Source organism: Paraburkholderia terricola (genome assembly GCF_003330825.1).
Lineage (GTDB): Bacteria > Pseudomonadota > Gammaproteobacteria > Burkholderiales > Burkholderiaceae > Paraburkholderia > Paraburkholderia terricola.
In genome coordinates, this window is sequence record NZ_CP024942.1 from 56,905 (window position 1) to 113,572 (window position 56,668).

Sequence of the window (56,668 nt, forward strand, 5' to 3'; positions counted from 1 at the left end):
ACGACGCGCCAACCGGTGTCGAACAGATCGAGGGCACGCCGCTCGCAGACAGCGAGATCGAGGCCATGCTGGCGCGCACGGTCGGCAACCCGGCGCTCGGCACGCCCGACCAGGCCGACGACTTCCGCATCTCGCTCGCCGGCGCGCAGGAAAAAACCGCGCTGCTGCGGCACGACGGCAAGTGGCAGCGCCCGCATGGCGCGACGCCCACCACGCACATTTTCAAGCTGCCGCTTGGCCTCGTGGGCAACAAGCTCGCGGACCTCAGCACGTCGGTTGAAAACGAGTGGCTATGCCTGCGCATTCTGCGCGCCTATGGCTTGCCGGTCGCGAACACCGACATGCTGACCTTCGGCAAGCAGCGCGTGCTGAGCGTCGAGCGCTTCGACCGGCAACTGCATTCGAGCGGGCAATGGCTGCTGCGGTTGCCGCAGGAGGACTTCTGCCAGGTGTACGGCGTGCCGTCGCATCGCAAGTACGAAAACGAAGGCGGCCCCGGCTTGCTCGACCTCGCGCGAATTCTTCAGCAGTCGGTCACGGCCCAGCAGGACATCGAAACGCTGCTGGCTAGTCAGATCCTGTTCTGGATGCTGGCCGCGCCGGACGGCCACGCCAAGAACTTCAGCATTCGCCTGCTGGCGGGCGGCCAGTATCGGCTCACGCCGCTCTACGACGTAATGTCGATCTGGCCGGTGGAAGGCAACGGTCCGAACCAGTGGTCGTGGTTCAAGGCGAGACTCGCGATGGCGATGTGGTCGCGCAGCAAACACGATGCGTTTCGCGACGTGCAGCGGCGTCACTTCAACACGATGGCGCTGAAGTGCTCGCACAGCGCCAACGCCGAGCCGCTGATCCGGCGGCTGATCGAACAGACGCCGCAAGTGATCGAACAGGTCTCGGCCGAATTGCCGGAGCGGTTCCCCGCCAAGGTGGCCGAGCGGATCTTCAAAGGACTGAAAACCTCGGCGGCCAGGCTGGAGAAAATGCCGGCAACGTAGGCTTCGGATTGCAGACGGCGGCTTGAGCGCTTCTGGCTCGATGCGGTTCGAGGACACTTGCTTAAGCCTTCCTTAAGCTCGCGGGCAATACCCTTATCGGCTGCTCATGAAAAGGCGAGTCCGCCATCTTTTTTCGTTTGCCGGGCACCGCTCGGACGGTGCGCGCCGCAAGGGCTGCGAGCGGCTCCATGTATTTCCCTACAGATACGACGCGTCACATCGGTAAAATACCGTTAATGCCGAGTGCATAAACAGATCGCCGAATCTGTCCGTTCGCGCCGCGCGCGGACCGGTTCAGCGGCCGTCCTACAAAAACACAGGTCGCGATACTTTACGGTACATTTGCTGTCCCTCGCGTTGCCCGTGTCAATGCACATTGAATGCATGAGCGAGTGGCGTATCGCATTCCCCACAGCCCTTTACGACGGCGGATTTTCACGCAGTATGGCCAACGAAACACACTCACCCGACTCCATCGCAGTCGCCGAACGCGTGCGCGAGTTGATGAGCCGGCACGGAATCGGCAAACGCCAGCAAACCACGGAACTCTGCCGCATCCTCGATCTGAGTTTTTCGCAGGGGCACCGCAAGCTGCGCGGCAACAGTCCGTGGACCCTCTCGCAGATCAAGAAGGTCGCCGAGGTGTTCGGCGAACCCGCCGCCCAGCTATTCGGCGCGCAATCGCTCGATCCGGGCATGGTCGGCGCGATCGCGCAGGAAGCCGTGTTCAGCATCGGCGCGACCGAACTGGCCTGCACCGCCTGGGTCGGCGCCGCGCTCGAACCCGGCAGCCGCCCGGAATTCGTCGCCTATTCCAAGCTCGGCCAATGGCGCGTTGCGCGTCACGACGGCGCGCTCTATCAGAGCGCCTACGAAGTCCACAAGATCGAAATCTATCCGCGCCGCGCCGAGACCGACAAGCCGACCATCGCGGTAGTCGACGACGATCAGGCCAGCGCCGACAACCTGCGCGACTATCTGGAGCGCAGCGGCTTTACGGCGGTGGCGATCTACGGCCTGACGTCGTTCGCCGAGCAACTGCAAAGCCAGGTGTTCGACGGCGTGGTGATCGACTGGCTGTTCGGCTCGCAGACTTCGGCGGCGGCGATTCGGGCGGTGCGCGCGTCGGAGAATCCGGACGCGCCGATTTTCGTGCTGACCGGCGAATTGCTGACGGGCAAGGCCAGCGAATCGGAGATCAGCCAGGTGATACGCAACTACGACGTGGCGTGCTACGAAAAGCCCGCGCGCATGGCGATTCTGGTCGCCGATCTCTCCAAGCGGCTGAATCGGCCGTAAAGCGTCGGCCGTCAAGCGACGACCGTCAAGCGCGGGTCAGCGGCTGAAGGTGTGTGCTCAGGTTGATGCCCGCCTCCATCGCCTCCATTGCGCGCTTCCATGCGCCGTATCACACGCGCCTCGCTTCATAGTCCGCTTTGCAACCCGCTTTGCAACCCGCTTCACAACCCGCCTTGCAACCGCTCCCCCCGCTTCACACCGTATGCCGCGACGCCAGCGCTCGCTGCAACGCCTGACGCAAATCCTCGTAATGCACCGGCTTTAACAACGCTTCAAAAAACGGCTTCGAATCGGCCTCGCCTTCGGCCACGACGTTTTTCGTTCCAGCCACATCCGCCTCCGGCGCATACGCGCTGACCACGATCACCGGCACGCCTGCCGACGGTCCGCCGCGCACGGCGAAGTCCGCGAGAAACGCATAGCCGTCGCGCTCCGGCATATGCAGATCGAGCAGCACCACGTCGCAGCGGCGCGTGTCGAGCCACGCGAGCGCGTCGTCGGCGTTGGCGGCGACGTGCGCGTCGAAACCCATGTGCGCGACCATTTCGCTCAACGACTCGCGGATCAGCCGGTTGTCGTCGACGATCAGCACGCACGGCCGCTCGCCGCCCGCTTGCGCGTGAACGCTCACGCCTGCCGGCGCGACAGCCGCGACCGGCGTGACCGGAATCGTCACCGTGAAGGTCGTGCCCTGGCCCACCGTGCTCGCGACGTCGACGGTGCCGCCGAACAGCCTGACCAGCCCCTGCACGATCGTCAGCCCCATCCCCGCGCCTTCGAAGCGGCGCGTGCGCGACGCGTCCAGTTGCGTGAACTCCTGGAAGATCAGCGGAATCTGCGCATGCGGCACGCCCGGTCCCGTATCGCTGACGATGAACGTCAGCGTCTCCGGCTGCTGCTTCAACCGCACGCGCACCGTGCCGGTTTCGGTGTAGCGGATCGCGTTGGTGACCAGGTTGTTGACGATCTGGCGGATGCGGTGCGGATCGGAGTCGACCAGGCCGCTCACGCCGCCTGCCTCGATGACCTCGCTTTCGAGTTTCAGCCCGCGCGCGGCAGCCGACATCGCGTGCTCGTCGACGATCGACGCCAGCAATTCGCGCGGCTCGAAATGCTCGTGACGCAATTCGAGCTTGCCCGCGCCGAGGCGCGCGTAGTCGGTGAGGTCTTTCATCTGCGCCTCGAGATGCCGCGCCGCGGTTTCGAGCCGCTGGATCACCTTGCGGTCGGCTTCGGAATGGTAGTTGAAGCCCAGCAATTCGATCGACGAGACGATGGCGTGCAGCGGCGTGCGCAGTTCATGGCTGATCATGCCGAGGAACGCGTCCTTGGCGAGACTCGCCTCGCGCGCCGCGCGGCTCGCCTGGTGCTCGGCTTCGAGCGCCGCGTGCTGCTGAAGCATCAGACGCGTGCGGCGCCGGCCGTTGAGCACGAGCAGCAGCGTGGCGGCCGCCGACAGCAACAGCATCAACATGCCGCCCGCGAACAACAAGCGTCGCTTGTCGATGAAATCGCGGCTCATTGCCTCGCGATCGGCGACATCGGCGAAACGGCGGCTCAACGCCAGGTCGTTGACTTCGTTCCAATGCAGGCGCAACTGCGCAACGATCTGATTGGCGCCGCGGCGGTCCTTCGCCACGGCGGCGACCTCAGGCGCGAGGCCGGTGAGCAGACGATCGAGCGACTGCACTTCGTCGCGTTGCCGCTGCAGCAAAGGCACTTGCGCGGTCAGCCTGCTCGTGGAGCCGGCCAGCACGTGCAGCTTCGATTGCAGCAGTTGATAGCGCAGCAGCAGGCGCGGATAGTCGTCGTCGACGCCCGACTGATACAGCAGCAACTGATTCTCGAAACGCGCGTAGGCGATTTGCAGTTGCGCCGCGTCCCAGTAGAAGCCGTCGTAGGTGCCGGTCAACTGCTCGGTGGCGCGCGGGTTCAGCAGATTCGCGTACAACAGATAGCCGATCGCGCCGGCCGGCGCCGCGAGCGCGGTGAGCCAGATCAGCACGTAGAGAACGCGGCGCCACGGACGGCGCGCTATTTGACGATGAGAGCCTTGATCTGCCATACGAATTTCGAATCGCTCGCTGCGCCCACGAGTTCGTCGGGGAACGCATCGCGCGGATAGATAAGGAACAGCGGCCCGAAGTCGCTAAGCTTCAGACGCCGGCCATTCATGCTGTACGCGACGATCACGCCATAGCGATCGCAGTCCGACACCGGCACGGTGTAGGTGTAGTCGTCGAACGTATGGATCTCCACGTGATCGCCGTACGCGCCGACTGTCTTCAGAATATCCGCGAGCAGCGGTCCCGTGAAGGTAGAGCGCGGAGTCCACGTGGTGCTCGTCGTGATCGCATGCACCGGCAGCGCGAGCAGTTGCGCCTCGGTGAAGTGATACGACTGGCGCGAGGCGTCGGTGGTCCTCGCGATCTTGCCCTTCACGTCGAGCGAGAAGGGCACCGAGTCCTGCTGAGCGTGCGCGCTCCATGCCGCCAGCGCGAACATCAGGCCCATTGCCCAGCGCGCACCCCGGTACGCGCGTTTCCCACCCTGCATTTTTTTGGTCACCTTGGTCATGTTTTTTTCCGTTGTTTTTTGCGGCGCGCTACGTTTCTCCAACTTCCCGTGCTTCTCTGATTTCCTTACCGTCGCGCAGATGCAGATGCCGCGCGGCCCGCTGCGAAGCGACCACGATCAGCTTCATGGTCGCGCGGGTGGCGCCGACGAACAGCTTGCGCGCGATGCGCTCGTCGAACGCAGCGAAGTCGATCTCCGTGAAAATCACGCACGGCGCCGCTTGCCCCTTGAAGCGGTAGATCGACTCGAACAGCACGTCGCCCTCGCGGTATTCCGGGTTGCCGAACAGGTCGTATTTGCCCGTGAAACTGCGCAGCCGGTGCGGACCGAGATGATCCTGGGCGGTGATCGCCGAACCTTCGCGGCCGCGGAAGGACAGCACCACGATGTCCTGCTTGCGAAAGCCGAGCGAGAGTGCCTGCGTGATCGCGCGCTTGGTGGCCTCGATGCTGCCTTCGACGGCATGGGCTTCGTCGTAGACGGACAGCGCAATGTCCGAGCCGTCGAACGGACTGCCCGATGCGAGCGCCGCCGCGACCGGCACCGCGGCGCCGACCACGTCGCGCACATAGTCGAGGATGTCGCGCGGGCTGCGATAGTTGGTGGTTTCCTTCAGCGTGGTCCAGCCGGGCAGATCGACCGGCTCACGCATGTACAGGTTCTGCAGCGGGTCTTCGAGCCACCACCACGCCGCGCCAGGGCGCAGCAGTCGCTCGAGCGCCGCGACCCACGGCTGCTGGAAGTCCTGCCCTTCGTCGACGATCAATACGTCGAATTGCCAGCGCGCGCCGATCGGCGTCTGCGCGAAAACCGTTTCGAGCTGGTCGAAGACGTCGCCCGAACGGAAATCCGGCTCGCGGCCCGCATCGCGCGCAATCCAGTCGCACAGTTGGTGATAGTTCGCCACCTTCGCCTCGGGCGGCGCGACTCGCGCGATGTGATCGGCCAGCGGCCGGTTGAAGCACACATATAAAGGCCGCTGGCCGCGCGCCACCGCGTCCTTCATCACCTGCACCGCGAGTTGCGTCTTGCCGGAGCCGGCCGTGCCGATCACGCGCAGCCGGAACGGCGAAAATTCGAGCCGCCGCGCCCATGTCGCGAGACCGCCGGCGAGGCGCGTGACGAGCGTGCCCGCCTGTCCGACCAGCGCGCTGGCGTCGGGCGTGAGCGCGAGTTCGTCGGCGAGAAAGTGATGGATTTTCGGCGCGCAGGCAAGGCGCGGCTCGTCCGCCGGCAACGCCTCGCGGATGATCGCCGCGAGCCGGGTCTTGCGCGTGGCGTCGACGATGCGCGCCGGGTTCACGCCCGCGATCGCCGCGTCCTTGACGATGTGGTCCGGGCAATACAGCAGTTCCTCGATGAAATACGTGCCCGCGCCGAATGCCGCGGTAAAACGCCGGTGCAGCCCCTCGATGGTGTGCGCGAGCGCGATCGCCACGTTGCGCTCCGTTTGCAGATAGACCTTGACGAGACCCTTCGGCGTTTCGCGCAGGAAACCGGTTTTCTGCTCGACGATCATCACGCGCCCCGCCGGACTGACGATCACGAAATCGGCCTCGCCGAACACCGAAAAGTTCTGGTTCAGACGCGTCCAGTGCACGCCGTGATAGACGGTATAGCCGTCGGGCAGCGTGTCTTCCAGCAACGCGAGGGTTTCGCGTTCGCGTGCCGCCGCGCCGGTGGCGGCGAGGCTCTTCCAGTCGTCGGGGACAATGCGGGCCATGCGGTGCCTCGTCGTATTCGGGTGCGCTCATTGTACGCAACGCGCAGATGTTTCCGGCATGCGCCTCGACGTGGGCCGATCGCGACCCGCCGCGTGCAAAACCATGCGCATCGTGTATCGTTACTGGCTGAACGCCGCGCGCCGGGCGCGGCTTGCCAACTGTAAAGAAGAGGATTTGCCGGATGATCACGATCTGGGGACGCACTAATTCGGTCAACGTTCAGAAAGTCTTGTGGTGCTGCGATGAGCTGGTGCTGCCCTACGAGCGCATCGACGCCGGTCTGCAATTCGGCCGCAACAACGAACCCGACTATCTCGCGATGAACCCGACCGGCAAGATTCCGACGCTGGTCGACGACGGCTTCGTGCTGTGGGAATCGAACTCGATCCTGCGCTATCTGGTGCTGCAATACGGCGAGGCGAGCCTGCTGTATCCGTCCGAGCCCAGGCTGCGCGCGAGCATCGACCGCTGGCTCGACTGGTCGCTCTCCACGTTGCAACCCACCGAGCGTCCGGTGTTCTGGGCGCTTGTACGCACGCCGGCCGCCGAGCGCGACGCCGCCAAACTCGCGGCCGACTTCAGCGCGGTCACGCTGCTGTGGCGCATGCTCGACACGCACCTGCAAGGCCGCTTCTTCCTCGAGGGCGAACGGTTCACGCTCGCCGACATCGTGGTCGGCGCATACGCGAAACGCTGGTTCGGGGTGGACGGCGTCGAGCGTCCGCCGCTGCCGAACGTGGAGCGATGGTATTCGCGCCTCGCCACGCGGCCGGGCTTCAAGAAATACGTTGATTTTCCGCTGACGTGAAGCGTGGCTGGCAGCCGTGCCATGCACCGGCACGGCGCGGCGCGATGGCCCTTATAATCGACGCATGAAAACCGCCAAGCCCACCGCGACCGCCGCTGTGAAAGCCGCTGCGCAATCCACCGCGCAATCCACCGCGCAATCCACTACAGCCAGCTCCGCTCATTCTCATGCAGCGGGGCACATGCACGGCGATTCGCAGGAAGCCGCACTGACCCTCGCGGAAGAATACTGCCGCGAACGCGGCGAAAAACTCACGCCGATCCGCCGCAAGGTGCTCGAATTGCTGTTGAATTCGGGGCGCGCCACCAAGGCCTATTCGCTGCTCGACGAGATGCGCCAGATCCACCCTGGTTCGGCGCCGCCCACGGTTTATCGGGCACTGGACTTTCTGCTGTCGGCGGGGCTCGTGCATCGGATCGAATCGATCAATGCGTTCACCGTCTGCCACGATCTGACGCAATGCCAGCACGGCATTCTCGTGGTCTGCCAGCAATGCGGCACCGTCACCGAGTTGCATCAGCCGAAGCTGCGCCAGGCGCTCGTCGCGCAAATCGAAGACGCGGGCTACCGCCTCGCCAGCGATGAGATCGAGTTGAAGGGACTGTGTTCCGCCTGTCAGGCAGCGGAAGCGGCGGCGACCGCCGCCGCGGTTTCAGCGGCATCCGTCGCCGCCGCGAAATAACGGCGACGCGCGTTTTGCAGCGGTCCGATCAACCCGCCGAGCGGGCGTCGATCGCGTCGTGCAGCAAAGTCACCAGATCTTCCGGCAACGCCGGTTTGGTCATGAAATGCTGGAAGCCTTCGCCGATACTGCGCAAGCGATAAGCGTCGTCGGTATGACCCGTGAGCGCCACGGCCACCGAAGGCGCGTGATCGCCGCGAATCTCGTGATCGCGCAGCCGCTGGATCAGATAGAAGCCGTCCATGGCCGGCAGTTCCAGATCGCATACCACGGCGTCGGGCAATAAACGCAGCGCCGCTTCGACACCCTCTTCCGCATCCGCCACCGCGACGACATGCGCACCTTCCGCTTCGAGTAACAAGGTCAGCGATTCCCGGCTATCCGGGTCGTCTTCGACGAGCACGATCGTGGCCTGATCGAGTCTCAATGCTCCGTTCATGTTCTGTTGTTGCTCTAAAAAACCGGTTAGGCCGTCAGACTTGGCCAACTTATCGCCCTGCTGCTTGCCGCCGATTTGCGCGGCTGGGTTGTTGCTGTTCATGATTCCGACCCGGCTTCGCGCACCGAGTTGCAGACAGGCACACGATTTTAAAACATGGCCTTGGCGCAACGCGTGCGCACAGTAACGCGCCAAAATTGCACGCGGATGAAGAAACGGCCCTCGACGCCGTGACGATGGCGAGTCGATAGCCGACATCCGATTCGCCGCGGCGGTTCGTGCCCCCGTTGGCACGGCCATTCTCGCCTGGCGTCGTTTCTCGAATTCGTATTCCGCTTGCGGCGCGGGCGACATTGCTTATTCCGCCCGGCGCTCACTTCCACCCGACAGGTAGCATGCCGCGTGCCGCGGCGGCTTCCGGCTCGCGGCATCGGCGCACTTTGCGGCGAACCCGCGCTTTAACCGGCTTTCTTCGGACCTATGCCCTGCACCAGCAGCGCCACCGCATGCCGCGCGATTTCCTCGCCGCCGACGTTGCACCGCATGGGATCCTCGCGCCACAGCTTTGAGGTGGCCAACGGCAGAATCGTCAGACCAAGCAACGTGACGAAAACCAGCGACGGCTCCAGCGCCGCGTTCAGGCGCCCCTCCTTTTGCCAGCGCGCGATGCATTCGAGCGACGCCTTCTGTTGCACGTTGCCGAACCGTTCATGCATGCGCTGGCGCAGCAAGCCGCCGTCGCTGATGACCTCGCGCACCCATAGCGACGGAAACCACGGATTCTCGCTCGCCACTTGCACCAACCGCTGCGTGAGCGTGGTGATCGCCGCCACCGGATCGTCGGCGTGCTCCTGAAACGGCACGCCGAGCCCGGCGCGCAGCGGCGCGAAGCGCTCGTCGATCAGCACGTCGAGTAGCTGATCTCGCGTCTTGAAGTAGTAATGCATCATTGCCGGCGTGAAGCCCGCCTCGCGAGCGATCTCGCCAAGCGTGGTATCGACGATGCCCTGCCGCGCGAAGAGCGCGAGCGCCGCCTCCAGCAAACGGCCGCGCTGCTCCGGTCCGCGCGCGGCGCCCGAGGGCCGGCCGGGGCGCCGTGCGGGCGCTCCGGCTGCCACGCTTGCGGGGTTGACGTCTCCACCAGCGCCTCCACGAGCGGCTTCACCAGCGGCTTCAAGCCGCCCCTGCTTCGCGGGCTTGCGCGGTTTCGCAGTCGCCGCATTACGTGGCGCGACTTTCATCTTGTGCTCATCGGACGGAATTCTTGCCATTGCATTCAATTTGACCGGGGCGGCGATGTCGCATATATTAATCGCCACATTAATTAATTTCAATAGCGAGTCGCCATGGATCAATCGACAACGACTCAACCTATCGAACTGGCGGACACCGGGGCGCAGCCAGCCGCGGCCGCCGATCAACCGCCGATCCGCCTGCTGTTCCCTGCGCTGCTGCTCGTCATGCTGCTCGCCGCGCTCGATCAGACGATCGTCTCCACCGCGTTGCCGACGATCGTCGGCGAACTGGGCGGGCTCAACAATCTGTCGTGGGTGGTGACCGCCTACCTGCTGAGCTCGACCATCGTCGTGCCGCTGTACGGCAAGTTCGGCGACCTGTTCGGCCGCAAGATCGTGCTGCAAACGGCGATCGTGCTGTTCCTCGTCGGCTCCGCGCTGTGCGGCGTCGCGCAGGACATGACCCAGTTGATCGTGCTGCGCGCGCTGCAAGGGCTCGGCGGCGGCGGCCTGCTGGTCGTGACGATGGCCGCGATCGCGGACGTGATTCCGCCGGCCGAGCGCGGCCGCTATCAGGGCGTGTTCGGCGGCGTGTTCGGTCTCGCCACCGTGGTCGGGCCGCTGCTCGGCGGTTTTCTCGTCGAGCATCTCACGTGGCGCTGGATCTTCTACATCAACCTGCCGCTCGGCATCGTCTCGCTGCTCGTGATCGGCGCGGTGTTCAAGCCGCACGCGCGTCATGTGAAGCACACCATCGACTATATGGGCGCCGCCTTTCTCGCCGGCGCGCTCACCTGCATCATCCTGTTCACGAGCCAGGGCGGCACGATCCTGCCGTGGTCGTCGCCGCAACTGTGGTTCACGCTGGGCATGGGGCTGGTGGCGACCTGGGGCTTCATCCACGAAGAGCGCAGCGCGGTCGAGCCGATCATGCCGCTCGAGCTTTTCAAACAGCGCACGTTTTTGCTGAGCAGCCTGATCGGCTTCATCATCGGCGTGTCGATGTTCGGGTCGGTCACGTTTCTGCCGCTCTATTTGCAAGTGGTCAAGGGTTCGACGCCCACCCAAGCCGGCATCCAGATGCTGCCGATGATGGGCGGCCTGTTCGTGATGTCGATGGTGACCGGCCGCGTGATCAGCAAGATCGGCAGATACCGCATGTTCCCGATCGCCGGCACGCTGCTCGTGGCCGTTGCCATGCTGCTGCTCGCACGCCTGCAGATCGGCACGCCGATCCATGTGATGTATATCGACATGGGCATTCTCGGCTGCGGCCTCGGCATGGTGATGCAGGTGCTGATCCTCGCCGTGCAGAACAGCGTCGAATTCAGGCATGTGGGCGTCGCCACGTCGGGCGCCACGCTGTTCCGTTCGATAGGCGGGTCGATCGGCGTGGCCGCGTTCGGCGCGGTGTTCTCGAACGGCCTTGCGTCGCGCCTCGAAAAACTGCTTCCTCCCGACACCGAATTGCCGCACGCGCTCGGGCCCACTGCCATTCACGCGTTGCCTCAAGCGTTGCGCGACGATTACCTGCATGCGTTCGCCGGCGCGCTGCACACGGTGTTCCTCGCGGCGGCTTGCGTGGTGCTGGTTGCCTTTGCGCTCGCGTGGCTTTTAAAGGATCATCCGCTGCGCAAGCAGTGAGCGAAGCACTCGCGTCCGTTCGTCCTCCGACATGCGAGATGCTTCGCCATACTATGAATGTGCGCTAACGCACATAAGGTAGGTAGCAACTTCGATTGACGTTCGCAACGAAACGCCACATATTGCAGGCGGCGGCATCGCAAGCGTGCGCTTGCGCCCCGACACTCCCCGGCGCATGTGGATCGTGATTTCCGCGGACATCGCTCCTGCCTCAGCACGGTCCGGGGCATGCCGTATGGCATTGTTTTCCACAGGTGGGGCCACAGCATGTCCACCCAGTCAGCACCCGGACATAGTTTTCCCATGCCCTGCAATCGGTGTGGCGGCGCCCTGTACCGCCAGGTCGACTATTGCCCGTATTGCGGCGCGGCGCATCCGCTCGATACCAGCCCACCTAAGCGCACCGTCATTCCCGGCAGCCGCGCCAGCGCCACGAGCGGAGCGGCGCGCAACAGCGGCTTCGATCCCCTCGCACCTGGAGAAGTACAACTTGCGGCGGGTGCCGCGCGCGTCGGCGCGGCCGCGTCTGCCGAGGTCGCGCTGCATGCGCCGATAGCGGTGTCGCCGGATACGTCGATCCCTTCTCTCGCCGGCGCGCTTGATTCGCATGGCCGCGCCGCGCACCGGATTCGCAGGCTGCTATGGGCGATCGCGGCGATTGTCGGAATCGGCCTCGCCTATGTCGGCTATGCGCTATTCGGCGACAGCCATGAAGCGCGCAACGGCAACAACGCGCAGATCGCCGAAACCGATCAGGATGCGAGGACAACGACCACCACGACCGGAACAATCGCGCGCTATGCACCCGCTCAGTCGACGAATCAGGCGGCCGCTGTCGAGCCGGCCAAGGCTGACGATGCGATGAAGGCAACGCCGGCGACTCCCGCGACGCCGCTCGCGCCTGAAGCGGTGATGCAACCCGCCGCGCCGCGTTTTAGCGATGCCGGTCAAGCCATGCGTTCCGCGCGCCTCGCGTTCGACGCCAACGATCTGTCCGCGGCGCAAGCCGCGCTCGGCGCCGCGCAAACGCTGCGACCGGAGAATACGGACGCACGGAACCTGGCGGCCGAACTGAAGCCGCTCACCGCGCGCCGCGACATCGCGTTGCAAGCGGCGCAACTCTGCGCCGCGCAACAGTCGTGGACCTGCGCGCGCCAGCACGCCAACGAGGCGCTCACTATCGATACAGGCAGCGAAACCGCCAAAACCATTTTGCAGCGCGTGATTCGCGAGACCGGCTGGAAGCCGCTCAGTCCAGCGCAAGCCGCATCGCCATCGCCATCACCATCGCGGCAAGCCCGGTTGCCAACGCGTTTATCAAAAGGCGGCGCGCACTTGCGCGAGAAGCGCTTCTAACCTGAACCATAGGCGGAGGAGACCATGCTGAAGAGACTTCTGACGGGGTGGCTGGGGCTGGTGCTGCTGGCCGTGTCTTCGTTCGTTTTCGCGGAGCCCGCGCACTACAAGATCGTGACCGGTCCCGAACGAGGCACGTACATACAGATCGGTCAGGATCTGTCCAAATGGGTCGCGCAACCGGCGGGCATCGACCTGGAGGCGGTGGCCTCGAAGGGCTCGGCCGAGAACGTGCAGCGCATGCGCTTCGAACCCGGCGTGAAGCTGGCGCTGGTGCAATCCGACGTCTACCAGGCCTACATCGACATGGCCAACGCGGGCAACGCCGACGCCGGCACGGCGATCCGGCCGCTGCGGCTCATCATGCCGCTTTACGACGAGGAAATTAACGTCGTGGTGCGTGCGGACTCGCCGTTCAATACCTTCGCGGACATCAGGAACAAGCGCATCAGCGTCGGCCTGATCGGCAGCGGCACCGCTCAATCGGCCACGACGCTCTATCACCTGATGTTCGGCACGGCGATTCCCGACCAGAACGTCGAGCACCTGAGCAACGAGGACGCGCTGGCCGCGTTGATCGTGAAGAAAGTGGACGTGGCGATCATCGTGGTCGGGCAGCCGGCAAAACTGTTCAACGACATGAATCCGGAACTGCTGCAACAGATCCGCCTGCTGAAAGTCGATCCCGCCGCGCCCGAAACGGCGCGCGCCAAACAGACGTACTTCCCCGCGACGATCCGTGCGAGCAGCTATCCGAACTGGCTGAAGGAAGACGTGCCCACGCTGACCGTGAAAGCCTTTCTCGTCACCTACGATTACGGTCTGCGCGACACGGTCGGCAACCTGAATCACTTCGCCGACTCGCTCTGCGCGAACTTCGACACGCTGCAGGAACACGGCCACCCGAAGTGGAAGCAGGTGAAGCTCGAATTGCCGGGCCTCGTGCGTGGATGGAAGTACTACCCGCCGGTCGAGAAGCATCTTCGCGCGTGTCTCGCGAAGCGGAACGCCGCGCTCAGCGCGACGGCGGCGGCGACGACGGCAAGGGCAACCGCGGCCCGGCCTGCGCAAAAACCACGCGCCGCCTGCACGGATCAGGAACGGCTGCTTCTGCTGTGCAAATGAATCGGCGCGCGGGACGCGTTTGCTCAGGCGCGCGCCCGCTGCTTTGAAACAGCGGACGCTTCCATCGCCCGTTGCAGCGTCTCGTACACTTTCGGGCGGTTGCATTGCGAGACGTTAAAGCGCAGAAAACCGGCCGCCGATTGCGATGCGCTGAACACATTGCCGGGCGCGAACACCACACCGCCGGCTAGCGCGTGACGCGCGATGTCGGCGGCGTCGAGCGGGTCCGGCAAACGCGCCCACACGAACATGCCGGCGCGTGGCCGCGTCCATATTTCCAGGCCCGCATAGCCGAGCCGCCTGACCGTCTCGCCCATCGCGTCGGCGAGCTTCGCGCGCATCGACTCCAGATGCCGCCGGTAAGCGCCGTCCACCAGCAAACGATGCACGACGCTCGCCGCGAGCTGGCCGTTGCCGAACGAGGTGGCGAGCTTGAGATCGATCAGCGGTTCGATCCATTCGGCGCGCGCGGCGATGTAGCCGCAACGCACCGCCGCCGACAGCGTCTTCGAAAAGCTGCCGATCGACACCACGCGCGCGAGCCCGTCGAACGCGGCAAGACGCGGCGCGGCTTCCTCTTCGAAGTCCGCGAAAATGTCGTCCTCGACGATCAGCAGATCATGTTCGCCCGCGAGCTTCAGCAGCCGATGCGCGACGGCCGGCGCGAGCGTCGCGCCGGTCGGATTGTGGATGGCCGAATTGGTCACATACAGGCGCGGACGGTGCTCGGTCAGCGCGCGTTCGAACGCCGCCAGATCGGGCCCGGACGGCGTATAGGGCACCCCGACGATGCGGGCGCGATGCGCGCGCAGCAGCGCCTGAAAGTTGAAGTAGCACGGGTCGTCGATCAGCACCGTATCGCCGGGCTCGAGCAGAAAGCGGCACACGAGATCGAGCGCGTGCGTGCCGCCGTCGGTCAGCACGATCTGCTCGGGCGGCGCATCCACGCCGTGCTGCGCGAGCCGCCATGCGAGCTGTTGACGCAGCGCGGGCAGACAATACGGGCTCGCATAATCGGCGAGCGGCGACTGCGGGTCGCGCGCCACCGCCCGCAGCGCGCGACGCACGCCGTCTTCGGGCAGCCATGAGGCGGGCATCCAGCCGCAACCCGGCTTGAGAACTTTCGACCCCGCTTCCAGCGACTGCCGGGTCAGCCACAACGGATCGACCTCGCGATCGAGGCTCGGCCCGAGATCGGCAAGCGCGAGCGGCGGCGCATGGCCCGACACGAAGAAGCCGGACCCGCGGCGCGCCACGATCACGCCCTCCGCGACCAGCCGGTCGTAGGCTTCCACCACCGTCGACTTGGATACGCCGAGCGTTTCCGTCATCACCCGGATCGACGGCACGCGCGCGCCCGGCATGAGCGAACGGCTCGCAATGCGCTCGCGCAAGCTGTCCATCACCGTGCCGACACGCGTGCCCGACGCCGCCCGCATACCTCGACTTTCCGCCATCTGTACTGCTCCATGTTCGGTACAGTTTGTACGAATTGTACTGATCCGTAGCTTACCGTTTACGGCCGGAAAGCGGATGCTACGAATTCCGTTTTCACGTGCATGGACTTCATTGCAATGGACAAGACAACGAACGGCTGGATCAGCGGCATGATTGGCGTGTTGATCTTCAGCGGCTCGCTGCCCGCCACGCGCCTCGCGGTGCAAGGGCTCGATCCGGTGTTTCTGACGGTGGCGCGCGCGACGATCGCCGGCACGCTGGGCCTGGTGCTGCTGCTCGTGTTTCGCGAAGCCCGCCCGGCCCGGCGTGACCTGATTCCGCTGGTAGTCGTCGCGCTCGGCGTCGTGGTCGGCTTTCCGCTGTTGACGGCTCTCGCGCTGCGTCATGTGAACGCCGCGCATGCGGTGGTGTTCGTCGGGCTGCTGCCGCTCGCCACCGCGATCTTCGGCGTGCTGCGCGGCGGCGAGCGTCCGCAGCCGGCGTTCTGGCTGTTCTCGGCGCTGGGCAGCGGCGCGGTGGTTGCATTCGCCTTGCGTCACGGCCTCGATGCTTCGCCCGTCGGCGACGCGTTGATGCTGGCGGCGATCATCGTCTGCGGCCTGGGCTACGCCGAAGGCGCGCGTCTGTCGCGCCACCTCGGCGGCTGGCAGGTGATTTCGTGGGCCCTCGTTCTGTCGCTTCCGGTGATGGCGCCGCTCGCGTGGTGGGCGCGGCCCGCCTCGTTGGACGGCGTCAGCCATGCGGCGCTGTGGGGACTCGCGTACGTGTCGCTCTTCAGCATGCTGATCGGCTTCGTGTTCTGGTATCGCGGACTCGCGCTCGGCGGCATCGCGGGCGTCGGGCAACTGCAGTTGCTGCAGCCGTTCTTCGGCTTGCTGCTCGCGGGGCTGCTTTTGCACGAACAGGTGCCGCCCGCGATGATCCTGGTCACGGTCGTGGTGGTGGCATGCGTGGCGGGCGCGCGGCGTTTCTCGCGAGCCGCGCCGGTGCGTCCGGCGGTCTGAGACAGTGAACGTCAACGCCAAGCCGGTGTGACCATACCGGGCACGTCGATTTTTGACTCCCTTCAAATTCGCGCGCGGGACGGGCATAGTCAAAGCTATCCTCAGACCCACCGGCCACCACAGGACCCGTATGAGCACCACCCACACCGCGCCCGCGCCGTCCTCTTCCGACGCAGCAAGCGCCGCGCAGCCGCCCGGCGCCGCACTGGTCCGCGACGCCACCGAAGCCGATCTGCCCGCGATTCAGGCCATCTATGCGCATCACGTGCTGACCGGCGTCGCGTCGTTCGAGGAAACGCCGCCTTCCGTGGACGACTTGCGCACGCGGCTCGCGTCGGTGCGCAGCCACGGCTTGCCGTACATGGTCGCCGAGATCGACGGCGAGGTCGCCGGCTATTGCTACGCCACGCCGTACCGGCCGCGCGCCGCCTATCGCAACACCATCGAGGATTCGATTTACGTGAGCGACGCTTATCGTGGGCGCGGCCTGGGGCGTGTGCTGCTGCAAGCGCTGATCGAGCGCTGCGAACACGGACCGTGGCGCCAGATGGTGGCCGTGATCGCGGACGGCGGCAGCGGCGGTTCGCTGTCGCTGCATACGCAACTGGGTTTTGAATTGACCGGCACGTTGAAGGCGGTCGGCTTCAAGCATGGCCGATGGCTCGACACGACGTTGATGCAACGCACGCTGGGCGTGGGCGACTCGATCCCGCCGGACGACGTGGCGCGTTAACGCGGCGGCTGCACCGCTGCGCTGCCGACCCGCTACCGACGCCCGCCGACGTGCCCGCCCTGGTCGACGCCATCTGGCGCGTGCGGCCGCTGGCGATGGTGCTGACCGAAAGCGAAACGACCGGCGCGCTGGAAGAAGCCTCCGGTGATTATCTCGGCGACCGCGTCGCCGCAATCATGGCGAAAAAGCTCGGCCATCCGCTGGAAGGCGCGGCGACGGAGCGCGCCAGCGCGAAAAAGAACAAGCGCAAGAAGTAGCGCACGCGGCGCGCATCATATTCAAATCTCCATTGCTTCGTTTGACGGGCGCAACGTCCATGCGACGATCGCCCAACGAACCAATCGAACGCAATGGAGAATCACCGGATGCACCGTCACACCCGTTTGTCACTTCATCTCGCCGCCGCATTGCTCGCGGCGTTCACGACCTTGAGCGCCGCCGCGCAAACCAACGGCAGCAGCGGCGGCGAGCCGGCCAAGGTGCTGCGCATCGGTTATCAAAAATCGGGCTTGCTCGCGGTGCTCAAGGCGCAAGGCTCGCTCGACGAGAAGCTCAAGCCGCTCGGCTATAGCATCAAGTGGTTCGAATTCCCCGCAGGACCGCAATTGCTCGAAGCGCTGAACGCCGACAGCATCGACTTCGGCTATACCGGCGCCCCGCCGCCGGTGTTCGCGCAAGCCGGCGGCGTGCGCTTCGTGTACGTGGGCGCGGAGCCGGCCGGGCGTCATTCAGAAGCCATTCTGGTCAAGAACGATTCGGCGCTGCGCGGCGTGAGCGATCTGAAAGGCAAGCGCGTCGCGCTGCAAAAAGGCTCGAGCGCGAACTATCTGCTGCTCGAAGCGCTGAAAAAAGCGGGCCTGCGTTACGAGGACATTCGGCCGGTTTATCTGCCGCCCGCCGATGCGCGTGCGGCCTTCGAAAGCGGCGATGTCGATGCGTGGGTGATCTGGGACCCTTACTATGCCTCCGCACAACAAGCGCTGAAGGCGCGCACGCTGGCCGACTATTCCGAACTCGACGGTCCATACAACTTCTACGAAGCGACGCGCGACTTCGCGCGGCAGCATCCCGATGTAGTCGGTGCGATTCTCGGTCAGTTGCGCAGCGCAGGATTGTGGGTCAACGCGCATCCGGTGGAAACCGCGGCACTGATCGCGCCGAAGGTCGGCCTCGATCAGAAGCTGGTCGAAACCTGGGTGCGCCGCTACCCCTACGGCACCACGCCCGTTACCGACGAGATCGCGCGCGCCCAGCAAGTGGTCGCCGACGCGTTTTACGGCGCGCATCTGATTCCGCAAAAAATCACCGTGAAGGACAACGTCTGGCAAAACCGCGAAGTCGCCGCGGCGCTGGTCGCCAAGTGATTTTTCCGCGCGGCCGCCGGCCGTGTTTCACACGGCTAAATCCGCGCGCACGCATGTGGCCGCTGTGGTTGCGCCTGACCGAACGCGTGCGCCCGGTGTGCGCGATCCGGCGCGGATGCGCAATGCGGTCAACGGTCTGAACCTCTACCGCGCCAATTTCATCGACAGGCTGCTGCACCCGCGCGCGCGGCGGGCGTACGCGCCGGTGCAATTCATCGTGCCGTTGCGCGACCGTTACGTTGGGCTCGCGCGCTCGCTTGGACTGGAAGGCTGGCTCGGCGCGTATCACCGCATCGAAATCGACGCGGGCCATTGGGTCGTGCCGCGCGAACCCGAGCGTATCGCGGCCTGCATCGAACGCTTTGCCGCACGGCGCGAAGCGAGTCGTGACGGTGGCGGCGACGCGTCGTTCAACGCGCGCGCGGCAGGCGTGTGAACAAGGTCGGATAGTCGATCACGAGGCCGTCTTCGTCCACTGACAGGTTCGCGGTGAAATTGCGGAAGATGCCCTCGTAGCGATACTCGCGATTCAACTCGACACATGAATACGCCTGCTCGACGCGCGTGACCTGCAAATCCGGCGTCGAGATGTACGCCACTGAAATCGGCTGACGCTCGCCCTCGGCCAGTTGCAAACGGCGGATCGGCAGTGTGTTCGTGAACGGCGTGGCGGCGATGTCGATATCGACGCAGCCCTCGATTGCGCTCAGCACGAGGCCGTGACCGTCGCGCCAATTGCCGGCGCCGTCGCCATGCAATTCGAGTTCGCCGCCGCCGACAATCTTGAGCCACGCATACCGGGTGCGCCACTGCGCATCGCAGCGCACCTCGTAGTGCGGGCCATACGCCTTGCCGTAACGCTGCCCGACCACGGCGCTTTCCGCCGCGAATCCGTCCTCGCGCGTTTCGAACGCCAGATGTTCGATGCCGTCGCCCTCCTCCGATGCCCAGCGTAATTCACGCATTACCCTGTCTCCTCGTGAAGCGGCGCAGCGTACGCGCGCCGGACTCTTATCGTAGCGCGAAAGCTTGTGGTCCACCGGTATCGCTCTTCATATGCGAGTGCCGGCGGGCCTGTTAGGATTCACCGAACGCACTGGCCGATTGCGGCATGGCATGTGCCCTTGGCGGCGTGATCGTTGCGCTCGGGTCCGAAGCGGCTGAAGGTGCGGCAACCGCCGACGCCGCCAATCTTTGCCGGTACGCGAACTAGCGTCATGCGCCTCGACCGCGACTCGGTTTGCGCGGTCAGCGCTCATCAAGCCATCCCTGGAGACGAACATGTCGTTCACTCACACGCCCACCGGACGCGTCGCCGAAACGGGGCCGCTGTCCGACGCGGAACAGCAGACCCGCGTCGACCTCGCGGCCGCTTATCGCCTCGCGGCGCTCAACGGCTGGGACGATCTGATCTACACGCATATCTCGGCGAGCGTCCCCGGCGAACCCGGCCACTTTCTGATCAATCCGTTCGGCCTCGCGTTCGACGAAGTGCGCGCATCCAATCTCGTGAAGATCGACATCGAAGGCAAGCTTGTCGGTGAAAGCGCGCACGCGGTCAACGCAACCGGTTTCGCGCTGCACGCGGCCGTGCACGCCGCGCGCGCCGACGCCTTCTGCGTGATGCATTTGCACAATACGGCGGGTGTCGCGGTTTCGATTCAGCCGGCGGGTCTGCTGCCCGCGTCGCAACACGCTTTACGCTTTTACGGCTGCCTCGCCTATCACGACTACGAGGGTCTCGCGTTCACGCGGGCCGAGGGCCAACGTCTCGTCGCGCATCTCGCCGACAAGCCGGCCATGCTGTTGCGCAATCACGGCACGCTCACGGTCGGCCGCACCGTCGCCGAGGCCTATGTGCTGATGGCGACGCTGATCAAGGCCTGCGAAATCCAGTTGCAGGCGCAAGCGTGCGGCGCGGAACTGGTGGTGCCGGGCGATGCGATCGCCGCACGCACGGCCGAACAACTGTACGACGGCGGCGCGATCGAGGGCGCGCTCGAATGGCCCGCCTTGCTGCGCAAGCTCGACCGGATCGATCGCGGCTATCGCGATTGAAGCCGCTCTGCACGCCGACCTTCGGCTCAATCCATTAATCAAACGGAGTCACGCAATGCCCACGTTTCATATCGAACTGTTCGAAGGCCGCTCGCTGGAGCAGAAACGCCAGTTCGTCGAAGCCATCACCAAGGCGACCTGCGAATCGCTCGGCGTCGAGCCGAATTCGGTCGACATCATTCTCACCGACGTCAAACGCGAAAACTGGGCAACGGGTGGGCGCTTGTGGTCCGACGCGGACGCCTGAACGTTCGAGTACATCGCGGCGCGGTGCGCGGTTTTCACGTTATCGACAGATAACGGCACTGAGCGCTGAAGAATTTGCCACTGGAAACGGCTGCCGATGCGAAGTCCCGCGATCTGCCGGTGGTGACGTTTGTATGACTGAATGCGCTGGTCGGGCCGCCACGCGCATTACCGCAAAGCGCGCGTCGCCGAAGATGCTGCGCGCGTTGCGCGCGCAGCCGGAGGAGGGTCAGCGACGCGTATTTAAACGCGTCGCTGTGGCGGCATAACAACACACCGCCGCCATACGAGCCCGATCAGAAGCGGTGAATGATGCCGACGCCGGCAGCAAACTGGCTGCGCGACGACGAAGGCGCACTGTTCTGGCCGTCGCCGATACTGGCCGTTGCGTTGATGATGCTCGTGCCGTTGTTTCCAATCGTCTGGCCGCTCGCACGCTGATAGGCCTCCAGCGCATACAGGCCGGTACGCTTGGACAGGCTGTAGTACTGCGAGAGGTTGAACTGCTGATAACGAGCCGCGCTCGAAATGCCGTTCGACTCGGTTGCGCGCGTGTAGCTATAGCCAGCGGCAAGGTCGAGTGCAGTCAGCGGCTTGAAGTGCACCACGGCGCCGGCCGTGTTGAACGTCGCCTGATGACGGAACGCCGAGCCCACGCCCGGAATGTATTGCACGTTCGAGTACGAGAACGACACGTCCCACTGCGAGTTGAACGCGTAGCCGCCCGTCACGGCAACGCGCTGCTGCGCCTGCGCGGTCCGATAGCCGTTGTTGATCGCCGACACGCCCGTTTGCGCGCCGTTGTTCGACGTGGCGGAGTCCGCGCCCCACGCGCCGCCGCCAGGCGTCGAGTTGTTGATGCGCTGGAAGCCGGCTGCGATACCGAACGGGCCGTTCAGGTACTGCAATGCCGCGCTCCAGGTCGAACCCGCGTTCAGGCTGCCCGGCACGCCGCCGAACGAATACGAACCGCTTGCCGTGAAGCCGTAGAACTTCGGCGACGTGTACACCAGCGAGTTATTCGTGCGATACACCGTATCGAGCGAATCGATGTCGCCCGGATGCGCGCCGTAGGCGCCGGTCAGCCACGTGGTCGGGCTATACGGCGAGAGCAGCGTGTAATAGGCCGTGTACTGGCGGCCGGCCGTCAGCGTACCGTAGGTGGTATTGGTCACGCCGACCCAAGCCTGGCGGTTGAATGCCAGGCCCGAGACGCCCTGCGCGCCGGTTGCGCTGTTAAAGCCCTGTTCCAACTGGAAAATGGCCTTCGTGCCGCCACCCAGGTCCTCACCACCCTTCAGGCCGAAGCGGCTGCCCGCCCACACCCCGTTGACCATCTTCACGACCGAGCGGCCGCCCGAGGTCGAACCGAGCGACGTCTGGCTGCTCTGATAGCCGATCCCCGCGTCAACGATCCCGTACAGCGTCACGCTGCTCTGAGCGTGCGCGCCGAGGGCGACCAACCCAAGGGCCGAGGTTGCTAGTACCTTTTTCATTTCTGCTCCTCTTAAAAAATTATTCTGTATGTCCGGCGTCGCCTGTGCGGCGCGCCGGCTTCGCAATCGACAATTCGGGAATTCAGCTCAAAACACCGGATGCCCATTGATCACACTCGGCAACCAGGTCGAGAACATCGGTACGTACGTGACGATGTTGATCGCGGAGAAGATAGCCAGGTAATAAGGCCACGCCACCTTGGTAGTTTCCCCGATCGACACATTGCCAATCGCGCAGCCGATGAATTGCACCGACCCGATCGGCGGGTGCACGAGGCCCAACGCGCAGTTCAGCAGGATCATGATGCCGAACTGCACCGGACCCACGCCGCTGTGCATCGCCATCGGCAGGAACAGCGGCGTGGTGATCAGGATGTGCGCCGCCATGTCGACGAACGTGCCGAGGAAAATCTGAATCAGGTTGATGTACAGCAGCATCAACCAGGGGATGCTCGTCGCGCCGTTGAGCATGTGTTCAATCGCGTCGGGAATCTCCAGATAGGCCATCTGGAAACGCAGCATGTTCGACACGCCGATCAGCAGCAGCACCACGCCGGTCGTCTTGGCGGCCTTGGCGAGCGCGAACGAGAGCTTCTTCAGCGTCATGGTGCGATACACGACGATGGTCAGCACCAGCGAATAGGCCACCGCGATGGCCGCCGCTTCGGTCGCCGTCGCAATGCCCTTGGCCACGCAGACCAGAATGATCGCGATCACCATCAAGCCCGGCAATGCGCCGAGGAACGTGCGGCATACCGCGAACCAGCCGGGAAAGCGCTGCACGCCGGTCGAGCCGTCGGGACGGCGCGGATAGCCGTGCTTGACCGCTTGCCAGTAGGCGGCGATCAGCACGAAACCCATCACCCACAGAACCGGCAGCAGACCGGAGAACAGCAGGTCGCCGATCGAGACGCCGCTCATCTGATGCCCGTTCAGCGTCCCCGTGATGCCCTGCGCCGCGAACGCGTAGATGATCATGTTCGTCGAGGTCGGCATCAACGCGCCCGCCAGCGACGAATGGGTCGTGACGTTGACCGCGTACGCCGCGCTGTAGCCTTCGCGCTTCATCAACGGAATGACCACGCCGCCCATCGCGGACGTATCCGCCGTGGGCGAACCGGACACGCCGCCGAACAGCGTGCACGCGACCACGTTGGCCATGCCGAGCCCGCCGCGGAAATGCCCCACCGTGGCCTGCGCGAAACGCAGGATGCGGTCGGCGATGCCGCCGTGCAGCATCAGTTCGCCGGAGAAAATGAAGAACGGCACCGCGAGGAATGAAAACGCGTTCATTCCCGACACCATCGACTGCATCGCGGTGGCCGCGGGCAAGCCCTCATACAGATAGGTCAGGACGCACGAGAGCCCCAACGCGAACGAAACAGGCACCCCGAGAACGAGGAAGACGAGAAAACTAATGGAGAGAAGGGCAAGTTCCATGATTGTTCTATTTGTTTTTTCTGGCGAAAAGCGCCAGCAGATGCTCGAACGAGAACAGCGCGATGCAGACGCTGGCGATGACCGGAATGACGTAGCGCAGCGCTTCGGGCAGGCCCAGAATCGGAATCCGGTCTTCCATCGTGGTCTCCGCCATCTGCAGGCTGCCGAAGAAAATGGCCACGGCCAACGCGATCAGGCACAGATGCTGGAACGCCTCCGCAACGACCTGGCCTTTGGGCGACAGGCTCTTCACGAGCGAGTCGAGTCCGATATGGCCGCTCTCGCGGACCTTGAGCGCGGCGCCAAACATCGCGATCACGATCACCAGCAAGAGCGCGATCGGTTCGACGAAATCGGGCGCATCGCTGAATACGTAGCGCATCACGACGCCGTAGATCACGAGCAGGCTCAGCACGGCGAGACTCACCGACGCCACGATCACCAGCACGCGGAATAGAAAATCATTTGGTCGCTTCATGAATTTCATTGACCCCATCCTTGCATACGACGCATCCGTCTTTAATATCCAGTCATCCCGCTGGACGTCGCCGGTTCAGCGGATCGCACGAAGAAAAGCCCTTGTTTATCGGGCTTTTCTCCGCTACGGCGTATCCGCTACGAGCCTTATTTGATTGCCTGGATCTCGTCGACCAGTTGCTTCATTTGCGGGGTTTTTTCGTACTTCGCCCACACCGGCTGCATCACCTTGACGAAAGCCGCGCGATCGATCTGCGACGATGCGACGATCGACGCCCCGTTCTTGGTGACGGCCTTGCTGGCGTCGTTTTCACGCGCGGTCCACAGCTTCTGGTAGTACGGCACCGAGTCGGCGGCCGCCTTCTTGATGATCTCCTGCTGCTGCGGCGTGAGCGTGTCCCAGATCTTCTTGGAGAACACCAGCACTTCCGGCGTCATCGAATGCTGGGTTTCCGAGTACACCGGCGCGACTTCGAAGTGCTTGGTCTCTTCGTACGACGGCAGGTTGTTTTCCGCGGCATCCACGAGACCCGTCTTCAAGCCCGTATAGACTTCGGCGAACGGCATCGGCGTCGGCGTGCCGCCCATCGCCCTGATTTCGTCGACCATCAGATCGGAAGGCTGAACGCGCACCTTGAGACCCTTCATGTCGGAAGGCGAATGGATCGGCTTTTTCGTGTAGATGGAACGCGCGCCGCTCTCGTAGAACGTCAGCGCGATCATGCCCTTCGCCTTGAAGGCGTCGAGAATCTTCTGGCCTTCGGGGCCGTACATCACCTTGCGGAAGTGGTCGATGTCGCGGAACAGGAACGGCAGCGACGGAATCATCGATTCGGGAACGATCTCGTTGAACGCGGCGCCGTTGGCGCGAGTCATGTCGAGCGCGCCGATGCGCACCTGGTCGATCGTGTCGTTCTCGGAGCCCAGCGCGCTGTTGCCGAAGACCTTCACGGAATCCTTGCCGCCGGTCGCCTTGCTGATCTGCTCACCCATGTACTTCACGGCCATGTTGGTCGGATAGGTGTCGCCATGCACGTCCGACACACGGAACACGCGCGCTTGCGCCGACACGGTGCTAAATGCCAGCACGGAGGCCGCGACAAGCAGCGAAAGGCGGCAAATGCGAGAAGAGGCAGACTTCTTGTTCATCGTGACATTCCTTGAAAATAGATCATCCAATCGCGGAGGGCCGCTCGTTGAGGCCGCTCCCGGATGTGGCATGGTTTTGATGCGTCTCCCGGCTCACGCGCTCGGCCCTGGCGGGTATGACGCGCGTTTCGCCGTGCTGGCCCGCGCAACGTCCCCGGCACGGATACCCAACACTCCTGTCAGACAACTCGACTTCTTTTACTTCTACTGCGTCGGCATGCAGCTCATTCGCGAAGGCTCGCGCACGAGATAGATACGTTGCCCGCCCTGTCTGTCTCGAAATTCGAAGAAAGGAATCTGTTTGGGCTTATACGTTGTACGACGACACACGAAGTCTATAAAACGAGTTTTGACTTGTACAGACGGTAGTTACCCGCACAGCGAACGCGCTCGGCATGAATGACCGATAAGGCACTCAAGGCGTGCCTGTACGCTTGGCAGAGAGAAATCGATAGCGACTACAGCGCATCAGATGCGCTATGTTTTTCGTAGCGAAGTCGAGAGATACGATTGGGCTTTACGCCACGATGTTGTACGACGAGTGATGAATATGGGTGAAGGTGTTGCGCCAGGGCGACTCCCGACGCAACACCGATGCAAGCGCCGCTTACAGGTCGCCAGCGTATTCAGGCTCCGGCAACCCCACCACTCCGGGACGCACGGCGAAGAGGTGTCCGTCATGTTCGCTCGCGCCCGTTGCGGGACGAATCGACGTGACGAACAACGTATCGAGTTCGCGCCCACCGAACGCGCACATGGCCGGCTTGGTGGCGGGCACGGCGATCCGCCGGTCGAGCTTGCCTTGCGGCGTGAAGCGCAACAGCAGACCCGCATCGTTCGCGCAGATCCAGTAGCAGCCGTCGGCATCCACCGCGGCGCCGTCGGGACGGCCCGCGTGGTCGTTCAGATCGGCGAAGACGCGCCGGTTGCGCGGCTCGCCTGACTCGACGTCGTAGTCGAACGCCCAGATCTGTCTGCGCAGAGGATGCGAATCGGAGAGGTACATCGTCGCGCCATCCGGCGACCAGGCGAGGCCATTTTGCGTGATCAGCCTGTCGACGACCGGCTCGGACAACACGCCGCGCTCATCGAACCGATACAGCGCGCCGGCGGGATTGGCGGCCGCCATGTCCTGCACCATCGTGCCGGACCAGAAGCGCCCTTGACGATCGCAACGGCCATCGTTGAAACGCATGTCAACGAACGGAAATGCGGGCGCGGCCAGCTTGCGTGCCGTCGCCTTTAGCGGTTCGCCGCCCGATGTATCGCTCGCCGCTGCTTCAGTGAGCGCGACCGCGAAAAGGCCCGTCTCGCAGCCGGCCAGCACTGTGCCGCGACGATCGAACGCAATGCAGGCCACCTTCTCCGGCAGCAACCATTCGGAACGCTCCGCCGAGTCGAGCCGCAGCCGCACGATCTTCCGCGCCGGGATATCGACCCAGTAAAGCGCCTGCTCCGCCGCGCGCCACACCGGGCTCTCGCCGACCAGCGCGGGCGCCTGCCCTGCTCCGTCGACTCGTTCCACGCGCGGGTTCGCCGTCGCGCTCACCGCTTCGGCTCCATCGGACCGGCAAGCACGAAGGCGCCGCCCTGAAAACGCTGGGTCGGATCGTCGAAATCAGTAGTGGGAGCCGTGACCGGAAACAGGTGCTCGAACTCGACCGAACTGTCTTGCGGACGAAAACCGAGAAACGCCGCTTTCGTGTTGTCCACCCACTTGGTGCGGTTATCCGAGACGCCATAGACGATCGCATGTCCCACGCGGTTGGTGAACAGCGAGCAACGCACCAGCTCGATGAAGTCGCGATAGCTCAGGTACGTCACGAGCATGCGCGGATTCTTCGGCTGCTCGAACGACGAGCCGATCCGCAGACACACGGTCTCGAGGCCGAAGCGGTCGAAGTAGTAGCGCGACAGCGATTCGCCGAAGCACTTGGTCACGCCATACAGACTGTCGGGGCGCAACGGCGCGTCGATATCGACCACCGAGGTCACCGGATGAAAACCCACCGCGTGATTCGAGCTCGCATACACGATGCGCTTCACGCCCTGCTTCTGCGCGGCCGAATACAGGTTGTACAGCCCGCGGATGTTCGCTTCGAGCAGAGCTTCGAACGGCGCCTCGACGGAAATGCCGCCGAGATGGATCACCGCGTCCACCCCTTCGAGCAGTGCATGAACGGCGGCTTCATTCGCGAGATCGACGGTGGATGCTTCCTCGTGCGTCGCCACGTCGCCGAGCGGCGCGATATCGGTCACGCGCACGATATCGGCCCATGCCGCGAGCGCGCCGCGCAACTGCGTGCCCAGATTGCCGGCGGCGCCGGTCAGCAGAAGGCGGCGGAAAGGTTTTCGCGCCGCGGCGAGGTCAGGATTCGAATCGGTCATGTCTCTAGTCGATGTCTTCGTTGTTTCTTAACGGCTGTCGGGTCAGGTCACCGGCGCCGGGTTGAACAGCGTCAGCGCATTGTGGAGCTTGAGCTTCTCCGCGCAAGTCTCCTTGCGCCCGCTGGCGATGTCGAGCATCAGGCGGAACAGTTCCCAGCCCACTTCGTCGATGGTCGCGGCGCCGGTTGCGATGGTGCCCGCGTTGACGTCCATCAGATCATGCCAGCGGCGCGCGAGATCCGAGCGCGTGGCGACCTTGATGACGGGCACTTCCGCGAGACTGTACGGCGTGCCGCGGCCGGTGGTGAACACATGCAGGTTGATGCCGGCGGCGACCTGCAACGTGCCGCAGATGAAATCGCTCGCCGGCGTGGCCGCGTAAATGAGGCCCTTCTGGCGGACCTTTTCGCCGGGCGACAACACGCCGGAGATCGCCGAATTGCCCGACTTGATGATCGACCCCATCGCCTTTTCGACGATGTTCGACAAGCCACCCTTCTTGTTGCCCGGCGTGGTGTTCGCGCTGCGGTCCGCGCCGCCGCGCTTCAGATAATCGTCGTACCACTGCATTTCGCGGATGATCGCCGCCGCCACCTCCGCGTTGGCCGCACGCGCCGTCAGTTGATCGACGCCGTCGCGCACCTCGGTGACTTCGGAGAACATCACCGTCGCACCGGCGCGCACCAGCAGGTCGGTTGCGAAGCCCACGGCGGGATTGGCGGTCAGCCCCGAGAACGCGTCGCTGCCGCCGCATTGCACGCCGACCACCAGGTCGGACGCGGGACAGGTCTCGCGGCGGCGATTGTTCAGCCGCTTCAGATGACCTTCGGCCATCTTCATGATCGACTCGATCATCGACTGGAAACCAACGTGCGCCTCGTCCTGTAGCACGACCACGTCGCCGTTCAGATCGGCTGCGACGTCGCCGATGTCCGCGACCTCGGCCACATTGGCGGCCGCGGCAATCGGAATCGTGCCCGGCGGCATCAGGCGTTCAGGCTGTAGCTTTTCGCAACCGAGGCTGACCATCATCACCTCGCCGCCGAAATTCGGATTCAGGCTGATGTTGCGCACGGTGCGAATCGGCACCATCGCGTCGGGCGCGTCGATCGCGACGCCGCAGCCGTAGGTGTGACCGAGGCTCACCACGTCGTCGACATTGGGATACTTCGGCAGCAATTCGGCCTTGATGCGCGTGACCGCATGCTCAACCACGTCGGCCACGCACTGCACCGTGGTCGTGATCGCCAGAATATTGCGCGTGCCGACCGAGCCGTCGGCATTGCGGTAGCCCTCGAACGTGAAGCCTTCGAGCGGCGGCATCTCCGGCGCCTTGATCGTGGCGATCGGCAGATCCTCGAGGCCCGGCGGGTTCGGCATGCGGATCACGTGTTCGTTGATCCAACTGCCCTTGGGCAAGGCCTTGAGCGCATAGCCGATCACCACGTTATAGCGGATGACCTCGTCGCCTTCGGCCAGATCGGCCAGCGCGACCTTGTGCCCTTGCGGCACGCGCTCGCGCAATACGAGACCATCGGGGAAAACTGCGCCTTCACCCAGCCCGCCGTCGTTGACGACGATCGCGACGTTGTCGTTGGGGTGAACGCGAATATAGAGCGGGGGTTGTTCCATTGCATCGATCCTTAATGGCGTTTCACGCCTGCTGCGCCAAATTCATACGTCATCCTACAACATGAAATATCGCGCAGACGTTCCGTATTTACCCTAGGACACGCATTATGCCGCGAAATCAGCGTTGAGTTAGCCGATTTCTTGTTGTACGATGACGTATAAGAAATCTTGATTTCTGTCTATTTACCTCTATTCGACGCCCTGGATACTCAATCATGACGACACCGCAGGAACTGAAGCAGATCGTTTCAAAAGGCCTTTTGTCCTTCCCCATTACCGACTTCGACGCCAATGGCGATTTCCGTGCCGACACCTATGCCGAGCGTCTCGAATGGCTCGCGCCTTATGGCGCTTCGGCGCTGTTCGTCGCGGGCGGCACGGGCGAATTCTTCTCGCTGACCAGGAGCGACTACACGAACGTGGTGCGCACCGCGACCGAAGTCTGCAAGGGCAAGGTGCCGATTCTCGCCGGCGCGGGCGGCCCGACGCGCGTGGCAATCGAATACGCGCGGGAAGCCGAGCGCCACGGCGCGAACGGCATCCTGCTGATGCCGCATTACCTGACGGAAGCCTGCCAGGAAGGCATCGCCGCGCACGCCGAAGAAGTCTGCAAGTCCGTGCCGAACATGGGCGTGATCATCTACAACCGCGCGAATTCCAAGCTTAACGCCGATATGCTCGAAGGGCTGGCCGCGCGCTGCCCGAACCTGATCGGCTTCAAGGACGGCGTGGGCGAGATCGAGAACATGGTGACGATCCGCCGCCGTCTGGGCGATCGCTTTTCCTATCTCGGCGGCCTGCCGACCGCGGAAGTCTATGCGGCGGCCTATAAGGCGCTGGGCGTGCCGGTGTATTCGTCGGCGGTATTCAACTTCATTCCGAAGACCGCGATGGACTTCTACCGCGCGATCGCCTCGGACGACCACGCCACCGTCGGCAAATTGATCGACGAATTCTTCCTGCCGTATCTGGCGATCCGCAACCGCCGCGCGGGCTACGCGGTGAGCATCGTGAAGGCGGGCGCCAAGCTCGTCGGCCATAGCGCCGGTCCGGTGCGCGCACCGCTGACCGATCTGACCGAAGAAGAAATGACCCGGCTCGACGCGCTCATCAAGGCGCTCGGCCCGCAATAACCCAGTCGGCGCAACACGCATCGTTTTGAGCGCCCGGGACGGCAACGTTACCGGGCGCTTTGTGCAACACGAATGCGCCGGCGGCGCTTCTGAATGAAGCGCCGCCGGCGAAGCAATAGAGCCAGGGAGCCCGCTCCCTTGTATAAAAATTCAGGAGATGACCATGGAAATGAGCCGCACGGCGAGTTCCGTCCAAGTCGCGAAGCGCACCAAAGTCCGCTACGCGATCCTGCTGCTGATCTTTGTGATTACCACGTTCAATTACGCCGACCGGGCGACGCTTTCGGTGACCGGCTCGGCGATGCGCGCCGAGTTCGGCTTCGACGCGATCCGGATGGGCTATATCTTCTCCGCGTTCAGTTGGGCCTACGTGCTGTCGCAGTTGCCGGCCGGCTGGCTGCTCGATCGCTTCGGCGCGCGGCGCGTCTACGCGGCGAGCATTTTCTTCTGGTCGCTCTTCACGTTGCTGCAAAGCTCGATCGGTTTGCTCGGCAGCGCCGCTGCCGCCGTCACGGGTCTGTTCGTGCTGCGCTTCGCGATGGGCGCGGCGGAGTCGCCGGCGTTCCCGGCCAATGCCAAGGTCGTCGCGAGCTGGTTCCCCACGAATGAACGCGGCACCGCGTCCGCCATTTTCAATTCGGCCCAATACTTCGCCGCGGTCGTGTTCACGCCGTTGATGGCCTGGCTCACGCATGCGTTCGGCTGGCACACGGTGTACGTGGTGATGGGCGGCGCAGGGCTGCTGCTCGCTCTCGCCTGGCTCAAGGTGATGAAGAACCCCGCCGATCATCCGGGCGTGTCGCCCGCCGAGCTCGAATACATCGAACAGGGCGGCGGCGTGGTGAACGGCCACGCGAAAGCCCGTCCCGACGACGTCGCGCGCGCCGGCGGCTGGTCTCTCGTGCGTCAGTTGCTGACCAACCGGATGCTGCTCGGCGTCTATCTCGCCCAGTACTGCATCAACGTGCTGACCTACTTCTTCCTGACCTGGTTTCCGATCTACCTCGTGCAAGCGCGCGGCATGACGATCCTGCAGGCGGGCCTCGTGGCCTCGCTGCCCGCGATCTGCGGATTCTCCGGCGGCGTGCTCGGCGGCATTCTGTCCGACTCGCTGATCCGGCGCGGCCATTCGCTCACCGTGGCGCGCAAGGTGCCGATCGTCGGCGGCATGCTGCTGTCGGTCAGCATCATCGGCTGCAACTACGTCTCGACCGACTGGATCGTCGTCGCGCTCATGTCGCTCGCGTTCTTCGGCAAGGGCATCGGCGCGCTCGGCTGGGCCGTGGTTGCCGATACGTCGCCGAAGGAAGCAGTCGGTCTGTCGGGCGGGATCTTCAACATGTTCGGCAACGTGGCCGGCATCGTCACGCCGATCGTGATCGGCTATCTGGTCGCCAAGAGCGGTTCCTTCAACGGCGCATTGGTGTTCGTCGGCGTGAACGCGTTGCTCACCGTGTTCAGCTACCTCGTGATCGTGAAGGACATCAAGCGGGTGGAGTTGCGCCCGCGCTGAGCGGCGGGTAGCAATCGTACTTCCGGTGGGCTTGCGTGGCCGGCATGGCCATGATGGCCTGCCGGCCGCGACGCCCGAATCCACGCGCCGGCTTCAGGCCCGAGGCCGGCGCTGAAAATGATCCGGCGTTTATATAATCAGTCGTCAGACGACGGTATAATAGATAGCGGGAAGTATCTGCATCTATCTGATTTAAGGGGCGTTTTCGATGGCTACACCACTGGCGTCCGCGGCACCGCCACGACGCGCTCGCAATCTCGCCGAGTTTGTCGTCGGCTACGTCACCGACCAAATCGCGTCCAACGCCTTGAAGCCCGGCGACAAGCTGCCCACCGAATCGCAACTGATGGTCACGCTGAGCGTGAGCCGCACCGTCATCCGCGAAGCGATTTCGCGCTTGCAGGCGGGCAAGATCATCGAGACGCGCCACGGCATCGGCAGTTTCGTGCTGGAGCCGCAGCGCGAAAAACTGGGCATCGACATGGTGCCCGCCACCACCTTGCGCGACGTGCTGTCGATCCTCGAACTGCGCATCAGCCTCGAAACGGAATGCGCGGGCCTCGCCGCTCAGCGCGCCAAGCCGGACGACCTCGCGCGCATGCGCACCGCGCTCGACGCGATCGAGGCCACGCGCCACAACGGGCTCGACAGCGTCGACGCCGATCTGCAGTTTCATATCTCGGTGGCGCGCGCCACCGGCAACCGGTATTTCGTCGACATCCTCACGCAAATGGGCAGCGCGCTGATTCCGCGCAACCGGCTCGACTCGGCGGGCATTGCGCGCGCGGAGCCGGATGCGTATCTGTCGCTCGTCAATCTGGAGCACGAAAGCATTCTCGAAGCGATCACCCGGCACGACGCGGAAGGCGCGCGCGCGGCAATGCGCATGCATCTGTCCAACAGCCGCGAGCGGTTGAGGCGCGCGAACGAGGCCGCCGAGACGAATAGCTGATTGGCGCGTTCGTAGCGGTTGGCGCACAAACAAATGGCCGGGTTTCCCCGGCCATTTGTTTTTCAGACGAAGCGCGTTGGCGAGCTCTCTTCCGCGAGCTTAACCGCGCGTGATTTCGCCATCGCGACGGCGCCACAAGTTCAACGGATTACCGTCGACGAGCGGCTCGGGCAACAGATCGGCCGGGAAGTCCTGATAGCACACCGGACGCAGGAAGCGCTCGATCGAAGTCGTCCCCACCGAGGTCGCCCGGCTGTCGGACGTGGCCGGGAACGGACCGCCGTGCACCATCGCATGCGATACCTCGACGCCCGTCGGAAAACCATTGACGAGAATCCGGCCGGCTTTGCGCTCGAGAATCGGCACCAGCTTTTTCGCCGCCGGCAGATCGGCGCTGTCCATCTGCACCGTGGCGGTCAACTGCCCCGCGAAATGTTCGGCGACCGCGAGCAGTTCCTGCTCGTCCTTGCAGCGCACGATGGTCGACGCCGGTCCGAAAACCTCGTCTTCGAGCGCCGGCGTGGCGAGGAACGTCTGTGCGTCGGTCACGAACAACGCGGCGCGCGCCTGTGTCGGGCCCGTTACGTCGACGCCGCGCGCAACGGCCTCGACGCCCTTGATCGCCGCCAGCTTGCCCTCGCCTTCTTCATAGGCCGCGTGAATGCCGGACGTGAGCATGGTTTGCGCGGGCTTGCCGCCGAGCGCCTCCGATGCCGCCGCGACAAAACCCTTGAGCGCGTCGCTGTCGACGGCGATCGCCAGGCCGGGGTTGGTGCAAAACTGCCCCGCGCCGAGCACCAGCGAATCGACGAAACCGCGCGCGATGCTGTCGCCGCGCTGAGCCAGCGCGTTCGGCAACAGGAACACCGGGTTGATGCTGCTCATTTCGGCGTAGACCGGAATCGGCTCGGCACGCGCCGCCGCGACGCGCATCAGCGAGGTGCCGCCCGCACGCGAACCCGTGAAACCCACCGCCTTGATCGCCGGATGCGCGACCAGCGCTTCGCCGACGGAATTGCCCGCGCCGACGATCAGCGAGAACACGCCCTCCGGCAAGTCCATTTCCTGCGCGACGCGCTGAATCACGCGGCCGACCATCTCCGAGGTGCCGAGGTGCGCGCGATGCGCCTTCACCACCACCGGACAACCGGCGGCCAGCGCCGCCGCCGTGTCGCCGCCCGCCACCGAAAACGCGAGCGGGAAGTTGCTCGCGCCGAACACCGCAACCGGGCCGAGCGGAATCTTTTGCATGCGCAAATCGGAGCGCGGCAACGGCTTGCGCTCGGGCAGCGGCGAATCCAGTGTGGCGGCGAGCCATTGCCCCGCGCGCACGACTTGCGCGAACAGTTTGAGTTGACCCGTCGTGCGGCCGCGCTCGCCTTCGAGGCGCGCCTTCGGCAAGCCGGACTCCTGCTGCGCGCGCTCGATCAATGCGTCGCCCAGTGCGGTGATGCCGTCGGCGATCCGTTCGAGGAATTCCGCGCGCACCGCGAGCGGCAGGTGCCGGTACGGGTCGAACGCTTTCTGCGCAAGCTCACAGGCTTGCGCCACATGGGCCACCGTGCCGCTGCCGAAAACCGGCTCGGCGATGTTGGAACCCGTGGCGGGATTGAACGCGTGCAGTGGTTTTTCGTCGCCGCGCACCGCTTGGCGGCCGATCAGCATTTCGCCGGTAATAGACATTTCGCTTTCCTTGGAATGAACGCTTGGATATAAGTCATCCTACAACATATCGAGATGCGCGTGCAACCGGACACGCCCATCTGGCGAGGACTTCGGGTTTACGTGACCGTTACAACAAATGGGACCAGTGTTAATCTTCAGCAAGACGTACGACGACCTATAACATGTCGTCCTGCAGACATCAGCGCCCGCCCGATCAATCGCAGTTCGAGGAAACGTCCCATGCCAGCCGTCACGCCTTACCAGCCTCTACCCAATAGTTTTCGTCGCGCCGTATGCGGCGGCGAGACCCTGATCGGCTGCTGGGCGTCGCTCGCCAGTCCGATTGTCACGGAACTGCTCGGCGTGGTCGGCTTCGACTGGATGCTGCTGGACGCGGAACATGCGCCCAACGACGTCCTCACGCTGATCCCCCAGTTGATGGCGCTCAAGGACAGCGTGAGCGCCCCGGTCGTGCGGCCGCCGGCGAATGATAGCGTGTTCATCAAACGGCTTCTCGACAGCGGCTTCTCCAACTTTCTCGTGCCGTTCGTCGACAGCGCCGAAGACGCGGCCCGCGCCGTCGCCGCGACGCGCTACCCGCCGCAGGGCATTCGCGGCGTCTCGGTGAGCCACCGCGGCAATCGCTACGCGACGGCGGCCGATTATTTCAACGTCGCCAATGACAACGTCTGCGTCATCGTGCAGATCGAAAGCCGCAAAGCCGTCGAATCGATCGACGAGATTCTCGCCGTGAACGGCGTCGACGCGGTCTTCGTCGGGCCGTCCGATCTCGCGGCGGCGTATGGCCACCTCGGCAATCCCGCTCATCCCGACGTGCAGCAGGCGATTGCGCGCGTATTCGAACGCGCGCAGGCCGCGGGCAAGGCGAGCGGCATTCTCGCCCCGGTGCAGGCCGACGCGGAACGCTATCTCTCGATGGGCTGCCGCGTCATCGCCGTGTGTGCCGATATGGGGCTCTTGAAAAACGCCGCGCAGACGGTCCAGAAACACTTCATGCAGAAACAGGCTGGCCAGCAATAGACGCGGCCGCCACGACATCCACGGAGAATTCCATGCAAAAGGCAGGTTTCATCGGACTCGGCATCATGGGCAAGCCCATGGCCGCGAATCTTCTCAAGAACGGCGTGAGCCTCGCGGCGTTTACGCGCAGCGGCGTGCCGGACGACCTCACGCAGGCCGGCGCGCTCGCGTGCGATAGCCCCGCTGCGGTGGCCGCGCACGCCGACGTGATCTTCATCATGGTGCCCGATACGCCGGACGTCGAGCGCGTGCTGTTCGGCGAACACGGACTCGCCGCCGCGTTGCGCGCGGGGCAAACGGTGGTCGACATGAGCTCGATTTCGCCGATGGCGACGCGCGAGTTCGCGGCCCGCGTGCGCGAACGCGGCGCGGACTATCTCGACGCGCCGGTGTCGGGCGGCGAGGTCGGCGCCAAGGCGGCTTCGTTGACCATCATGGTGGGCGGCGAGCCGGCGAGCTTCGAGCGCGTCAAGCCGCTCTTCGACATGATGGGCAAGAACGTCACGCTGATCGGCGGCGTGGGCGCGGGACAGGTGTGCAAGGTGGCGAACCAGGTGATCGTCGCCGCGACGATCGAGGCGGTCGGCGAGGCCTTGCTGCTCGCGTCGAAGGCAGGCGTCGATCCGGCGCGCGTGCGTGAGGCGCTGATGGGCGGCTTCGCGTCGTCGCGCATTCTCGAAGTGCATGGCGAGCGGATGACGAAGCGCACCTTCGACCCGGGTTTCCGGATCGAACTGCACCAGAAGGATCTGAATCTCGCGCTCTCCACCGCGCAAGCGCTCGGCGTTTCGCTGCCGAATACGGCCACCTGCCAGGCGCTTTTCAACGCGTGCGTGGCGCACGGCGGCAAGGCTTGGGACCACTCCGCGATGGTGCGCGCGCTCGAAGTGCTCGCCAATCACGAAATCGGCCAGCAAACCGCTTAAGCCCCAAACCCTCATGTACAGCGCCGCCCCGCTTTCTCGACAGGGAAAGGGGGCGGCGCTTTCGTTTTCTGGCGATTACCGACAACGCCCGCAAAGGGCAAGGAGACATGCGTGGCCATCATCAATAAAAACAGCGGCAAGCCGGCAGCATCGAGAGCCAACAATCAAGGCGGACCCGATTCGCCGACACGCAGGGCGTTTATCGTGCTGACAGGAACCTCCGCGGGCGCAACCCTGCTCGGCGGCTTGTCGGCCTGCGGCGGCTCGGTTAGCGCAGGGTCCGCGCCGCCGGTGGTGCAGGACCCGATCTGGGGCACCTCGGGCGCCGCGACGCGGATCATCGCGTCGTTGCAGGGCGTCACTCAATCGATGTTTGCCGCGCGCGATTATGTCGTCACGCAATACGGCGCGCAGCCTTGCGCGGTCGTCGCCGCGACCAATCCTTATACGGGCGCCGCCTCGCTCGCCAGCCCCGGCTCCGGGCAAACCAACGCCGCGGCGTCGTTCGACTCCCGCCCCGCGTTTCTCGCCGCGATTCAGGCCTGCAATGCGGCCGGCGGCGGCCGCGTGGTCGTGCCGTCGGGCACCTGGTACTGCGCCGGGCCGATCGTGCTGCTCAGCAACGTGAACTTTCATCTCAGCGCGAATTGCACGATCTATTTCAGCCCGAACCCGGCGGACTACGCAAAGGACGGCCCGGTCGACTGCGGCGCGAACGGCAAGCTGTTCTACAGCCGCTGGCAGGCAAACGATTGCCTGAATTACGGCTCACCGGTCTACGCGCGCAACGAGACCAACATTGCGCTCACCGGCGAAGACGCCACCTCGGTGCTCAACGGCCAGGCCATGACGCCGTTCGCCGGCAGCGGCAACACAGCCACCTGCTGGTGGACCTACAAGGGATCGAATGGCGCATACGGCTGCGTGAATTCGTCGACGCCCTCGCAGGTCTATCTCAACCCGAACAATGTCGACCTCAAGATCGCGGCGCCGGGTATTTCCGACGCGCTTTATGCGCAACTGACCAGCCCCACGACACCGTGGCAGGAAGATCAGAACTATCTGCCCGCGCTCTCGGAGGCAGGCGTTCCGATCGCCCAGCGGATCTTCGGCATCGGGCATTACCTGCGTCCGTGCATGGTCGAATTCATCGGCTGCACGAACGTGCTGATGGAAAACTATTGCACCAACAACACGCCGTTCTGGCAGCACCACCCCACCGATTGCAAGAACGTCGTGATCCGCGGGGTGACCACCAACAGCATCGGCCCGAATAACGACGGCTTCGATCCCGACGCGTGCGACAACGTCCTGTGCGACAACGTCACGTTCAACACCGGCGACGATTGCATCGCGATCAAGTCCGGCAAGGACCAGGATACGCAGTATGGTCCCGCGCAGAATCACGTGATCCAGAACTGCACGATGAACAGCGGGCATGGCGGCATCACGCTCGGCAGCGAAATGGGCGGCGGCGTGCAGAACATCTACGCACGCAATCTGCAGATGCTCAATCAGAACTGGGCGACCAATCCGCTGAACATCGCGATTCGCATCAAGACGAACATGAATCGCGGCGGCTTCGTGAAGAACTTCTACGTGGATACGGTCACGCTGCCCAACGGCGTCAGCCTGAAAGCCAGCGGCTACGGCAGTGCGCTGCTCGCCGGCAGTCCGATCAACGGCACGGTGCCCTTGGGCGTCGTCACGGCGACGGCAGCCAATCCTTCCGCGGCGCAGGGCGGCCTCATCACGTTCGACTGCGACTATCAGCCGGCCAACGACGCTATTCGCACGCGTCCGGCGGTCGTGCAGAACGTGAACATTTCGAACGTGCAGGCGAGCAACGTCACGCTCAACGGCGTAACGGGCTCGTGTTTTCAGGCGATCGTGGCCCAGGGGCCCGTCGCTTTCGACTACAACGGCCCGGCTCCCGCGCCGGCGGTTCCGCCGATCAGCGGCGTCACGATCTCGAACTGCAACCTGGGGACGGCGGTCGCCGCCGGACCTGCGACCTCGACGACGCCCGGACCGATCTATGCCTACAACGTCAACGGCATCACGTTGAAGAACGTGGTGATCGGATCGACGACTTACAACACCACGGTGGTCGATCAGCGCTAAGCGAGTCATCCAACCGAAGCCCAGAAAAAAATGGCGGCGTCCGAGGACGCCGCCATTTCATTTCCGTTACGCCGCCGATCCGCTAACGAATCCGCCGCTCGCGACTCACTTCGCCGCCGCGCTCGCCGCCACCCAACGCGGCTCGGACGTCTTGTCAGCGCTTCTCGCGAGCAGGCACACCACCGCAGCCGCAACGATGTCGAACACCGCCAGCACGACGAACAGCGGGCTGTAGCCGACCTGCGTCACCAGCACGCCGAACAGCGCCGTGAATGCGGCAGCGCCCAGGTAACCCGCCATGCCGCCCATGCCCGTCGCGGTCGCGACTTCGTTCTTGCCGAACATGTCGGACGTGATCGCGTACAACGCACCGGACAACGTCTGGTGAGCGAATCCGCCGACGCACAGCAGCGCCACCGCCACATAGGGACTCTCGACCAGCCCGACACATGCCGGCCCGATCATGAACAGCGCGCCGACGACGAAAACCATCTTGCGCGACGTGAACAGCGAGACCTTCGCGTACTTATGAAACAGCGGACTGAGGTAGCCGCCGAGCACGCAGCCGATGTCGGCGGCAAGAAACGGCATCCACGCATACAGCGCGATTTCCTTCAGGTTCATGTGCCGCTCGGTCATCATGTACAGCGGAATCCATGCGTTGAAGGTTTGCCAGGCCGGCTCGGAAAGAATGCGCGGAATGCCGATCGCCCAGAAGTCGCGGCTGCCCAGCATCGCACCCCAACTGCGCTTCGGCGCGCCGGCGTCGCTGTGCTTCGCCTCCTGCCCGCTCAGGATGTAATCGCGTTCGGCGTCGCCCAGCAGCTTCTGGTCGCGCGGATGCTTGTACAGCAGCATCCACACCGCGCTCCACACGATCCCCGCCACGCCGACGATCACGAAGGCCCATTGCCATTGCCCGTGCAGCAGCGCCCACACCACCAGCGGCGGCGCGAGCAGCGCGCCGATCGACGAGCCGATGTTGAACCAGCCGATCGCCACCGAACGCTCCTTGGCCGGGAACCACTCGCTCGTCGCCTTCACGCCGGCCGGAATGCCGGCCGCCTCGGCGACGCCGAGCAAGCCGCGAAAGAACGCGAGGCTCTGCCAGCCGGTCGACCATGCCGCCGCGGCGCAGGCCAGCGACCACGCGATCGCGAAGGCGGCGAAGCCGATCTTGGTTCCGATGGTGTCGAGCAGATATCCCGCGACCGGTTGCATGAACGCATAGCAAAGCTGCCACGCCACCACCACATGCGAGTATTGCTCGGTGGTGATATGAAGGTCCTTCATCAAGGTCGGCGCGGCGACGGACAGCGTATTGCGCGCGAGATAATTGATGATGAGGCCGGCGGCGACCAGGCTGACCATCCACCAGCGGATGCCCTTGATTTTCATGACTACGTCTCCTTGATCTTTAACCGGTCAGACGGACCTTGCGCGCGAAGCCGCGCCATCCGGGCCGGCGTCGTCGCGCGAATAATCGATGCCCACGAAGCTGCCGCCCTGGAAGCGTTGGCCCAACGCGTCGAGCGGGTTCGGGCGCGCGAGGATTTCCGCGGCGTAGTCCTCGGCGTTCTGCGTCGGCCGATAGCCCAGGCGCTCGGCGCCGCTGTTGTCCCACCAGCTACGCGTGTTGGCCGAGACGCCCCAGACGGTGAGGAACCCAACGTCTTCCGCCTCGATGCAACGGTCTATGAAATGCAGCAGGTCGCGATGTCCGAACCACGTGCTCAGATGCCGGGGCTCGGTGGGCCGCTCGAGGCAACTGCCGATGCGCACGCAAACGCTCTCGATGCCGTGCTTGTCCCAGTACATTCTCGCCAGCGCTTCGCCCCACACCTTGCTCAAGCCGTAGAAGCCGTCCGGGCGTAGCGCGCAGTCGAGATCGAGCTGTTCGGTGACCGGATACATGCCGATCGCGTGGTTCGAACTGGCGAACACCACGCGCCGCACGCCCTGCCAGCGCGCGCCTTCGTACACTTCGACGAGCGCGCGCAGATTGTTCTCGATGATTTCGGGCAGCGGGCGTTCCACGCTGGTCCCCGCGAAATGGATCAACACGTCGACGCCATCGAGCAGGCGATCCACGACGGCGGAATCGCGCAGATCGCCGTGCATCACGTCCTCGCCTTCCACCAGGGGAACCAGCGGCTTCGAACCGGCGGCCGAGCGCAACGGCGTGCCGCGCGCGACCAATGCCGCACGCACTACCGAGCCAAGCTGGCCACCGGCCCCACTCAGGGCAATCTTCTTCATAAGCTTCCTTCCTTTACTGCGCCGTGCGCGAGCAGACTTGAGACAGCAAGCGGGAAGGCCACGACGGCCTCGGTGAAATTTCCGTGCTTGTTGTACGACGACGTACTATCAACGATGGAAAGACGGATTTCAACTAGGCATTTACCCGTATTATTTTTAGGCTTTCGACGGTTGCGCCGTTGCCGATAAGCGGCTGATGCCGCATAAATTGATGTGACATCGTATAACTAGAAAGCGCGTCGCGATGGTCACGCGCTGTCACTGGCCGATTGGCTAGCTAACCGGCTAATGGAAAGCCGGTTCGGATCTGGCTATCGTCGGTTGATGGCGAGTTGGCCTCGATCAGCCATCCCTTCCTATCGAGTTTGCCGCTGCAAAAAGGAGATCCGCATTCGTGCCGCGCCGCCGTCGCGTCCCGCACGAAACCATCTAGCCGACACCGAACATCTGGTTGCGCCGACGCCGTCGTAACCGCTCATCGCGGTCCAGCTTTCGCCCTCCTCCTGTCGTTCGATTCCTTGCCGCGCAATGCCGGGCGGTGGTTGCCCGTTCGCGGCAACCGTTATAGTCGTCAGCTTGCGCGTCAATAACATATTTGTTATTATCAAGTTCAATGGCATTGACGATCGACTTCTACAACGAGAAGGTCAAAGTCAACGTCGCCTCGTTGCCGAAAACGCTGCTCGCGCGCTTCATCGCGCTGGCCGACCGCATGGAGGAATACGGCCCGAATCTCGGCGAGCCGCACACCGCTTCAATGGGCGGCGGCTTGTTCGAGATGCGCCTGAAAGGCGCGGAGGGAATCGCCAGAGTGTTCTACTGCGCAATCGTGGAACGGAAAATCGTCATGCTTCACTGCTTCGTGAAGAAGACGCAACAAACGCCGCGCAACGAACTGGACGTGGCGCGCAAAAGACTACTGGAGATCAGAAATGGCAACCTATGAGGCCATGCGCGAACGGGCGCTCGCCGACCCCGAAGTACGCGCCGAATATGAACGCCTCAACCGCGAGGAATTCGCGCTGCTCGACCAGATGCTCGCGGCGCGCCGGGAGGCCGGCTTGACGCAGGCGCAAGTCGCCGAGCGCATGGGCACGAAAGCACCGGCGATCACGCGGCTCGAACGGGCGCTGGCCTCGGGGCGGCACTCGCCTTCCATCGACACATTGCGCAGGTACGCGGCCGCGTGCGGCAAGCAGTTGTTCATCTCGATCGCATAAGCCGCGGGAGCGAATCTGATCCGGCGCGGTTGAATGCGCGAACGCGGGCTTCGCGGCGTTGTTGCAGCGCGGTCGATTGCCGCAGTTTTCGCCTGATCGCGTCAAGCAGCAGCAACAACGCAAGAAGAAAAACTTGATGCCCATCAAAGGCTTGCGGCATAAGAATCCGAAACTCGCGCAAAACAAGGCGGTTTTTTGACGCACGTCGCGTCGCAGCAGAAAATTCGCTCATCCCCTACTCTTGCGCCCATCTGCCCAGCGCAGTGCGCACCGACACCGGTCGACGCGCGTAGTCCGCCCTCGCGGGCATCACGCACTTCACGCTCATGAACTCCGCTCTCTCGGCACTCGACCTCGCCCGCATCCAGTTTGCGTTCACCGTCTCCTTTCACATCGTTTTTCCGGCGCTCAGTATCGGCCTCGCGAGCTTCATCGCCGTGCTCGAATGGCGCTGGCTCAAAACCGGCAAGACGTATTACAAGGAGCTTTGCCTGTTCTGGTCGAAGATCTTCGCGGTGGCCTTCGGCATGGGCGTGGTCTCCGGCGTCGTGATGAGCTATCAGTTCGGCACCAACTGGTCCGGGTTTTCGAGCTTCGCCGGCCCGGTCACCGGACCGCTGCTGATGTACGAAGTCATGACCGCGTTCTTTCTCGAAGCGGGCTTCCTCGGCATCATGCTGTTCGGCTGGCAGCGCGTGAGTCCGCGCGCTCACTTCGGCGCCACGCTGATGGTCGCCGTCGGCACGCTGATCTCGACCTTCTGGATTCTCGCGTCCAATAGCTGGATGCAAACGCCGCAAGGCTTCGAAGTGGTGAACGGCCGGGTCGTGCCGCTCGACTGGTTCAAGATCGTTTTCAATCCGTCGTTCCCGTACCGGCTCGCGCATATGGCGCTCGCCGCGTTCATCGTCGCGGGGCTGGTGGTGGCGGCGGTGGGCGCATGGCACCTGTTGCGCGGCCGGCGCGATCCGGCCGTCAAGAAGATGTTCTCGATGGCGCTCTGGCTGCTGCTGATCCTCACGCCGCTCCAGGCAGTCGTCGGCGATCAGCACGGTCTGAACACGCGCGAGTATCAGCCCGCGAAAATCGCGGCGATAGAAGGTCTGTGGGAAACCGAAAAAGGCGGTACCGCGCTGAACCTGTTCGGTATTCCCGACATGCAGGCGGAGACCACGCGCTACGCGGTGTCGATTCCGCACCTGGGCAGCCTGATCCTCACGCACAGTTGGGATGGCGAAATCCGCGGCCTGAAGGAATTTCCGCCGCAAGACCGGCCGAACTCGACGGTGGTGTTCTGGAGCTTTCGCATCATGGTCGGCCTCGGCATGCTGATGATCCTGATGTCGCTGATCGGCTGGGCGCTGCGCCGCCGCGAACGGCTGTTCGAGGCCAGGTGGTTCCAGCATCTCGCCGTGCTGATGGGCCCGACCGGTTTCATCACGCTGCTGGCCGGCTGGGTCACCACCGAGGCGGGCCGTCAGCCGTGGGTGGTCTACGGCGTGATGCGCACTTCCCAAGCCGTGTCGCCGCTCACCACGCAGCAGGTCGGCATCTCGTTGATGACCTTCGTGGTGGTCTATTTCCTGGTGTTCGGCACCGGCGTCTATTACATGCTCAAGCTGATGCGCTCCGGTCCGCCGTTACCGGGACAAACGCCGCACGACGCGCCGGAGCATTCGCCGAACCAGACCGCGCGCCGCCCGCTCTCCGCCGCCGATCACATGATCGACGCGGCCTGAACCCACCCGCTTCACTAGCTGCTTGCGAGAAAGACAATGGACGTAACCGTAGTGTGGGCCGCGATCATCGCGCTGGGCCTTTTCATGTACGTGGTGCTGGACGGCTTCGACCTGGGCATCGGCATCGTCTTCCCGTTCTTCCCCGACGAGAAGGAACGCGATCTGATGATGAACACCGTCGCGCCGGTGTGGGACGGCAACGAAACCTGGCTCGTGCTCGGCGGCGCCGGCCTGTTCGCGGTGTTTCCGGTGGTTTACTCGACCGTGCTGTCCGCGCTCTATCTGCCGCTGATCTTCATGCTCGTGTGCCTGATCTTTCGCGGCGTCTCGTTCGAGATCCGCGCCAAGGCCAATCGCACGAAACCTATGTGGGACCTCGCGTTCATCGGCGGTTCGGCGGGCGCGACGTTCTTCCAGGGCATCGCACTGGGCGCGTTCCTGCAAGGCATCCCGGTGATCGACGGCGGTTATGCCGGCGACGCCTTCGGCTGGCTCACGCCGTTCAGCCTGCTCACGGGACTCGGGCTCATCGTCACTTATGCGTTGCTCGGCTGCTGCTGGCTGGTCGCGAAGACCGAAGGCGATCTGCAACGCCGCCTGCATCGCGTGGTATGGCCGCTGACGATGGTGCTGCTCGGCTTCATCGCGATGGTCAGCGTGTGGACGCCGCTGCAGGACCCGAATATCGCGCAACGCTGGTTTCATGACGGCCTCTTCTATCGGCTGTTGCCGGTGCCGTTCCTGGTTGCGGTCTGCGTGTTCTTCATGCGCCGCGCGGTGCGTGAGCGGCACGACAACACGCCGTTCGTGCTGGCGCTGCTGCTCGTGCTGCTCGGTTACGCGGGGCTGCTGGTGAGCCTGTGGCCGTATGCGATTCCGTCGAGCATGACGCTATGGGAGGCCGCCGCGCCGCGTTCGAGCCAGATGTTCACGCTGGTCGGCGCGGCGGTGATTCTGCCGATCATCATCGCCTATACGACGATGGGTTACTGGGTATTTCGTGGCAAGGTGCGTCATGACGACCAACATCACTATCACTAAGCACGCGGAGGGCGGCGCCGGCGCGCAAACGCCGGCGCGCAAGAAGCTGCCCGGCTGGCTGTGGTTCATTGCGCTATGGTGCTTCGGCGTGGCCTCGGCGATGTCGCTCGGCTTCGCGTTCAAGCTCCTGATGAATGCGACGTTATTTGCGGTCAAATAAAGGCCCGCTGTCGCGTGCCTCGATCCGGCGCGCATAACCTGCGGAATCCCTTAGGCACGGCTTCAAAAACGGCGCTCGCGGCTCGTCTACCTAGCAAGCCGGAACCTGTGCGCGGGAGACCAACCTTAGCGACAACGTGGTGCATCGAAACAGCCGGCGATCATATAAATAAATAGTCACGTGCGCGGCGGGCCGGAAGGTTCGCCGCGCCGCCGATCGGTATAGGATCGCGGGGTAGCCGGCAATGATGCAATTCACGAGAATAGAAGTAAAACGAGACGCTACAACGGCGGTAGCCCACAACGCGCAGGCTCGACTCGCGGAGACATCATGAAGTTTCTTGTGGCCGACGACCATGAACTGATCCGGCAAGGCGTCAAGGGAATGCTGCGCGGTCTCGATCCCGACGCCCAGTTCGACGAAGCCGATAGCTGGGAAACGCTCGCCACCGCCGCGCGGCCCGACGCCGATCACGATCTGGCGATCGTCGATCTGCACATGCCGGGCATGAGCGGCGCGTCGTCGCTCGAGACGCTGCTGGCGGCGAATCCCGCGTTGCCGGTGGTCGTGCTGTCCGCCGAGGAGTCGCCCGACGAGATGCGCGCGGTGCTGGCCGCCGGGGCGCTCGGCTTCGTGCCGAAGCGGCAGCCCGCCAGCGTGATGCTCAAGGCGATCGAACTCGTTCTTTCCGGCGGCGCGTATGTGCCGATGGAAGCGCTCAGTCTGCTGGGCTCTCGCGAAGCGCAAGCCGCGCCGGTCTGCGCCGACGGAGCCGCCGGGTCATCCAGCCTGGGCGGCATGCCGATCACCGCTCAGGCGGGCATTCAGGCAAGCGCGCGGGGCGCCGGCCAAGGCGCGACGGCGCTCACCGAGCCGATCACGCAACTGCCGGCGCTGCAGCCGCATCAACAGCATTTGCTGGAAAACCTGTCGCCGCGCCAGCAGGACATCATGCGGCTCGTGCATCGCGGCTGGACCAACAAGATGATCGCGCGTGAACTCGGCGTCGCGGAAGGCACGGTCAAGGTGCATCTGTCGGTCATCTTCCGGGCGCTCGGCGTACATAACCGGTCGATGGCGATCGCGGTGATCAACGGCTGGCTCGAAGCGGGGAAAACGTTGTAGGCGGGCGGGTGTCGGGCGGTGGCAAGTGGTGCGGCGAACGCCGGCAGGCGGTGCGACGGACGGCAGCAAGCGGTGCGGCGAACGCCGGCGAGCGGTGCGACGAACGGCAGCAATCGGCGCAGCGAACGCCGGCGAGCGTCGGCGAGCGGCGCATTGTTTAACACTCCGGCTAGCGCTTGCCGCTGGCGTCCGCGCCTGGCAACGCTTCCCTGCCGCTTCCCTCCCGCTTCCCTCCACTCCCCAATCCCTGCGACTATCCCTACGCCCCCAACCTCGCGCCGCTCGCCGACTGGCCCGCCGCTTGGCCCACCCCGCCCGGCGCCGCCCAACTCCCCGGCTCATTTCCCGTTCCATCCGCGCGCAATTCCGGCGTGGCCGCCGCCCGTCTCTTATCCAGTTCCGCCTGCTGCCAGAGCATTTCCAGCGTGCGCCGCAAGCGCGCCGGCGTGACCGGCTTATGCAGCACGGGAATCCCCTGCAAGGCCAGCGCCGCCAGTTCCGCCGACGCCATATCGCCCGTGATCAGCAGCGTCACCACGCCTTCATGCCCCGCGCGCGCGAGCACGTTGCGCACGGCGGTCAGCGCCTGCGCGCCGGTGCGGTGATGCGCCAACTGGTAGTCGCATAGCACGGCGTCCGGCACGAAACCGTCCTCGAGCGCCGCCAGCGCGGCGGCTTCGTCGCGCGCGCCGCGCACGGTGCAACCCCAGCGTCCCAGCAAACTGGCGAGGCCTTCGAGAATCGACGGTTCGTCGTCGATGCACAGCACGCGCCGCCCTTGCGCCGAAGGACCGCCCGCCACCGCTTCATTCAGGCTCGCCACGATGCCGCGGGCGTCGCCCGCCTGCACTGGAAAGCGGAACACCGAACCGCGCCCCGGCGCCGAGCGCAGTTGCAATTCGCCGCCCAGCATGCCGACCAGCCGCTTCACCGTCGGCAATCCCAGGCCATGCCCCTGACGTGCATCGCGCTGCGGATTGGCGACCTGATAAAACTCCTCGAAGATGCGTTCATGTTCCTCGGCGGGAATGCCGATGCCCGAATCGCGCACTTCGATATACCCGCCCGCTTGCCGCCCCGCGCGACGAAAGCCGAGCCAGATCGCGCCTTCCTCGGTGTAGCGCACCGCGTTCGAGAGCAGATTGCTCAGCACGCGTTCGAGCAACACCGGATCGTCGTGCACGACCATCGTGGTCGGCGCGATCCGCAGCGCGAGTCCCTTGGCGGCGGCTTGCGGCCGGTACTGGCTGCCGACGCGCTCGAACAGTTCGGAAAGCCGGAAATGCAGCCGGATCACCTGGGTCACGCCGCTTTCGAGCCGCGCGAGATCGAGCACCTGGTTGAATAGCTGATTCAACGCCTCGACGTTATAGACAATGTGCTCGGCCGTTTTGGCATGCTGCGCCGGTGTCGCCGCCGCATCGTTGAGCGAGGCCGCGAGCAGGCCGATCGCATGCAACGGCTGACGCAAATCGTGGCTCGCCGCGGCGAAAAAGCGGGTTTTGGCGAGGCTCGCCTCTTCGGCGACGTGCTTTTGCACCGCCAGCGACTCCGCCAGATACTGCTGATCGACCCGCGCCTGCACGACCTGCCGGAACAGCTTGCGATAGCTCAACGCATAGACGTTGATCGCGAAGAAGAAAAACGCGAGGACGATGGCGAGTATCGTGCGGTCGAACGTATGCGTGCCGACATGCAGCACGATCGACGGAAACAGCAGGAACGGAATGGCGGTCGAAAAATTGAGCAGGTCGAAGCCGTTCGACATGAACACGCCGGCCGCCAGCGTGACGAGCAGCACGGTATGCAGCAGCGGCAAATCCGTTTGCGGGCTCTGGAACGCGAACCACACCGCGAGGCCCGGCGCGCTGTAGAGCAACACGCCGCGCACCGCATGCAGATAGATCCAGCCGCGCGGCGATACGAGTTGCGGATAGCGCCGGTTGCAGATCCACAGTGCGAGGCTGCCGCAATTGGCGGCCGCATAAAACCCGAAGCACGCGATGAACAGCGGCGGCGACGGTATCTCCGGCCAGTAGATCGCCACCAGCACCGCGATCGAGAACCAGTGCGAAAAGAACGCAATCGGATCTTGCGCGTACAGCACGCGCACCAGATCTTCGTCGATTGCATGCTGGATAGGCTCGGCCCGCATTGCGCGGTCTCCTTTATCGTTCGGCCTCGGCGCTTCAGCGCTGACTCCGGTCCGGTGCACGGCATCGGGCATGGCGGATACGGTGATAAGGCGCGGGCGCCCGGCGACGCGGGCCTTGGGAGCCCAGGCGTGCCGCGCGAGGGGACGGCATCGGTGCTGCGTATTGCTTCACTGCGCGGCAGCGCGCGGTCCACGTTGGTCCCGCGGTCCACGTCGCGTCACTGTTCAGACGAATGACGTACCGCGCGCCGGACGGTTTACCCGGCAGTTTACCCATCAGCTACCACTTAATCCATATAGGCGAAGCCATTTGCGAAACGCATACTGGCCTCACATTCAGCGCGGCTTCGACATTCCAGCCACTCTTCACCGCCTGCCTTCGAGGCTCGCCGCGCTTCTGCCTTCCCCCTTATGGAGGTTTTCATGGGCGCTGTTCCGAGCCACGAGTTCGTCCGCAATCTCGACGATGCGATCCTGCCCGAGTTGTGGCGCCGGCGTACCCGCTTGTCCGCCGATGAAATGGTGTCGATGGTCGAGCTGGTCAAGCGGGCGCTGCGGACCTACCATCCGCTCGAACTTCACGCGCTCGGCGAGGACAAGGAAGAACTGGTCGCCCAGTTCATCTATTCGAAAGTGCTGCGCCTCGCGCCCGGCCACACCGAAACGCACGCCTGCGCCGATAGCGCGCCGTCCAACGGCTACGCATTGTGCGCGTATTTTCGCCGCTACCTGATCGACTGTTTGCGCAGCGCCGGCCATCAGCGCAACGTGTCGATGGAAAACGAAGGCATGGCGCAGGAGATCGATCTGCATGCCCAGGCGCTGGAAGACCCGGTGGAAAGCGTGCTGCTGCAATACGGCCTCGACGAACAGCGCGTGCGGCTCGCGGCGCGCACGTTCATCGACGGCCTCGACGAGCCCGAGCGCATCGTGCTCGCCGGCAGCCTCGGCTGGTGTTCGGAAGGCAAAGGCGGTTTGTCGGCAGTCGCGGCTCAGCATCGGGTGCCCTCGTATCACTATCGCGCCGTCAAACTCGGCGTCACCATGAAAAAGACGGCCGGCGCCGCGGATTTTTCCAATACCAAGATCGGCCGCTGGCTGAGCGACGTGCTCGGCATCGAGATCGACATCGACAATCGCGCGGCGATTCTCGTCGCGCTGAACCTGCTCGCGGCCGAATCGAGCGACAGCGAAATGAATGAAGCAGCGGCGTAACAAGCGCTAATGACGCCGCGTCGCTGACGGGCGGCAGCCGCGCCTCACGATGCCCCGCGCCTCACACGGTCTCAAACGGTTTTTCACACGCGCCACATCTCGCGCGCCCCGTACGATGCGCCTTTTTTTGTCATCGCGCACCGCCTACGATAAAAAAGCCGCCGCCGCACGCCGTCTTCCTTGCGAAGTCCGGCTTCCCTCCCCCCGCATTGCCATTCCTGACGAGGTGGTCCTGATGAACCGCTTATCGAGCGCCGTGACGGCGATGAAGTCGCATTACGATGTGGTCGTGGTGGGTTCGGGCTATGGCGGAGCGATCGCCGCGAGCCGCATGGCGCGCGCCGGCCGCAGCGTGTGCGTGCTGGAGCGCGGGCGCGAATTCATGGCCGGCGAATTTCCGCGCACGCCGTTCCAGGGCGCCGCGCAGGTGCAGTACAACACTTCCGTCGCGCACATCGGCTCGCCGCTCGCGCTGCTCGAAGTGCACGTGAATGAAGACGTGAACGCCGTGGTCGGCTGCGGTCTCGGCGGCACTTCGCTGATCAACGCGAATGTCGCGCTCGAAGCCGATCCGCGCTTATGGGACGACCCGCGCTGGCCCGCCGCGCTGCGCGCCGACAAGGACGGCCGCGACAAGGGTTATGCGCGCGCCTTCGCGATGCTGCAACCGTCGCCGGTGCCGAGCGACTTTCCGCCGCTGCCGAAATTGCGGGCCCTGGAGAGATCGGCGCAGGCGCTCGGCATGGAAGACCGCTTCAGCCGTCCGCCGATCACCGTCACGTTCGAGAACCGCGTGAACGCCGCCGGCGTCGCGCAGCAGGCATGCATCGGCTGCGGCGACTGCAATTCGGGCTGCAATTACGAAGCGAAGAATTCGACGCACATGAACTATCTGCCCGACGCCGTCGCGCACGGCGCGCAGATTTTCACGGGCGCGGCGGTGCATTCGGTGGTGCGCGACGCCGCCACGCGCAAGTGGCGGGTGAACTACCAGTTGGTGAGCGTCGGCCGCGAGAGTTATGGCGCGCCCGATCTGTTCGTGAGCGCCGATATCGTCATCGTGTCGGCGGGCACGATCGGCTCGACCGCGCTGCTGCTGCGTTCGAGCCAGGCGCCGCAAGGGCTCAGTGTTTCCGCGATGCTCGGCCAACGCTTCACCGGCAACGGCGACGTGCTCGCCTTCGCGTACAACACCGACGCGGTGATCAACGGCGTCGGCTGGGGCGCGCACGAGCCGGGCGAGATTGCGCCGGTCGGGCCGACCATCACCGGACTCATCGACCATCGCAACACGCCCGATGTGAAAGACGGCTTCGTGATCGAGGAGGGCTCGCTCGCCGGACCGGTCGGCGCGGCGCTCGTCGCCCTGCTCGGCGCGGCCGCGCCGCTCGAAGGCGAGGAGGTCGCCGAGCCAGGCTCGCCCGAAAAGCCGTTCGCCTATGACGCGCGGGTGATCGAAAGCGTGCTGCGCGGCCCGTATCACGGCGCGCTCAACCACACGCAAAGCTACCTCGTGATGGCGCACGACGACGAAAGCGGCCGCATCGGCATCGACGACAACGGCCGCGCGCGCATCACCTGGGAAAACGCCGGCAAGCAGCCGATCTTCGAAACGATCGAGGCCACCCTCAAGCAGGCGACGGCGCCGCTCGGCGGCAAGTATCTGCGCAATCCCATTTCGACGGACTTCATGGACAACCGCACCGTCACCGTTCATCCGCTCGGCGGCTGCGGCATGGGCGAGGACGCCGCACACGGCGTGGTCGATCACATGGGCCGGGTGTTTAGCGGCGCCTCCGGCGACGCGGTGCACGAGGGCCTCTTCGTGATGGACGGCGCCGTGATGCCGATGTCGCTCGGCGTGAATCCGCTGCTGACGATCTCGGCGCTGGCCGAACGCAATTGCGCGCTGCTCGCCGCCTCGCGAGGCTGGACGATCGACTACGAGTCGAAGGGCGGGGCCGCCGTGCCCGCGCCGCAACGCATCGGCCTGCGCTTCACCGAAACGATGGTGGGCACCTATACGCCGACCGTCGCGGGCGAGGCGGCCGCGAGCCCGATCGAATTCACGCTGACCGTGGAATCGGACGATCTCGCCGACATGCTCGTCAATCCGCAGCATCTGGCGCAAACGGCCGGCACGCTGACCTGCCCCGCCCTCTCGGCGCAACCGATGACGATCACCGACGGCACCTTCAATCTGTTCGTCGTCGATCCGGCGGATGTCGACGAACGCAACATGAACTACCGCATGACGCTCAATGCCACCGAAGGCAAAACGTACTATCTGAGCGGGCAGAAGATCATCACGCGCAGTTCGCCGCTGAATCTATGGGAACAGACCAACACGCTGTACGCCGAGATTCGCGGCTCGGCGCAAGCGGACGCACCCGTGATCGGCAAGGCGACGCTCGTCATCACGCCGGAGAATTTCCTCAAGCAGCAACGCACGCTCGAAGTCACTCACGCGCCCGATTTGACGACCCGCCTCGAATGGACGCTGAAGTTCGGCAAGTTTTTTGCGGGCGTGCTGTTCACCGAATACGGCGGCGTGGCCGCGCCGCTACAGTTTTTCGATCCGAACGCCAAGCCGCGCATGAAGCGGCCCTTGCGCGCGCCGGCGCCGCAACTGTTCTTCTTCGATACGCCCGATGGCACCACGCTGAGACTCACGCGCTATCTGGACCAGGCCAACAAGGAAGCGCGTCCGTTGCTGCTGATCCACGGCTCCGGCGTATCGAGCCGCATCTATTCGACCGATCTGATCGCCACCAACCTGGTGGAATATCTATGCGCGGCCGGCTACGACGTATGGCTCGTCGATCTGCGCGTCAGCATCGAAATGCCGAGCGTGCTTGTGCCGACCAACGTCGACCAGGTCGCGCGCGAGGACATTCCGGCCGCCGTCGCCAGGGTGCGCGAGTTGACCGGCGCGCCGAACATCCAGGTGCTGGGCCATTGCCTCGGCGGCCTCGCGTTGAGCATGTCGCTGCTGTACGGACTCGAAGGCGTGCGCTCGGCGGTCATTTCGCAGGTGTCGGCGCATCCGGTGCCGGGCACCCTGCAACGGATCAAGGCTGGCTTGCATATTCCCGACCTCATCCAGCATCTCGGCGTGTCCGATCTGACGGCTTATACGCAGCACAAAAAGTGGCCGCACAATCTGTTCGACGAAGCCTTGCGGCTCTACCCGATCGATCACGATGAAGGTTGCGGCAACGCCATCTGTCACCGCTCCACGTTCCTGTACGGCTTGCTCTATGAACACGCGCAACTGAACGAATCGCTGCATTCGAATCTGCAGGAATTGTTCGGCATGCACGACGTCGAGCTGTTCAGGCATCTGGCCGCGATGGCGCGGGCGGGCGAAGTCGTCGACGCCGAAGGGCGAGCCATTTACCTCAGCGGGACGAACGGCGCAAAAGGCCTGGAAGGCATGCGTATGCCGATCGGATTTATCCACGGCGATCGCAACGAAACCTATCTGCCGAAGAGCACCCAACTCACTTATGACCTGCTGACAAGGGAATTCCCGGAGCAGCCTTACGAGCGGCATCTGATTCCCGGCTATGGGCACATCGACTGCATCTTCGGCAAGCATGCGGCGGTGGATGTTTACCCGGTCATCGCGAGGTATCTGAACGCGCATTGACCGCTCACGGCGCTCCCAACCTTGAAATCGACGGCTGCCCCCGCTATACCTCAATGCGGCAGCCGTGAATCGGCTGCCGGCCCTCCTGAGCCGGTTTGCGTTGTTCTGGCGCATGATCGGGCCTTCACGCCGCGCGAATAGTCCCGAACCCTAATACCAAAAGGGAGACGCCATGTACCAGCAGACCTATAACCCGTTAGGCAATGCATTCCTTTCCACGCTCGTTGCCGCCATTCCGATCCTGACGCTGCTCTATTTCATTGCCTTGCACCGCCACCGCGACACCCAGGGCAACGTGCACCTGGGCATCTCCGCGCCCTACGCGGCTTTTTTCGGCGTCATCGCCGCTTTCGCCGTGTCCTGTCTGGTCTTCAGGATGCCGGTTGTATCGGCCGTCTCGGCCTTCGCGCTCGGCTCGCTGTCGGGGTTTCTGGGCATCATCTGGATCGTGCTGGCGGCCATGTTCCTCTACACGATGAGCGTCGTGACGGGCAAATTCGAAATCGTCAAGGAATCGATTGTCCATATCTCGTTCGACCGGCGGTTGCAATGCGTGCTGATCGCCTTTTCGTTCGGCGCGATCATCGAAGGCACCTCGGGGTTCGGCACGCCGGTCGCCATCGCGGGCGCCGTGATGGTGGGCCTCGGCTTCAAGCCGTTTCAATCCGCCGTGCTGAACCTGCTCGCCAACACGGCCCCGGTCGCCTGGGGCGCGATCGGCACGCCGATCGTGACGCTGGCGGCCGTGAGCGGCCTCGATCAGGTCACGCTTTCCGCCATGGCGGGTCACCAGTTGCCGTTCGTCTCGATCTTCGTGCCCTTCTGGCTGGTCGCCACGTTCGTGAAGATGGAAGGCGGAACCTGGAAGGAAGTCTTCGAGGTCTGGCCGGCCATGTTAAGCGCGGGCGGATCGTTCGCGCTGATGCAGTTCTTCGCGTCGGGAACCAACGCGCTCCACCTGATGACCGACGTGGTATCGGGCGTCTTTTCGGTGATCTGCACGGCGCTGTTCCTGCGCTTCATCTGGCATCCCAAGACCCGCTTTCTGCTGCGCTCCGAGCGTGAAGCACTCGCGCAAGCCGGCAAGACCACGGCCGCCGCAACCACCGACACGAGCGAATGGAAATACAAATACTCGGCCGCCGAAACCGCCTATGCGTGGATGCCGTGGGTGATTCTGATCGCCTGCTGCGCGCTCTGGGGCGTGCCGGAGTTCAAGAAATTCCTCAACAACCTGTTCGCGGGAATCACCTTCAGCACCACGCTGCTCGGCTCGAAGTTCAGCGGGTCGCTGTCGCTTCCCGTCTGGGACATGCCGGCGCTGCATAACCTCGTGCAGCGCATGCCGCCCGTCGCGCCCGTCAACGCGAAACCCGAAGCGGCCCGCTTCATGATCAACTGGCTGTCCGCCGCCGGCACGGGCGTGTTCGTGGCGGCGATCCTGTCCGGCCTCGTGCTCAGGCTGAACGCGGCGCAATGGAAGGATGCCTTCATGCAGACCATGCACCGGATGAAGATTCCGGTGCTGGTGATCGCTCAGGTGCTGGGCCTGGGATTCCTGACCCGCTACTCGGGCACCGACGCGGTCCTCGGTCTTGCGTTCACCAACGCGGGATTTCTCTACCCGTTCTTCGCGGCGTACCTGGGCTGGCTCGGGGTCTTCCTGACCGGTTCCGACACGGCGTCGAACGCGCTCTTCGGCAGCCTGCAGCGCATCACGGCGCAGCAACTGAACCTCAATCCGATCCTGATCGTCGCGACCAACTCGACCGGCGGCGTGATGGGCAAGATGATCGACGCTCAATCCATCATGGTGGCGTGCGCGGCCTGCTACGACGATCCGAAGGAGCGCTCGTTCGCGTTGGGGCCGATCTTCCGCACCGTGTTCTTTCATTCGATTGCCGGGGCCGCGGTGATCGGCCTGATCGCGATGCTGCAGGCGTATGTGTTCCCGTGGATGATTCCGATCGCGCCGCTTGCGAAGTGAGCATCTCCGAATGAACGGCGCGCACGGCCCCGACCTGCGCGCCGGTCGTCGAATCTTGCCGTGTGCCGTGGAGCGCGAGCCGCAGTGAATCGGTGGCGCCGGAGTCGCCCGTCCCGTCCTCGCTGATACCGTTGTGCGTGTCGCGGTCATATTTCGGCTACGCCTTTGTTGATTTTTCCCGACTGGCAATTGAAAAATCATCGCGGGTATTCGCATCGACGACTAAAGCTCGCATTTGAAAATACTTTGGTTAATATGCGGGCACTCAACGAATAGCGAGCGCTAAACAAAACATGGAACAGTTGACCTTCGGGGCCTGCGTCAAGAAAGGATGGATCAGTTCGTGGCAAGCCGTCACGCAGATGCCGTGGCTGTTCGTCGGCGTTTGGGCGGTGTTCGCCTGTACTTCGCTACTGATCGGCCAGCGGCCGTCGAACGCCGCGGGCGCTGTGGCCCCGGCCGCGCTACTCGGCCACGCGCTGCTTTCATTGGGCTTTTTCGCGTTGCAGATGGTGGTGTCCAGCGTGCTGACGATCAAGGTGCATCGTTTCGTGCTGCTCGGCGAAGGCGCGAACCCGCTCATGCCGCTGAATGGCAAGCCGCTCGGCCGTTATCTGGCGGTGTGGCTCGCCAGCATGCTGATCGTGCTCGCGGCGATGGGGCTCACCTACACCGCCACGCGCGGGTTCAAGCTGGCGGGCCTCGTCTATCTGCCTGTGATCGCGATCTGTCTGTTCGTGTCTTTCCGGCTGATCCTGCTCTACCCGTCCATTGCGCTCGGCGGCCGCCTCACGCTGCGCGCCGCATGGCGCGACAGCCGCGGGCATGTCTGGAACATGTTCGGTGTCGGCGTCGTCGCCTGTCTGCCGCTTATCGTCGTAGCCGTACTGGTGGGCATCGCCTTGGGCGTGTCCATGCCGAACGACTATTCGAGCAAGTCCCTCAGCGTTGTCGAGGCGCTGCTGAATGTATCGTTGGTCGTGTTGGTGGCGGCTTCGCTCTCCTGGCTCTACCGGCGTTACGCTCGCGAACTGCTGGCGCACGCCGACACCGCGCCGCGGTAAATTGCACATTCGCGCGGCGCTCAAAACAGCTTGCCCGGATTCAGGATGCCGTGCGGGTCGAGCGCATGTTTAATCGCGGCCATCGCCGCCAGTTCCGTGGCTGAGCGCGAAATCGGCAGAAACTCGCGCTTGAGCAAGCCAATGCCATGTTCCGCCGACACCGATCCGTGCAGCGGACGCAGCATCTCGTAGACGAACGCATACACGGCGTGATGCTCGACGCCGTCAAGCGAATGGCCGTCGACGGTGACATGCAGATTCGAATCGCCGATATGCCCGAAGAAATACGCCACGTTGCCCGGCCATCGCCGATCGAGCGCCGCGCGGCAACGGTCGACGAACGCGCCGATCTCGCCGATCGGCAG

50 protein-coding genes (2 of these 50 running past the window's edge) are annotated in these 56,668 nt (G+C 64.2%); 30 read left to right on the plus strand and 20 right to left on the minus strand.

Annotation, left to right across the window (positions count from 1 at the left end; translation table 11 throughout):
- Positions 1 to 998 carry the 3' portion of a type II toxin-antitoxin system HipA family toxin gene (locus CUJ90_RS18665; protein ID WP_114163624.1) on the plus strand. 343 nt of this gene lie to the left of the window's left edge, so only the last 998 of its 1,341 coding nucleotides appear in the window; the start codon falls outside the window, past its left edge; its stop codon occupies positions 996 to 998.
- A 444-nt stretch (positions 999 to 1,442) separates the two neighbouring features.
- On the plus strand, positions 1,443 to 2,297 hold the full coding sequence (locus tag CUJ90_RS18670) for a helix-turn-helix domain-containing protein (RefSeq protein WP_073430914.1): 855 nt from the start codon (positions 1,443 to 1,445) through the stop codon (positions 2,295 to 2,297).
- 193 nt (positions 2,298 to 2,490) lie between these two features.
- Here the strand turns inward: CUJ90_RS18670 and CUJ90_RS18675 are convergent, their stop codons facing one another.
- Genes CUJ90_RS18675 through CUJ90_RS18685 form a run of 3 tightly spaced genes read right to left on the minus strand, consistent with a single transcriptional unit; the run spans position 2,491 to position 6,597 of the window.
- Complete coding sequence (locus CUJ90_RS18675) at positions 2,491 to 4,362, minus strand: hybrid sensor histidine kinase/response regulator (protein WP_073430913.1); 1,872 nt, start codon at positions 4,360 to 4,362, stop codon at positions 2,491 to 2,493.
- The gene (locus CUJ90_RS18680; protein ID WP_083086246.1) at positions 4,332 to 4,874 is read right to left on the minus strand and encodes a putative pterin-binding protein; all 543 of its coding nucleotides are present in this window, start codon (positions 4,872 to 4,874) and stop codon (positions 4,332 to 4,334) included. Before CUJ90_RS18680 ends, CUJ90_RS18675 begins: the two co-directional genes overlap by 31 nt.
- 28 nt (positions 4,875 to 4,902) lie before the next feature.
- A complete protein-coding gene (locus CUJ90_RS18685) occupies positions 4,903 to 6,597 on the minus strand; it encodes an ATP-binding domain-containing protein (RefSeq protein ID WP_114163625.1) in 1,695 nt (564 codons plus the stop codon).
- A gap of 182 nt (positions 6,598 to 6,779) precedes the next feature.
- Between CUJ90_RS18685 and CUJ90_RS18690 the strand changes: the two genes are divergently transcribed.
- Complete coding sequence (locus CUJ90_RS18690; protein ID WP_073430911.1) at positions 6,780 to 7,406, plus strand: glutathione S-transferase family protein; 627 nt, start codon at positions 6,780 to 6,782, stop codon at positions 7,404 to 7,406.
- A 64-nt stretch (positions 7,407 to 7,470) separates the two neighbouring features.
- Positions 7,471 to 8,088: a Fur family transcriptional regulator gene (locus CUJ90_RS18695; protein ID WP_114163626.1), complete on the plus strand. Its 618-nt coding sequence runs from the start codon at positions 7,471 to 7,473 to the stop codon at positions 8,086 to 8,088.
- A gap of 28 nt (positions 8,089 to 8,116) precedes the next feature.
- Here CUJ90_RS18695 and CUJ90_RS18700 read toward each other — a convergent pair whose 3' ends face one another.
- Positions 8,117 to 8,629: a response regulator gene (locus CUJ90_RS18700; protein WP_073430909.1), complete on the minus strand. Its 513-nt coding sequence runs from the start codon at positions 8,627 to 8,629 to the stop codon at positions 8,117 to 8,119.
- 356 nt (positions 8,630 to 8,985) lie between these two features.
- Positions 8,986 to 9,768 carry a TetR/AcrR family transcriptional regulator gene (locus CUJ90_RS18705; RefSeq protein WP_114164654.1) on the minus strand — a complete coding sequence of 261 codons (783 nt, stop codon included), beginning with the start codon at positions 9,766 to 9,768 and terminating at the stop codon, positions 8,986 to 8,988.
- A gap of 105 nt (positions 9,769 to 9,873) precedes the next feature.
- Here CUJ90_RS18705 and CUJ90_RS18710 point away from each other — a divergent pair, with 105 nt between their 5' ends.
- From CUJ90_RS18710 to CUJ90_RS18720, 3 genes are all read left to right on the plus strand, one after another.
- On the plus strand, positions 9,874 to 11,406 hold the full coding sequence (locus CUJ90_RS18710) for an MDR family MFS transporter (protein ID WP_114163627.1): 1,533 nt from the start codon (positions 9,874 to 9,876) through the stop codon (positions 11,404 to 11,406).
- 303 nt (positions 11,407 to 11,709) lie between these two features.
- The gene (locus CUJ90_RS18715) at positions 11,710 to 12,762 is read left to right on the plus strand and encodes a hypothetical protein (RefSeq protein ID WP_244220089.1); all 1,053 of its coding nucleotides are present in this window, start codon (positions 11,710 to 11,712) and stop codon (positions 12,760 to 12,762) included.
- A 24-nt stretch (positions 12,763 to 12,786) separates the two neighbouring features.
- Complete coding sequence (locus tag CUJ90_RS18720) at positions 12,787 to 13,887, plus strand: TAXI family TRAP transporter solute-binding subunit (protein WP_114163629.1); 1,101 nt, start codon at positions 12,787 to 12,789, stop codon at positions 13,885 to 13,887.
- A gap of 23 nt (positions 13,888 to 13,910) precedes the next feature.
- On the opposite strand, the gene CUJ90_RS18725 is transcribed toward CUJ90_RS18720, so the two are convergent.
- Positions 13,911 to 15,344: an aminotransferase-like domain-containing protein gene (locus CUJ90_RS18725; RefSeq protein ID WP_114163630.1), complete on the minus strand. Its 1,434-nt coding sequence runs from the start codon at positions 15,342 to 15,344 to the stop codon at positions 13,911 to 13,913.
- 117 nt (positions 15,345 to 15,461) lie between these two features.
- Between CUJ90_RS18725 and CUJ90_RS18730 the strand changes: the two genes are divergently transcribed.
- The 5 genes from CUJ90_RS18730 to CUJ90_RS18750 all read left to right on the plus strand — a co-directional run bounded on the left by CUJ90_RS18730 (position 15,462) and on the right by CUJ90_RS18750 (position 18,882).
- Positions 15,462 to 16,349, plus strand: a complete 888-nt coding sequence (locus CUJ90_RS18730) for a DMT family transporter (RefSeq protein ID WP_114163631.1) — start codon at positions 15,462 to 15,464, stop codon at positions 16,347 to 16,349.
- 130 nt (positions 16,350 to 16,479) lie between these two features.
- Positions 16,480 to 17,082: a GNAT family N-acetyltransferase gene (locus tag CUJ90_RS18735; RefSeq protein WP_114163632.1), complete on the plus strand. Its 603-nt coding sequence runs from the start codon at positions 16,480 to 16,482 to the stop codon at positions 17,080 to 17,082.
- 50 nt (positions 17,083 to 17,132) lie between these two features.
- A complete protein-coding gene (locus CUJ90_RS18740; RefSeq protein ID WP_422879719.1) occupies positions 17,133 to 17,339 on the plus strand; it encodes a hypothetical protein in 207 nt (68 codons plus the stop codon).
- A 108-nt stretch (positions 17,340 to 17,447) separates the two neighbouring features.
- Complete coding sequence (locus tag CUJ90_RS18745; RefSeq protein WP_073430903.1) at positions 17,448 to 18,446, plus strand: sulfonate ABC transporter substrate-binding protein; 999 nt, start codon at positions 17,448 to 17,450, stop codon at positions 18,444 to 18,446.
- Between the two features lie 97 nt (positions 18,447 to 18,543).
- Complete coding sequence (locus CUJ90_RS18750) at positions 18,544 to 18,882, plus strand: hypothetical protein (RefSeq protein WP_422879720.1); 339 nt, start codon at positions 18,544 to 18,546, stop codon at positions 18,880 to 18,882.
- Here CUJ90_RS18750 and CUJ90_RS18755 read toward each other — a convergent pair.
- Positions 18,857 to 19,411 carry a putative glycolipid-binding domain-containing protein gene (locus tag CUJ90_RS18755; RefSeq protein ID WP_114163633.1) on the minus strand — a complete coding sequence of 185 codons (555 nt, stop codon included), beginning with the start codon at positions 19,409 to 19,411 and terminating at the stop codon, positions 18,857 to 18,859. The two genes, CUJ90_RS18750 and CUJ90_RS18755, sit on opposite strands and share 26 nt — an antisense overlap.
- Positions 19,412 to 19,727: 316 nt before the next feature.
- On the opposite strand from CUJ90_RS18755, the gene CUJ90_RS18760 reads away from it, so the two are divergent.
- Entirely contained in the window at positions 19,728 to 20,504 is a 777-nt protein-coding gene (locus tag CUJ90_RS18760; RefSeq protein WP_114163634.1) for a class II aldolase/adducin family protein, read from the plus strand.
- Positions 20,386 to 20,751, plus strand: a complete 366-nt coding sequence (locus tag CUJ90_RS33755; protein ID WP_114163635.1) for a 4-oxalocrotonate tautomerase — start codon at positions 20,386 to 20,388, stop codon at positions 20,749 to 20,751. Before CUJ90_RS18760 ends, CUJ90_RS33755 begins: the two co-directional genes overlap by 119 nt.
- Positions 20,752 to 21,046: 295 nt before the next feature.
- Here the strand turns inward: CUJ90_RS33755 and CUJ90_RS18770 are convergent, their stop codons facing one another.
- The 7 genes from CUJ90_RS18770 to garD all read right to left on the minus strand — a co-directional run bounded on the left by CUJ90_RS18770 (position 21,047) and on the right by garD (position 29,332).
- The gene (locus CUJ90_RS18770; protein ID WP_073430899.1) at positions 21,047 to 22,246 is read right to left on the minus strand and encodes a porin; all 1,200 of its coding nucleotides are present in this window, start codon (positions 22,244 to 22,246) and stop codon (positions 21,047 to 21,049) included.
- Between the two features lie 87 nt (positions 22,247 to 22,333).
- On the minus strand, positions 22,334 to 23,686 hold the full coding sequence (locus CUJ90_RS18775) for a TRAP transporter large permease (protein WP_073430898.1): 1,353 nt from the start codon (positions 23,684 to 23,686) through the stop codon (positions 22,334 to 22,336).
- Between the two features lie 7 nt (positions 23,687 to 23,693).
- A complete protein-coding gene (locus CUJ90_RS18780; protein ID WP_073430897.1) occupies positions 23,694 to 24,173 on the minus strand; it encodes a TRAP transporter small permease in 480 nt (159 codons plus the stop codon).
- A 137-nt stretch (positions 24,174 to 24,310) separates the two neighbouring features.
- Entirely contained in the window at positions 24,311 to 25,312 is a 1,002-nt protein-coding gene (locus CUJ90_RS18785; RefSeq protein ID WP_073430896.1) for a TRAP transporter substrate-binding protein, read from the minus strand.
- A gap of 607 nt (positions 25,313 to 25,919) precedes the next feature.
- Entirely contained in the window at positions 25,920 to 26,861 is a 942-nt protein-coding gene (locus tag CUJ90_RS18790) for an SMP-30/gluconolactonase/LRE family protein (protein WP_114163636.1), read from the minus strand.
- The gene (locus CUJ90_RS18795; protein WP_114163637.1) at positions 26,858 to 27,700 is read right to left on the minus strand and encodes an NAD-dependent epimerase/dehydratase family protein; all 843 of its coding nucleotides are present in this window, start codon (positions 27,698 to 27,700) and stop codon (positions 26,858 to 26,860) included. Before CUJ90_RS18795 ends, CUJ90_RS18790 begins: the two co-directional genes overlap by 4 nt.
- A 42-nt stretch (positions 27,701 to 27,742) precedes the next feature.
- Positions 27,743 to 29,332, minus strand: coding sequence for a galactarate dehydratase (gene garD / locus CUJ90_RS18800; protein WP_114163638.1), 1,590 nt, complete (start codon positions 29,330 to 29,332; stop codon positions 27,743 to 27,745).
- Positions 29,333 to 29,547: 215 nt separating this feature from the next.
- Between garD and kdgD the strand changes: the two genes are divergently transcribed.
- The 3 genes from kdgD to CUJ90_RS18815 all read left to right on the plus strand — a co-directional run bounded on the left by kdgD (position 29,548) and on the right by CUJ90_RS18815 (position 32,930).
- Entirely contained in the window at positions 29,548 to 30,465 is a 918-nt protein-coding gene (kdgD, locus tag CUJ90_RS18805; RefSeq protein WP_073430892.1) for a 5-dehydro-4-deoxyglucarate dehydratase, read from the plus strand.
- A gap of 163 nt (positions 30,466 to 30,628) precedes the next feature.
- The gene (locus CUJ90_RS18810; protein ID WP_073430891.1) at positions 30,629 to 31,978 is read left to right on the plus strand and encodes an MFS transporter; all 1,350 of its coding nucleotides are present in this window, start codon (positions 30,629 to 30,631) and stop codon (positions 31,976 to 31,978) included.
- Between the two features lie 208 nt (positions 31,979 to 32,186).
- A complete protein-coding gene (locus tag CUJ90_RS18815) occupies positions 32,187 to 32,930 on the plus strand; it encodes a FadR/GntR family transcriptional regulator (RefSeq protein WP_073430890.1) in 744 nt (247 codons plus the stop codon).
- Positions 32,931 to 33,029: 99 nt separating this feature from the next.
- Here the strand turns inward: CUJ90_RS18815 and CUJ90_RS18820 are convergent, their stop codons facing one another.
- Complete coding sequence (locus CUJ90_RS18820; protein WP_114163639.1) at positions 33,030 to 34,613, minus strand: aldehyde dehydrogenase (NADP(+)); 1,584 nt, start codon at positions 34,611 to 34,613, stop codon at positions 33,030 to 33,032.
- Positions 34,614 to 34,835: 222 nt separating this feature from the next.
- Here CUJ90_RS18820 and garL point away from each other — a divergent pair, with 222 nt between their 5' ends.
- The 3 genes from garL to CUJ90_RS18835 all read left to right on the plus strand — a co-directional run bounded on the left by garL (position 34,836) and on the right by CUJ90_RS18835 (position 38,686).
- Positions 34,836 to 35,636, plus strand: a complete 801-nt coding sequence (gene garL / locus CUJ90_RS18825; RefSeq protein WP_114164656.1) for a 2-dehydro-3-deoxyglucarate aldolase — start codon at positions 34,836 to 34,838, stop codon at positions 35,634 to 35,636.
- Positions 35,637 to 35,668: 32 nt separating this feature from the next.
- Positions 35,669 to 36,562: a 2-hydroxy-3-oxopropionate reductase gene (locus CUJ90_RS18830; protein ID WP_244220090.1), complete on the plus strand. Its 894-nt coding sequence runs from the start codon at positions 35,669 to 35,671 to the stop codon at positions 36,560 to 36,562.
- Between the two features lie 111 nt (positions 36,563 to 36,673).
- Complete coding sequence (locus CUJ90_RS18835) at positions 36,674 to 38,686, plus strand: glycoside hydrolase family 28 protein (protein WP_114163640.1); 2,013 nt, start codon at positions 36,674 to 36,676, stop codon at positions 38,684 to 38,686.
- Between the two features lie 105 nt (positions 38,687 to 38,791).
- Here the strand turns inward: CUJ90_RS18835 and CUJ90_RS18840 are convergent, their stop codons facing one another.
- Positions 38,792 to 40,084 (minus strand): MFS transporter, encoded by a 1,293-nt coding sequence (locus CUJ90_RS18840; RefSeq protein ID WP_073430886.1) that lies wholly within the window; start codon positions 40,082 to 40,084, stop codon positions 38,792 to 38,794.
- A gap of 27 nt (positions 40,085 to 40,111) precedes the next feature.
- A complete protein-coding gene (locus tag CUJ90_RS18845; RefSeq protein WP_114163641.1) occupies positions 40,112 to 40,945 on the minus strand; it encodes an NAD-dependent epimerase/dehydratase family protein in 834 nt (277 codons plus the stop codon).
- 613 nt (positions 40,946 to 41,558) lie between these two features.
- Between CUJ90_RS18845 and CUJ90_RS18850 the strand changes: the two genes are divergently transcribed.
- Together CUJ90_RS18850 and CUJ90_RS18855 are read left to right on the plus strand one after the other, a co-directional pair.
- Positions 41,559 to 41,891 carry a type II toxin-antitoxin system RelE/ParE family toxin gene (locus CUJ90_RS18850; protein ID WP_114163642.1) on the plus strand — a complete coding sequence of 111 codons (333 nt, stop codon included), beginning with the start codon at positions 41,559 to 41,561 and terminating at the stop codon, positions 41,889 to 41,891.
- Positions 41,878 to 42,165: a helix-turn-helix domain-containing protein gene (locus tag CUJ90_RS18855; RefSeq protein WP_083086272.1), complete on the plus strand. Its 288-nt coding sequence runs from the start codon at positions 41,878 to 41,880 to the stop codon at positions 42,163 to 42,165. Before CUJ90_RS18850 ends, CUJ90_RS18855 begins: the two co-directional genes overlap by 14 nt.
- On the opposite strand, the gene CUJ90_RS32410 is transcribed toward CUJ90_RS18855, so the two are convergent.
- Positions 42,149 to 42,397: a hypothetical protein gene (locus CUJ90_RS32410; protein ID WP_152035359.1), complete on the minus strand. Its 249-nt coding sequence runs from the start codon at positions 42,395 to 42,397 to the stop codon at positions 42,149 to 42,151. The genes CUJ90_RS18855 and CUJ90_RS32410 overlap by 17 nt on opposite strands.
- A gap of 94 nt (positions 42,398 to 42,491) precedes the next feature.
- Here CUJ90_RS32410 and CUJ90_RS18860 point away from each other — a divergent pair, with 94 nt between their 5' ends.
- The 4 genes from CUJ90_RS18860 to CUJ90_RS18875 all read left to right on the plus strand — a co-directional run bounded on the left by CUJ90_RS18860 (position 42,492) and on the right by CUJ90_RS18875 (position 46,230).
- Positions 42,492 to 43,904, plus strand: a complete 1,413-nt coding sequence (locus CUJ90_RS18860) for a cytochrome ubiquinol oxidase subunit I (RefSeq protein WP_114163643.1) — start codon at positions 42,492 to 42,494, stop codon at positions 43,902 to 43,904.
- Positions 43,905 to 43,940: 36 nt separating this feature from the next.
- On the plus strand, positions 43,941 to 44,945 hold the full coding sequence (cydB, locus tag CUJ90_RS18865; RefSeq protein ID WP_073430881.1) for a cytochrome d ubiquinol oxidase subunit II: 1,005 nt from the start codon (positions 43,941 to 43,943) through the stop codon (positions 44,943 to 44,945).
- Positions 44,920 to 45,105, plus strand: coding sequence for a hypothetical protein (locus CUJ90_RS18870; protein ID WP_073430880.1), 186 nt, complete (start codon positions 44,920 to 44,922; stop codon positions 45,103 to 45,105). The genes cydB and CUJ90_RS18870 overlap by 26 nt, the downstream gene beginning before the upstream one ends.
- A 330-nt stretch (positions 45,106 to 45,435) precedes the next feature.
- Positions 45,436 to 46,230, plus strand: a complete 795-nt coding sequence (locus CUJ90_RS18875) for a response regulator transcription factor (RefSeq protein ID WP_083086274.1) — start codon at positions 45,436 to 45,438, stop codon at positions 46,228 to 46,230.
- A gap of 259 nt (positions 46,231 to 46,489) precedes the next feature.
- On the opposite strand, the gene CUJ90_RS18880 is transcribed toward CUJ90_RS18875, so the two are convergent.
- The gene (locus CUJ90_RS18880; protein ID WP_114163644.1) at positions 46,490 to 48,385 is read right to left on the minus strand and encodes an ATP-binding response regulator; all 1,896 of its coding nucleotides are present in this window, start codon (positions 48,383 to 48,385) and stop codon (positions 46,490 to 46,492) included.
- Positions 48,386 to 48,808: 423 nt separating this feature from the next.
- Between CUJ90_RS18880 and CUJ90_RS18885 the strand changes: the two genes are divergently transcribed.
- The 4 genes from CUJ90_RS18885 (at position 48,809) to CUJ90_RS18900 (ending at position 56,303) form a co-directional block, all read left to right on the plus strand.
- Entirely contained in the window at positions 48,809 to 49,600 is a 792-nt protein-coding gene (locus CUJ90_RS18885) for a hypothetical protein (protein WP_114163645.1), read from the plus strand.
- Between the two features lie 235 nt (positions 49,601 to 49,835).
- Entirely contained in the window at positions 49,836 to 53,252 is a 3,417-nt protein-coding gene (locus CUJ90_RS18890; protein ID WP_114163646.1) for an alpha/beta fold hydrolase, read from the plus strand.
- 172 nt (positions 53,253 to 53,424) lie between these two features.
- Complete coding sequence (locus CUJ90_RS18895) at positions 53,425 to 55,239, plus strand: L-lactate permease (protein WP_114163647.1); 1,815 nt, start codon at positions 53,425 to 53,427, stop codon at positions 55,237 to 55,239.
- A gap of 293 nt (positions 55,240 to 55,532) precedes the next feature.
- Positions 55,533 to 56,303 carry a hypothetical protein gene (locus CUJ90_RS18900; RefSeq protein ID WP_114163648.1) on the plus strand — a complete coding sequence of 257 codons (771 nt, stop codon included), beginning with the start codon at positions 55,533 to 55,535 and terminating at the stop codon, positions 56,301 to 56,303.
- A gap of 20 nt (positions 56,304 to 56,323) precedes the next feature.
- On the opposite strand, the gene CUJ90_RS18905 is transcribed toward CUJ90_RS18900, so the two are convergent.
- A protein-coding gene (locus tag CUJ90_RS18905; protein WP_208645273.1) for an FAD-binding oxidoreductase crosses the window boundary here: on the minus strand, positions 56,324 to 56,668 show its final stretch. Its footprint extends 1,092 nt past the window's final position; only the last 345 of its 1,437 coding nucleotides appear in the window; the start codon falls outside the window, past its right edge — the gene reads right to left on this strand; its stop codon occupies positions 56,324 to 56,326.

Excerpts from the sequence above, each read along its gene's own strand:
- CUJ90_RS32410 (WP_152035359.1), bottom strand. The coding sequence starts at position 42,397 with ATGAGCGAATTTTCTGCTGCGACGCGACGTGCGTCAAAAAACCGCCTT.
- CUJ90_RS18725 (WP_114163630.1), bottom strand. The coding sequence starts at position 15,344 with ATGGCGGAAAGTCGAGGTATGCGGGCGGCGTCGGGCACGCGTGTCGGC.
- CUJ90_RS18735 (WP_114163632.1), top strand. The coding sequence starts at position 16,480 with ATGAGCACCACCCACACCGCGCCCGCGCCGTCCTCTTCCGACGCAGCA.
- garL (WP_114164656.1), top strand. The coding sequence starts at position 34,836 with ATGCCAGCCGTCACGCCTTACCAGCCTCTACCCAATAGTTTTCGTCGC.
- CUJ90_RS18895 (WP_114163647.1), top strand. The coding sequence starts at position 53,425 with ATGTACCAGCAGACCTATAACCCGTTAGGCAATGCATTCCTTTCCACG.
- CUJ90_RS18855 (WP_083086272.1), top strand. The coding sequence starts at position 41,878 with ATGGCAACCTATGAGGCCATGCGCGAACGGGCGCTCGCCGACCCCGAA.
- CUJ90_RS18675 (WP_073430913.1), bottom strand. The coding sequence starts at position 4,362 with ATGGCAGATCAAGGCTCTCATCGTCAAATAGCGCGCCGTCCGTGGCGC.
- CUJ90_RS18845 (WP_114163641.1), bottom strand. The coding sequence starts at position 40,945 with ATGAAGAAGATTGCCCTGAGTGGGGCCGGTGGCCAGCTTGGCTCGGTA.
- CUJ90_RS33755 (WP_114163635.1), top strand. The coding sequence starts at position 20,386 with ATGCGATCGCCGCACGCACGGCCGAACAACTGTACGACGGCGGCGCGA.
- CUJ90_RS18870 (WP_073430880.1), top strand. The coding sequence starts at position 44,920 with ATGACGACCAACATCACTATCACTAAGCACGCGGAGGGCGGCGCCGGC.
- CUJ90_RS18795 (WP_114163637.1), bottom strand. The coding sequence starts at position 27,700 with ATGACCGATTCGAATCCTGACCTCGCCGCGGCGCGAAAACCTTTCCGC.
- CUJ90_RS18900 (WP_114163648.1), top strand. The coding sequence starts at position 55,533 with ATGGAACAGTTGACCTTCGGGGCCTGCGTCAAGAAAGGATGGATCAGT.
- CUJ90_RS18820 (WP_114163639.1), bottom strand. The coding sequence starts at position 34,613 with ATGTCTATTACCGGCGAAATGCTGATCGGCCGCCAAGCGGTGCGCGGC.
- kdgD (WP_073430892.1), top strand. The coding sequence starts at position 29,548 with ATGACGACACCGCAGGAACTGAAGCAGATCGTTTCAAAAGGCCTTTTG.
- CUJ90_RS18860 (WP_114163643.1), top strand. The coding sequence starts at position 42,492 with ATGAACTCCGCTCTCTCGGCACTCGACCTCGCCCGCATCCAGTTTGCG.
- CUJ90_RS18780 (WP_073430897.1), bottom strand. The coding sequence starts at position 24,173 with ATGAAATTCATGAAGCGACCAAATGATTTTCTATTCCGCGTGCTGGTG.
- CUJ90_RS18695 (WP_114163626.1), top strand. The coding sequence starts at position 7,471 with ATGAAAACCGCCAAGCCCACCGCGACCGCCGCTGTGAAAGCCGCTGCG.
- CUJ90_RS18670 (WP_073430914.1), top strand. The coding sequence starts at position 1,443 with ATGGCCAACGAAACACACTCACCCGACTCCATCGCAGTCGCCGAACGC.
- CUJ90_RS18840 (WP_073430886.1), bottom strand. The coding sequence starts at position 40,084 with ATGAAAATCAAGGGCATCCGCTGGTGGATGGTCAGCCTGGTCGCCGCC.
- CUJ90_RS18720 (WP_114163629.1), top strand. The coding sequence starts at position 12,787 with ATGCTGAAGAGACTTCTGACGGGGTGGCTGGGGCTGGTGCTGCTGGCC.
- cydB (WP_073430881.1), top strand. The coding sequence starts at position 43,941 with ATGGACGTAACCGTAGTGTGGGCCGCGATCATCGCGCTGGGCCTTTTC.
- CUJ90_RS18880 (WP_114163644.1), bottom strand. The coding sequence starts at position 48,385 with ATGCGGGCCGAGCCTATCCAGCATGCAATCGACGAAGATCTGGTGCGC.
- CUJ90_RS18850 (WP_114163642.1), top strand. The coding sequence starts at position 41,559 with ATGGCATTGACGATCGACTTCTACAACGAGAAGGTCAAAGTCAACGTC.
- CUJ90_RS18700 (WP_073430909.1), bottom strand. The coding sequence starts at position 8,629 with ATGAACAGCAACAACCCAGCCGCGCAAATCGGCGGCAAGCAGCAGGGC.
- CUJ90_RS18815 (WP_073430890.1), top strand. The coding sequence starts at position 32,187 with ATGGCTACACCACTGGCGTCCGCGGCACCGCCACGACGCGCTCGCAAT.
- CUJ90_RS18680 (WP_083086246.1), bottom strand. The coding sequence starts at position 4,874 with ATGACCAAGGTGACCAAAAAAATGCAGGGTGGGAAACGCGCGTACCGG.
- CUJ90_RS18810 (WP_073430891.1), top strand. The coding sequence starts at position 30,629 with ATGGAAATGAGCCGCACGGCGAGTTCCGTCCAAGTCGCGAAGCGCACC.
- CUJ90_RS18775 (WP_073430898.1), bottom strand. The coding sequence starts at position 23,686 with ATGGAACTTGCCCTTCTCTCCATTAGTTTTCTCGTCTTCCTCGTTCTC.
- CUJ90_RS18830 (WP_244220090.1), top strand. The coding sequence starts at position 35,669 with ATGCAAAAGGCAGGTTTCATCGGACTCGGCATCATGGGCAAGCCCATG.
- CUJ90_RS18705 (WP_114164654.1), bottom strand. The coding sequence starts at position 9,768 with ATGAAAGTCGCGCCACGTAATGCGGCGACTGCGAAACCGCGCAAGCCC.
- garD (WP_114163638.1), bottom strand. The coding sequence starts at position 29,332 with ATGGAACAACCCCCGCTCTATATTCGCGTTCACCCCAACGACAACGTC.
- CUJ90_RS18785 (WP_073430896.1), bottom strand. The coding sequence starts at position 25,312 with ATGAACAAGAAGTCTGCCTCTTCTCGCATTTGCCGCCTTTCGCTGCTT.
- CUJ90_RS18885 (WP_114163645.1), top strand. The coding sequence starts at position 48,809 with ATGGGCGCTGTTCCGAGCCACGAGTTCGTCCGCAATCTCGACGATGCG.
- CUJ90_RS18715 (WP_244220089.1), top strand. The coding sequence starts at position 11,710 with ATGCCCTGCAATCGGTGTGGCGGCGCCCTGTACCGCCAGGTCGACTAT.
- CUJ90_RS18690 (WP_073430911.1), top strand. The coding sequence starts at position 6,780 with ATGATCACGATCTGGGGACGCACTAATTCGGTCAACGTTCAGAAAGTC.
- CUJ90_RS18875 (WP_083086274.1), top strand. The coding sequence starts at position 45,436 with ATGAAGTTTCTTGTGGCCGACGACCATGAACTGATCCGGCAAGGCGTC.
- CUJ90_RS18730 (WP_114163631.1), top strand. The coding sequence starts at position 15,462 with ATGGACAAGACAACGAACGGCTGGATCAGCGGCATGATTGGCGTGTTG.
- CUJ90_RS18755 (WP_114163633.1), bottom strand. The coding sequence starts at position 19,411 with ATGCGTGAATTACGCTGGGCATCGGAGGAGGGCGACGGCATCGAACAT.
- CUJ90_RS18745 (WP_073430903.1), top strand. The coding sequence starts at position 17,448 with ATGCACCGTCACACCCGTTTGTCACTTCATCTCGCCGCCGCATTGCTC.
- CUJ90_RS18890 (WP_114163646.1), top strand. The coding sequence starts at position 49,836 with ATGAACCGCTTATCGAGCGCCGTGACGGCGATGAAGTCGCATTACGAT.
- CUJ90_RS18760 (WP_114163634.1), top strand. The coding sequence starts at position 19,728 with ATGTCGTTCACTCACACGCCCACCGGACGCGTCGCCGAAACGGGGCCG.
- CUJ90_RS18710 (WP_114163627.1), top strand. The coding sequence starts at position 9,874 with ATGGATCAATCGACAACGACTCAACCTATCGAACTGGCGGACACCGGG.
- CUJ90_RS18685 (WP_114163625.1), bottom strand. The coding sequence starts at position 6,597 with ATGGCCCGCATTGTCCCCGACGACTGGAAGAGCCTCGCCGCCACCGGC.
- CUJ90_RS18770 (WP_073430899.1), bottom strand. The coding sequence starts at position 22,246 with ATGAAAAAGGTACTAGCAACCTCGGCCCTTGGGTTGGTCGCCCTCGGC.